Genomic DNA, 57,671 nt, shown 5'->3' with positions numbered 1-57,671 from the left:
CTGGATATCGTAACTGTTCACACGGGCATGATATCGGCTATGTTATTTTTATTTTCAATTATTATATTTCATAGTTTACAGTGCAAACGCTCTGTAGGAAGGGTCACGCTACGATCTGTAAAGTAGTCTGCCTCTTTTTGACTTCCCCTACGGGCAGAGGGAGCAGGGAGTATCGGTTTTCCCGTATCATCCCCCTGCTCCCTCTTTTTGACCAGTTCCCAATTCTAGCGAAATGCTCTTGAAGTGACTGCCCTTTGTAAATTAGCCAGAGCGCGGTTATAATTTAGAATTGCCGTGACTCGGTTACCTTCAGCACTTGTGAGGGCTGCTTCCTGAGTAATAACATCAGTTTGAGTACCTACACCTGCTTGAAATCTCAGTCTTGCTAGACGCAGAGCTTCCCGAGCTTGACTTAAGGCAACAGTAGAAGTTTGGACGTTCACCAAATTAGCTTGCAGTTGAGAATAGTAATTTTCTACGTCAAAACGAATTTGGTCCCGCTGAATACCAAATTGAGTATCAGCGATCCGAATATTAATTCTTTCTTGATTAGCCTGTGCTCTGGCTGCTCCCCCATCGAACAAATTCACTCTTGTGTTGAGTCCTACCGAATAACCATCACTAATGCCAAACGAATCATTGAACACATCTAGTAAATTATACTGAGCAACTAAACTAACTTGTGGACCTAGCTGGGCAAGATTTATTCGTCGCCGTTGCTCAGCTTGGTTTCGTTGTGATATGAATTGTTGTAACTCTGGACGGTTTTGAAAAGCTAGTATAATAGTTTCTTCAAGATTCCGATTCCAAAGACCTGCTAATTCCACAGGATCTGCTGCGCTAATGTCAACTGACTGTGGTATACTCAGGATTTGGGCAAATTGGCGACGGCTGGTTCGTTGCGTTGACAAAGCATTAGTTAAATTTTGTTGAGCATTTGCTAATTGAACTTGAGCTTGCAGAACATCGAACCTAGTACCAACACCAGCTCGTTCTAAAGCTAATGCATCTCGCAAACTAGCTTCATAGTTACGCACAGAAGCTTGGTAAATCCGTACTTGTTCATCGGCTGATTGCAGATCGTAGTAGCCGCTAGTTACATTTAGGCGGATTACCTCAGACTGACGCTCAACATCCAATTGATAGTAACGTACCAGTTCCTCAGCCTGTCTAATACTAGCTGACCTTCGCCCAGAGGTAAAAAGATCATAACTTAGTGTTGCACCACCAGTAAAACTTGAACTAGTTGGATCGGAAGAGGGTAATCCTGCACGCTCGTTCTGTCGCTGAGTTAGAGTACTAGTTGCGCTTCTGCCGCGAGTAACATCAGCGCTAAGACTAAAAGAAGGCAACAAAGCAGCTTGAGCTTGTTGTAAGACGTACTGATTTTTTTGTAAAGTCAGTAACGAAACTTGTAGATCCCTATTGTTGCGCCGTGCAATTTCTAAAGCCTGTGCCAAAGTAATTGGCTGAGTTCCCACAATTCTCACTTCCTGTGGTTTAGTAGGGAATTGTAAGGGATTCGGGTTAGCGTTAAGATACCCAGGTACTTGGATTGAGGGACCAGCATTGGTTGGTTTTATTGTTGGTACTACAGGAGTAGTGTTTGTCGGTGCTGGTGGCGTTGTTGTTGGTACTTGGGGGTTGCTTTGAGGAGTAGGTACTGACTGCTGAGTTGGGACTTTGGGATTTGTAGTGTTCCTTTGAGCTACCCTATTATTTTCTTTTACGCATTTTCCTACACCTGATAGCAATTTTGTAGGGCACAATTCCTCATCATGTAAAAGCTTTGCTGCGCTTGTACGCTTTACTGGCATCTCAGAGACGCTTAGTAACTGAGTTTGAGGATTTTTTTTCTGTGTAGATAATCGGATAGACGAAGCCAGTTGAGCTTTAGAACCGGAAGCAACTGGCGACTGTGATTTTTCCCAAGAAATAAAATGACTTGTATCTGGTTGGTGAGATAAACCACTTATAGGTGTTAGGTTGAAAACGACACCCTGAGCGTTCTTAATTATTTCTTCTACTGACAGGTTAGTGTTGCTCCTCAAGCTCACTTCACTACTAGCAGATTTTGGAGTATCTGTAGTAGTTTCAGGAGTAAGAGCAATAGGCTGTTTTATATTGATATTGCTTTTCTCCAAGCTTGTGTTGTCCAGAGAAGTTGATACATCACCAGAACTAATAAGACTCAGATCTATAGTTTGAGACCAAGCAGGCTGGGTTGTTAATACTGCTACTGTTACACCAGGTAAAAAGCTATGGAATAATTTTTGTCCTTTCACCGCATCCCCTCACACAAAAATCAAGTGAACAAAATCACAAGCATTTTTACTACCCTAAAAGGGATAGCATTGAATTTAATATTAATTACTAGACTACATGTTACCAAGACGACAGTTGGCTATAAATTGAGCCACCGTAAATGGTAAAACTAGAAAAAAATGACTTAATTTTAAACGTGTAACTTTAGTTTAGAGCAGCACACTACAGTATTGCTGCTGTTTTGGCAACAAATTCTGTGTTTATTCGTCTTCATCATCAAGACTGTTCTGTTGTTCAGCCGCATGGATCAACCTTTGTAATCATTGTTTTCTCAATAGCGAATATATCATGCTCCTAACTGTTGCTTGCTTGTGTGAAGGTTTCTTTTTTTAGGAGTTATGTTGTCAATATTAAATATTTCATGGATCAGAACTTTGTTTGTCTTGAAAGCCCTTGACAATACGCGAAAGTTCTGCCTTCTCATCGATGAGAACACGGGTAGGTGCGCCACTGACAATTCGTTCGTAGTTACGGAAAGAATCTTTTATTTCTGGACCATCTGCGGTGATATTGTACTCGCGGATACCCTTGTCATGCCAAGAACCTCTCATTTTAAATACATTTATTGCTCGCGCCATTTCTCCATGAATTTCTACATACTGCAACATGAGAATCGTGTCTGTAATCGTAGAAATATGAGAGTCCGTAATTGAATGAGAACCCATGAATTGGTCGCTTGTGTTGGTAAAAAAACCCGTAATTTCCTCTTGCTTTGCGTAACCTGTAACACCAATAACAAATTGGCGGAACGAATTATTGGTGACACCTCGTGCTAATGCGCTAAGAGAATCAATAGCAATACGAGATGGCTTAAATTCGGCAATTTCTGACTTAATAATTTGTAAATGATCTTCTAAACCTGTTGATTCAGGGTAGGTACAAATTATTTTTAGCAAACCTTGACCTTCTAATTCTTCAAAATTAATTCCCCAAGAGAATGCATTGCGAGAGAGTTGAGCACGTGATTCTTCGTAAGCAAACAGTAGTGCTCTTTCGTTATGGACGCAGCCATCTTGAAGAAACTTGCTCACTAATAAGGTTTTACCAGTACCAGTAGCTCCTGTCACCAAAATAATCGAATCTTTAAAGAACCCACCACCACACATCTCGTCTAAAGTTTTGACTCCAGAAGAGACTCTTACATTTGAAGACCGTTGAGTCAAGCGCATTGCTCCTAGTGGGAAAATGTTAATTCCTCCATTGGTGATCGTAAAAGGATACTCGCCTTTCATATGTGTCGTACCACGCAGTTTGAGAATTTCAGCGGTACGGCGGCGGCGCTCTCCTTCTAAAACGTTGCGGATAATCACTACATTATCAGAAACAAATTCTTCTACCCCAAAACAAGCAACGGGTCCGTATTCTTCCGTACGTTCTGTTGTGATAAGTGTGGTAACATTTAACACTTTTAGGCGCGCCACGAGACGAAAAATCTCTCGTCGTACAACTCCCAAGGCTTCATACTGCTGAAATACTGCTGTAATGGAGTCAATAGCCACTCGTTTAGCGTTATATTTACGAATTGCGTATTGCAAGCGCTCAATCAATGCAGAAAGATCAAAATTACCTACTACATCTTGTCCTTCTGGATCAGGCGAGGCGTCGAGAATAAATAACTTTCCTTCATCAATTAAACGTTGTAAATTCCAATCAAAGATATGCGCGTTCTTAATGATATCACTTGGAGATTCTTCAAAAGTGACAAAGACTCCTGGTTCATTAAAATAGCGGATCCCGTTATAGAGAAACTCCAGAGAAAATAAAGTTTTGCCTGTTCCAGAAGTCCCACTAACTAGGGTTGTTCTGCCAAGAGGTAAACCGCCATGACTAATGTCGTCAAAGCCCTCTATCATTGTGCGAATTTTTTCGACACCTCCAACTGGTGTACTGGTTGGCTGTAGTTTGTCTTTTTCACTCATTGTTTGTTTAAAACTTATAAACGGGTTTTAAACCCAGTTAATTTACTCATAAAGTTTGTATTCTATATTCTATATGTCATGAAGTCTATGATTGAAGATTTTCTTCTTCAATAAGTTCTTCATACAGCAAATCTAGGCCAATTAACACTCTCTCTCTATCTGACAGATCACCAATAATCTTACGCACAGGTGGAGGTAATATTTTAGCTAGTGTCGGCGTGGCTAGAATTTTATCCTCTTCTGCCAGTTGTGGGTTTTTTAGGACATCGATGACTTTCAACGTGTAAACGCCCTGAAACTCTTGTTCTAGAATGTTTTTGAGTGTTTTTAAAGCCCTTACAGAGTTATGGGTGTTGCCTGCCACATAAAGTTTAAGAACATAGGTTTTTTTTACATTACTCATAATAGTTACACTTATCCCTTAAGATGGGATAGAATATAATACATGTCTGGTGTTGATTTTGAATTTCAAGCGATTCTCCTCATTTAGACATAGAACTCCGATATAGCTCACATAAGTGAGCCAGTATATCGATCAAGGTCAAGCGATAATCAAGTAATGATTCATCACTTCTCCCTTCCAATCTTAGCTGTTTGGAAAAATCCTCAATCAGTTCCATATGAATCTCTATAATTTGTGGCACAGGAATATTAGCATAAAATACTGCATTGATAAATTTATCAATCTTTTCCTTCAATTTTTTATCTGTGGTAAAGTAATTTATAAGGATATAGCTGTATTCAGATTTGAGTTGCTGTAACAATGCCTCGTCTTTGGCTCTCGTCATTTGCAGAAAAAACTGATGTTCTCCTATAGCACGGTTATCTCCAAAAAAATATTTGAGGCTTAATTTTTTAGGTAAATTTTCTTGTCCTTGGTGAAGTAAATAGTGTATCTTCTCATTAGTTTTAGTAAGAGTGATTTGAATAGCGTTACAAATACGCCATGTATAGCTTTGTTTAATGGCTAAGTCAGGCTCACAATTTAAAACTTTTTTAAACTTTGGTTGGAGAATAAAAATGGGTAATAACATTTCTTATTGTTATGTCTAATACTCCACCTTGAGAAGAAAACTGGTCAGTCTAAAGATGGAAAAGACTCCTACACTGAGATCAGGTATGCAGCATATAAGACTAAGCGACTTCAAGTACCTGCTTCGGTGTTAACGGATTTTAGTCAACTAACAAGCTATAGGAATTATCCGGAAGTATCACTTAGTGACTAAACCAGTAGTCTTTTATTATAAAGCGAGAAACCTCCAGAGCAACTATATACGCTCATGAAGTACCCGGGATGTGTTTACTAGCCATAGGTTGCATTTTTTTAGATCTATCTCAATATAGATTTCCTTACTACACTCCTTAATAAGATACTTAAACAAACATAAACGATTGTCGCATTATAAATCATTATAATTCCTAAAGGTTCTAAAGCGAATTTTTGGAGCCATAATTGTCGTAGCTCTCACTATCGATGAGCAGTTGAACACCAAGAGGAGCCTAGGTGCATTATCTGTAATGATCTCGGCGCTTCCCAAGATTGCTGCCTTGGTTAAGACTGTTGGTCATGAACTGCTTGTTTTTTATAGCAAAATCCATTGTTTTAAAGCCCTTAAACTTTTAACAAAAATCCCAAATTTCAATATTCATGGAGGATATTGCTTCACTTGTAAACACAGTCGCCGCTTTTGCAGCTAGCTGATTGCTAAACAGAAGCACACTTTCTTCAAGGAATGACCTCATTGCCTTATGTCAATGCTAAAGTACCCACTTTATGACTTGATCGCAACAGTGCCCAGTTGCCTAGAAACGACTGCTCTAGCAGTTGTACTGGAAATTTTTGCCGAACAGCAGTGCGATCGCGTGGTTATACTAGATGAGCAGCAATGCCCAATAGGATTGTTGTATTGTGCCCGTTTAGCATCACAAATGCTAAACGGACAAGTTGACAAAAATCTTTTAGACTTACAGCAGCCAGTTTCCAACTTAGGAAAAGAACTGATCCAACCAATACAAACATTACCAGCTTCTTTTTGTGTCGAACAGTTGAGCAGATTTTTGCATTCTCAACCGAACCAAGCAAACACTAGCATAGGAGATTGGGTACTCATTGACTCCAATGGTAAATTGTTGGGTCTTTTAGATAGCGTGCGCCTGTTACAAATTGTGGCTAAGCACAAGGGCGAAATAGTCTGTTCCAAAAGTGATTGCTACCCAGCTTTTGATCCAAAGCTTACTGAAGCCTCTATAGAAACGAATCATACTAAAAGTACTAAAAGCAAACCACTGATAGACAAGCCATTAGTACAGCTGCTAGAACGGCTACCTTGGCCTTTAATGTTACAAACCAGCGCCGGAGAGATCGTAACCCAAAACCCCGCTTGGTGGCAGCAGCTAGGATCATTGAAAGATCCAGAGGGTGTGAGGCAGCAGGTAGAGGCAATACTAGGAAATACGCAACCGAAAAAAACACAACACCCTGTTGAAAAGGGAGTCAAGATTACTACTAATAGTAGGCTTAGTGAGAATTATAGCCCGGCTGCGCCCCAATCTCTTAAACTTCAGACTCAAGAAAATTCTTTGTCTGGGTTAGGCGAGGAGCTATCCCTTAACACCGTACCAAAACGTTCAAAATCAACTTCACCGAAAAGCCAACACCAACAGCAATTGGAAGCAACCGGCTCAAGTCGGTGCTTTTTGGATAGCCAACTCGGTACCTGTACCTGTATTGTTGAAGTACAAAATGGTCAGGAGCGAGTCTGGCAATTTGCCAAAATTCCATTAGATAGTCCAGATTGGCAAATTTTGACTCGTGATTCAGAAGGTTTGTTGGGTGACCCCAATTATCTCAACGCGTTTGACCCGTCGACAGGAAAAGTTGCTCAGTATTCCTCCTCGTCTCAATCAAAAGATCTGCCGCTCGACAGTGATTTGTGGCTGATGCTAGCAACTGATGTTACTGAGCAGCAACAGCTTTGCAAAGAACTGGCAGCAAAAAATGCTGATCTGATTCAGCTTAATAGGTTAAAGGATGAGTTTTTAGCTTGTATTAGTCATGAACTGAAAACCCCCTTAACAGCAGTTTTGGGTTTATCGCGGTTGCTAGTAGATCAGCAGTTAGGCACACTAAACGAGCGTCAAGCCCGTTATGCAGGATTAATTCATCAAAGTGGACGACACTTAATGAGTGTTGTTAATGACATCTTGGATTTAACGCGTATGGAAACAGGACAGATGGAACTGTCTGTGTCCAACGTCAAAATCAGATCTGTGTGCGATCGCGCTATATCAGAGGCAAAAACTATACATCGGGAAACCAGCAAAGCAGCACACAGCAGCACTACACAAGAACATCAATTTACCATCTCAATAGAACCAGGTTTAGATGAGTTAGTGGCAGATGAATTCCGCTTACGTCAAATGCTCGTAAACCTGCTTTCAAATGCCTTCAAGTTTACAGAAACTGGTGGGGAAATAGGGCTATTGGTGAATCGTTGGGAAGGCTGGATCACCTTCACTGTATGGGATACAGGTATTGGAATTCCCGAACATCAACAGCATCTCATCTTCCAAAAATTCCAACAACTAGAAAATCCGCTCACTCGCCAACATGAGGGAACAGGATTAGGGTTAGTTTTAACTAGAGCTTTAGCTCGTCTTCATGGTGGTGATGTTAGCTTCTTATCTAAAGAAGGTAAAGGTAGCCAATTTTCATTACTCCTACCGCCTAGCCCTCCACAGAAAAGAACTGGAGATATTGAGATATGGGGATCAGAGCAAAAGCTGCATGAAACCTCACAACCTCTTTTTAAAAGAACAGGAGTTCAACAAACACAACGTCATTCCAACACAACTTACCTGAACCAAGGAGACGCTAATAATTCAGAAAACCTTATTACAGATCAACTATCTATAGACGAACCAAAAAATTATTCTCCTCATCTTTCCCCCTCATTGTCTTCCCAACACCCTATAAACAATTCCACTTTCCCAACTTATCAAAACAGCTTAATATTGGTTGTTGAAGCAGTAGCGCGATATATTGACGATTTGACTAAACAGCTAACAGGGTTAGGATATCGGGTGGTGATTGCTCGCTCGGGATGTGAAGCATTAGAAAAAGCTCGTCGCTTACAACCCAAAGCTATATTCCTCAATCCGTTGCTTCCATTATTATCAGGTTGGGATGTGCTGACTCTACTAAAATCAGATAGTGCAACCCGTCACATTCCTGTAGTTGTAACAGCAACAAGGGCCGAGAAAGAGCAAGCACATAGCAATCGAGCAGACGGTTTTCTGAGCTTACCAGTACAACATCAGTTCTTAACACCGCTAATTGAAAATTTATTTGCTATACCTGAAGCCCAACCGCAAAAGAGAAACAATAGTGAAATCGTTCCTACCCAGAGTTCACTGAGAATTCTCAGATTAGTTAGTTCTGAGTCGGAATATGTCCACTCACCTTTGTCGCTACAAAACCACCGGGTTGTAGAAGCGGATAATTTAGATCAAGCAGATCTTTTAACTCGAGTTTGGCATTTTGATGTAGTTTTGCTAGATGCAGAAATGCCAGCCGCACAAAGCTATTTGCAAAAATTTAATCAATATCCTCGTTTGATAACTTTACCTCTTGTTACCTGTGACGTGGCAACTACACAAGCAGCTTCTCTGGTACCTGGACTTTCTGTTTTTCCTTGCTTACTAACATCATTTGGTTCTGAACACAGAAACGGTAACAGGAAAACAGATGCCTTATTATCAGTACTACAAATTGCCGCAGGCGTATCTTGCCCACCTAGCATCTTAGTGGTAGATTTTGCGATGCTACCAGACTTACCAGAGATCAAACAAAAGCCCCGGAGCGGCTATCGGTCACAAAAACACTCCCCGCCAAACCGTTTAGCAACTCAGATGAACACCCCTTGTGCTTCTTTGGGATTAAAACCCTTAACCATTTCTCGTGGTTCTGAGTGGTTTCAAGCTTTGATTCAGTATCTATTAACTGCTGGCTTGAAAGCAGTGATGGGGCGCTCCTGGGCTGAATTGCTGCAACAAATTCGCCACGGGAGCGCTGACTTACTTTTAATCTGCTTAGGAGAGTCTAATAGTCGACAACAAGAGGTTTACTCAGCACTCCAAACATTGAGACAATTACCTTTCAATTTGCCACCTGTTTTAGTACTCGACCAACGATTAAATTCTAATGAGGCAGAAGAAACCCAAGACAATAATATAGAAACTGTTTTGGGTACACTCACTAACCATATTTTGCCCCGATCCATCTCCATGGAAGACTTGTTAACCCATATTCACCAAGCGTTAAATGCTAACGGGTAGTGGGCATGGGGCATGGGGCATGGGAGCAGAGGAGCAGGGGAGGCAGGGGGAGCAGGTGAGGCAGGGGAGGAAAAAAGACAAATCTTACAAAAAAAAGGGAACGGGGAACTCTTAACAGGGAACAGGGAAAGAAAAAAAACGTGACTTTGTGGGTTTAAAGCCCACTTGCAAATAAAGATGTATTTCGAGACGCGCAGCGCTCTTAAATACGGCGTCCTTGTTTCAATCCCACGGCGCGCATCCGTGGGTACACTGTTAAGAGTTCCCTGTTAAGAGTTCCCTCTGAACCAGTTTTGACTTTTGAATGCGTGACTTTTGACTTCCCCGCAGGGGTGCCCTATGCCCCATGCCCCGTGCCCCGTATTGGAAGTCGAATCAGTTGATAAGCTCCTTTAGCACCTAAATTTTCATAATCTGTAGGCTGTAGACCTATTTGTGGGAACTTTGTAGGTTGCGATAATAACAGTACTGAGAGAGGTTGCGCTTTCTTAATAGATTGCTCTTGAATATATTTTGCCGCAGTTTTAGCGTCTTTTATGTAAGTGACGCTACGGCGAGTGTAAAATACCACAGAAGGCTTTTTAAAGCCAACCATAACTAATTGTTCCCCTGGTTTTTGTGCTTGTACTGCGATCGCTGACAATTCCCTTAAAGGTAGCTGACGCTGTTGATCCATCAAAAACAAACTAGGAGTAAGAACAAAAACCAAAAACGCCACAAAAGTTAGTAAATTTACAATAATAAAACTGTGCCAAAAGCGCCGTATCAATATAAATGCAAGCACTAATGCACAACAGAGCAAAATCACACCACCTAGAGCTGGTAAACCTGACTGTATAAGTAGTTGCCGAAGGTTTGGTGCAGCTGGATCAGGTCCTAATATCCGTGGAACCTGAAACAGTGCTATTGCAAGTGCCGATAAAAACACTACATTCACCCAACCACTCCACAGAAAAAAAGAGCGATAAATTCCTTTTAATTTCCCTGCTCCCCCGCTCAAGAGCTCAAGAGATCCTCTGCTCCTCTGCTCAAGATCTCCCTTGACTAAATCGTTCCATAACAGCGCCACCAAAATAGCTGAAGGGGGCATTAAAGGCAATACATAACTAGGAAGTTTCGTGACAGCAATTGTGAAAAAGCAAAAGACACCCATAAACCAGAAAAAGGCAAACAAACCGAGTTGTCTGCTTCGTTCTTGGGCGCACCAATGTTTTCTTTGCCAAAACTTAAGCCTTGACATTGCCACAGGCAAATATATCGAGTAAGGAGCAAAACACAGTAATACCACTACAAAATAGAAATACCAAGGAGCTGCGTGACCATTAACAACTTCGGTAAAGCGTTCGAGGTTGTGATAACCAAAAAAGGAGTTAATAAAAGCCCATCCGTTGCGCCAAATTACTAGTGCATACCATGGCACTGATAAGCCTAAGACAATTAGCGTACCTATGACTAGGTTCATTTCTTGCAAGACTTTGCGCAAATTGCCCAGGTAAAATAGAAATATCCCAATAATCAATCCAGGTAAGACTATTCCCACTGGTCCTTTAGTCAAAATTGCACCAGCAATTAGCACATAGAAAGCAAGATACCACTTATTGAACCTAGAAGACTGATTATTATTGCTATATCCCAGAAAAAAGCATAATAAGCCTGAACCCATGCACCCGGTGAGTAGCATATCTGAAACACCAGTTCTACCCCAGATAATCATTTCTGGGTTCAATGCCATAACAGATGCGCCTAAAGCAGCTGTTAACCAAGGTTTTAAAGGGTGCTTGAAGTCAACTTCTTGTGCAAGATGGCGGTGTATGGTATAAAATCCCAAGAAAATTACCCCTGTTGCGGCGATCGCCGAAGGAAGACGTACAGCCCACTCATTGACTCCGAAAATTGAATACGCGATCGCTTGACACCAGTAGATCAAAGCAGGTTTATCAAAACGAGTTTCTCCATCAAAAAATGGTGTGATCCAATCACCAGTGACAAACATTTGGCGGGAAGCTTCAGCAAATAGCGGTTCTGTCTCATCTATCAACCCGATACTGCCTAAATTCCACCCATAAGCTACCCAACAAATTAAAATTAACCATAAAATTGACAGTATCAAAAGAAATCGGTGCTTTCCTATTTTTGTCATTGGTCATCAGCCACTTGATTAATTGGATTCACGATCCTAAACCAATTAAGATGACTTTGACTCAATTTTTCAGTTCCTTATTGGGGACTGGGGATTGGTGATTGGGGATTGGTGATTGGGATTGGGGTTTAGGTATGAAGCTTTCAGTCGAAAAAATTATAAAATTCAGTTTGACCCTGAACATATTATTCCCCAGTACCCAGTACCCAGTCGCCAATACCCAATCCCCCCTATTGACTAATAACCAATTGCCATTCTGCCTTTTCAGTACTCCAACTGGGTAAGGGAGTTTCACCCACAACATATGGTCCCCAGTAGCTTCGGGAACCATCTTGTGCGAAGGCAACTAAAATATCTCCTTTTTCGAGCTTTAATTTACCTTTAGGCAATGATAAAACCAACCCCTTCTCACTACCTTCTTTGGGAGCAAAATCCCAATGTGCTGGGATATCATTTTTCGTAGAGCTTTTCCTCCCTAAGTGCCGTTCTAGTAGAGCAAGGCGAACAGGCTGTTCGGTTTGATTACTGATTCGTAAGCTTCCTTGAGATTGTGCTTTCTGATTGTTGTTACTTTGGGAGACTAAGACAGAATTCGTTTGTTTAGTTACTGTAGAAGCATTAGCTCCTTGTAGCGCAATAGAAGAATCTGTTTTTTGCAAATCCGATGTTTGAGCAGACTGTGTTGGTGATGCTTCTGTTGCTGGTTGCTCAAAAGATACACTTACCTCGTAGCATCCCGTTGGTAGTAAAAGCAGTACCAAAGAACAAGCTAACAGAATAGCATGACGATGGATTGATTTCATATTGATTGATAATTATTTGAAATAAGTATTTTTTCTAGGCTTGGGCATATAGCAGCCCATTGTTAAAAACGATAATTAACCACAAGCGCAAGCCCTAACCCACTTTGTTAGCTATTAACTTTATAGCTACATTGTCCAATACCCATATTGTGCTTGGTTGAGAATAGCAAGACATATAAGTTTTGTTAATCAATAATAACCAAACTGAAAGATAATACAATATTTAAAAAGGACAATGCTGAACCCTCTACTATCAGTATAGAAAAAATATTTCGATGTATCTTGACTTTCGCAAGTTCATTCGATGCAAAATACTCGTCTCAACAACCTACTAGATGCGATCGCCAGGCGATTAGGAGAATGGTTTTCCAATCCTTGGCGGCGGTTTTCGCTTGTGGTGATCAATCTTTTGTTCGGCTTTTTCCTGGGAAACGTCATTTCCACTACATCTGGACAAACGGCTGAATGGGATGTTGTGGTAGCTGCAATTTTAGTCATCTTAACGGAAATCACCAGTAGAATATTTTACAGCCGTAGTTTTTTAGCAAAGCGATCACTTTGGTTAGATTCGCTGAATAGCCTTAAAATTGGGTTAGTTTACAGCTTGTTTCTTGAAGCCTTTAAATTAGGGTCATGAAAGGGAGTAGGGAGTAGGGAGCAGGGGGATTAGATGGGAAACCGACACTCGCTGCCCTGTGCCCAATTTGGGTCCAATCCCCATCCCATTGTTTCCCCTGCTAAGAGCTCCCTCTTCCTTGAATTTATTTACGTGTTTTTCTCTTGGCGTAGGAAATTTTCGAGACTAAATGGCACATTTTTTTGGGTTTATTAAAATTTTCTCATGTTTTGCTCATCAAAAGTTCATGTAATTTTACTAAAGTTTAAATAAAGATAAAGAAAAATGAAGTAAACGATTTAGAATTATCTATGAAGTAAGTTAAACCAAAAAACGTAAGCGCTACATCTTGAGTCACTTTCTTTAATTTGTGTAGAGAAGCTGTCTTAAGTAGTAGGGATCATTTTTAGTGATGAATCAAGCAAGTAACAACATCTATTATCCCAGGCCCCTATATTCTGGTTCAGGTCAGAGGATGAAACAGCTTAAGGGCTTTGACTGTGGATGAATTCTTTAACAACATCAGGGAGCTTTATCAGTAACTAAGTAACGAATAACTCTGCGTATCGAAAAAGAGAACTTTCTATTGGATCGAGAGCAAACAAATGACAAAGCTTACCAATATTCGGAATCAATCCTTGTTTACCAGTGAAATAGCAGCATCATTTGTGGTGTTTCTTGTAGCTCTTCCACTTTGCATGGGGATCGCGATCGCATCTGAACTTCCTCCAGCACGCGGCTTAGTGACAGGAATTGTAGGCGGAGTGATTGCTGCGATTTCTGGATCCCCTTTGCTTGTGAGCGGACCTGCAGCTGGGCTAGCGGTAATTGTTGCAGAAATTGTCCAAAAAAATGGTATTGACATGATTGGCCCCATTTTGCTATTAGCAGGTTTGATGCAATTTCTTGCGGGCAAATTCAGGCTAGGTCAATTATTTCGCGCCATGTCTCCAGCCGTCATTTATGGAATGCTGGCAGGTATCGGCATCTTAATTCTCGGTTCCCAATTTCATGTCATGCTCGATGACAAACCACGCAGACATGGTCTGGAGAATTTAATTACAATTCCTAAGGATATCAAAGAAGCTTTCTTTTCAGGCGATCCCAACGTTCATTTCATAGCAGGGTTGATCGGGGTGACAACTATTCTCTCCCTCGTCCTGTGGAATAAGTTTAAACCGCGCAGTTTGAAGCTTGTACCTGGAGCGCTTGTAGGTGTGGTCACTGCGACAGTCATATCCAGAGTCTTCTCGTTACCGATTCACTATGTTGATCTCCCTACATCTTTGACAGAGGCCGTCCATCTTCCCAGATTTTCCAATCTGATTCAAGTATTTCAGCTGCCTGTATTTTTCCAAGCGTTCGTGATTGCATTTATTGCAAGTACAGAGAGTTTGCTTTCAGCTGTCGCAGTAGATCGTTTACATACTGGAACAAGAACCAATTTTGACCGAGAATTAGCAGCACAAGGATTTGGCAATATGATCTGCGGGCTGCTTGGTGTTTTGCCTATGACAGGGGTGATTGCTCGAAGTGCTGTCAACGTAGAAGCAGGTGCTAAAACAAGATTATCTGGGATACTTCACGGTTTATGGTTGTTCCTGTTAGTGGTGAGTGCACCAGCATTGTTAAGGATGATTCCCACAGCTAGCTTAGCAGCAATTCTAGTTTTCACTGGCTACAAGCTAATAGAAGTAGAACACATTCGCCAACTTAAAAAGTACGGGCGTCTTCCTATGGTGATATTCTGCTCGACCTTCATCGGAATTGTAGCTGTTGACCTACTAACAGGTGTCCTAATTGGCGTGACGCTGACAGCAATGACACTGATTTATAAGATGTCCATCCTGAATATCCAAACTTTCACAGATGACGATGGACAAATGCATATTTATCTCCAAGGAGCAGCAACATTTGTCCGTTTACCAAAATTGGCAAGTGCTTTGGAAAAAGTACCACCCGGAAGTGAGTTGTATCTTCATTTAGAAAACCTGGCTTACATAGATCACTCATGTCTCGACTTGATTTCCACATGGAGCAAACAACAGCAAAAAGTAGGTACTAATCTCATTGTGCAATGGGATGGATTGATAGAGCGTAATCGTAGACCCTTCACATCTACCTATAAAACAACTTAAAAATCGGCGTTGCAAATTAAGGGTTACCCTATGTATCCATGTTTTATTAATGATGGAAACCGTCATTAATAAAAAGGAGTCAGAAGTCAGAATTCAGGAGTCAGAATACACCACTCATAAAGGGATGGTGTCTTAGGGAAAGTTTCAACCCCTTTCTCGTCCACCGGGGACGAGGTTTTTACCAACAACTTCATTCCGACTCCTGGCTCCTGACTCCTGAATTCTTCTTCATAAAACATTCTCTGGCGCGTGTTGGTCACGAATTTATGCAATTTTGACGTTTGGAGCTATTACATGACTGAATTTTTTATCCAAACAAGTTGGTTAATTCCGTTTTACGGCTTACTGGGCGCTATTTTTGCTGTGCCTTGGGCTATTGGAATGATTCAGCGTACAGGTCCACGTCCAGCAGCTTACGGGAATATATTGATGACGTTGTGCGCCTATATTCACGGTTCAGTTGTTTTTAGTGCTATTTGGAACCAACCATCTCAACATCTGACCATACATTGGTTTCAAATAGCAGATTTAGATTTGTCTTTTGCTTTAGAAATCTCATCCCTCAGTGTTGGGTCAATGCAATTGGTGACAGGTTTAAGTCTGTTGGCACAGCTGTTCGCTTTGGGATATATGGAGAAAGACTATGCTCTTGCTCGCTTTTTTGCCTTGATGGGATTTTTTGAAGGAGCAATGAGTGGTTTAGCATTAAGCAATTCCCTGCTCCTGTCATACTGCTTTTTGGAACTATTAACCCTCTCGACATACCTATTGGTTGGATTTTGGTACGCTCAACCTCTAGTGGTTAAAGCATCACGAGATGCATTCCTTACCAAGCGAGTCGGGGATGTCCTACTACTCATGGGAGTGGTAGTACTCTCAACTTTGGTAGGAAGCAGCAACTTTCCCGACCTCTATGAATGGGCAAAAACTGCTAATTTACCCCCTATAAGCGCGACACTTCTGTGTTTGACGTTACTAGCTGGTCCTACTGGGAAATGTGCTCAATTTCCTCTCCATCTCTGGCTAGATGAAGCAATGGAAGCTCCTAGCCCTGCATCAGTTTTGCGGAACTCACTTGTGGTTTCTTGTGGTGGCTATGTGTTGGTTACACTCCAGCCCATCCTAGCAATTTCACCAGTAGCAATGGCCACTTTAGTGACAATTGGTACTGTGACTGCAATTGGATCTTCATTGGTTGCGATCGCCCAAATTGATATCAAACGCGCCCTTTCTCATTCCACCAGCGCTTACATGGGATTGGTTTTTATTGCGGTTGGGATGCAATACAGAAATTTCGCTTTGATGCTGATTTTGGTGCACGCGATCGCTAAAGCTCTGATGTTTATGAGTGTTGGTAGCGTCATAACTACAACCAATAGCCAAAACTTAACAGAGATGGGCGGACTAGGCAAGACAATGCCAATTACGGCAAGTGGTTTTGTTGTTGGCGCGGCGGGATTAATTGGATTATTACCACTAGGTGGATTTTGGGCAATGCAACAGGGTATTGACCACTTTTGGCTAGATTCTCCCTGGCTAGTCGGGGTATTACTTTTAATCAACGCTCTGACAGCATTTAACTTCACTCGTGTCTTTCGTCTGGTTTTTTTAGGTTCCTCTCAAGCAAAAACTCGGTGTGCGCCAGAAATTTCTTGGCAAATGGCTTTACCAATGTTGGGTTTGATCGCAACAACCCTTTCTGTGCCAGCCATGCTAAGGAGTTTAAACATTCTGCCATTCTGGATGTCCTTGAATCAGCATCAAGTGATTTTACATATTCTCTCTGGTGTCTTAGGTTGCGTCCTCGGAAACACAATCACATTGCAGCGTACTTGGCTCCAACCAAAAAGTAAAACTGCTAGATTCTTCCATAACCTGCTAGCATACGACTTTTACATCGAGCAAATTTATCGCTTCAGCGTCATTTTAGCCGTTACCCAGTTCTCTAAATTCACTAATTGGCTAGATAGCAATCTTGTAGATAAATTAGTCAATTTGGTTGGTTTGACCACTCAAAAGAGTGGTCAAAGCTTAAAGTACAGCACTTCTGGTCTATCTCAATCTTATGTACTGACCATTTTTCTGGGAATCAGTATTTTAACCGGTTTCATCAGTTGGAAATTTTTCCAAGTCTTCAACATTTCTGAGATTTTGAGCATTCTTTAAATTGCCAGAAAATAGCTTTTTGCCATCTAGGAGTGAAATATGCTTAGTGTATTCATTTGGATACCTGCGATCGCTGCGCTGATCGGATTTCTCCCAGGAGTCACACCCCGTTTTTCCAGATGGACGGCTTTTACAGTGACTTTCGGTTTGTTCATTTGGTCTCTCATCTTAGCAGGTCGATTTGAGCAACTCAATTCTAATTGGCAATTTCAAGAGTACGCTCCCTGGATTGAAAGTTTAGGGATAACTTACCATCTTGGAGTTGATGGTTTATCTCTACCGTTGTTAATTCTCAATGGTTTACTAACAGCGATCGCTATCTACAGCACTCCAGCGCACACCCCAAGACCGAAGTTTTACTACGCTCTCATTTTGCTGTTGAACGGTGCCGTATCTGGTGCATTCCTCGCTCAAGATTTATTGCTCTTTTTCGTCTTATACGAAATGGAGTTGATTCCCCTGTATCTATTCATTGCCATTTGGGGTGGTCAGAACCGCCAATATGCAGCAACAAAGTTTCTGATGTACACAGCAGTTTCAGGGATTTTCATTCTTATTGCCTTTCTGGGTTTAGTAGGCTTCAGTGGTGCTTCTAACTTTGCTTACGATCCAGCACTATCATCTCTGTTACCACTAAGTACTCAAATTCCGTTACTCATCATAATTTTGTTGGGCTTTGGTGTCAAAATTCCTTTGGTTCCGTTCCACACTTGGTTACCAGATGCTCACGTTGAGGCTTCCACACCGATTTCTGTCCTGTTGGCTGGAGTGTTGTTAAAGTTGGGAACTTATGGATTACTGAGGTTTGGCTTGGGTTTATTTCCTCAAGCGTGGTCAGTTTTAGCTCCATGGCTAGCCACTTGGGCGGTAGCGAGCGTTCTGTTTGGGACTTTTACGGCTATTGCTCAAAAAGACATGAAAAAGACAATTGCCTATAGCTCTATTGGACATATGGGATACATCTTACTAGGAGCAGCAGCAGCAACTCCTGTGAGCCTTATGGGGACACTTATCCAAATGGTCAGTCACGGTTTAATTTCTGCGTTGTTGTTTCTCATGGTGGGCGTGGTTTATGAGAAAACAGGAACTCGCGATTTAACCAAACTCAAAGGTTTACTCAATCCTGAACAAGGTTTACCTGTGATTGGAAGCTTGATGGTATTAGCCGCTATGGCCAGTGCAGGTATTCCCGGTATGGCAGGTTTTGTTGCTGAGTTTTTGTGCTTCCGAGGAAGTTTGTCAGTGTTTCCTATACAAACCCTGTTCTGTATGTTCGCTACAGGATTAACTGCTGTTTATTTTCTACTTTTGGTCAACCGTGCTTTCTTTGGACGTATTGATGAGGGAATGACTGACTTACCTCCTATGAAATGGTCAGAGCCAATTCCTGGAATTATTCTGGCAGTGATGATCATCATTTTGGGTATGCAACCAAGCTGGCTGATTAACATCAGCAAAGCCACAACAACTGCTATGCAAGAACCATTGATCACCATCTCCCAGCGTTGAAGAATTTGTAAAAATCAAGTTTAGAAGAAAATTGAAAATGGTTAAAGCCTTCTTAAAGCTGCAACAGTCAACTCATCCTTTAAGCAGCTACATTGATCGTTTAGAAAATGGTGACACTCTTCTTCCTGATTCTCCAAGAAATCTGGTGGAGGTTGTAGGAATTTTACATAGCTATGGCATAGTTTTAGATGCTTACTCAAAAAATCTGTGCTATATCGCTGAAAATGCTTTTTTAGAGCCATTTCCCATTTTTAAATATTTCAACGGTGAAGTAACATTTGCAAAGTTACTGAAATATGGATGGCACGATCGCATTAACTTTGAATATGCGGAATATTGCATGAAAGCTATGCTTTGGCATGGTGGCGAAGGTCTGGATACCTATTTGAATTCACCAAGATTTGAGGAACTTGTACAACAAGCGATCGCGGCAAAATTTCAAGGGAATCCCATCTTTATGGGCTTAAACCACCTGTTTCCTGGATTTTTCCGTGAACAGATTCGACAACTTACTTACTACAGTGCTTTAGGTCAGTTCTGGCGAGTTATGAGCGATATTTTCTGTGATTTATCAGAACGCTACAATCGCCAAGAAATCACTTCTATTCCCGACGTCGTTGAGCATATCCAAGCTGGTTTAGTAGCGGCAGCAAACTTGCCAATCACCTATAGTGTTCTGATTCGTGGTGAATGCTACGATATCATCCCAAAAAATGCAGGGTTGGAGTTTTTAAAAGACGTAGCTGTACCTTATGTTGAAGCGGTTTTCTTCCGAGGTACACCCTTTTTTGGAACTATTTCCTACAATGCACAAGCAAACCAAATTCCCCAAGAGTTATCTCAATTTAACTATGGTGTCATTTACGCCGATCCTTTACCTATTGGGGGTGCTGGAATTCCTCCAACATTGCTAATGCAGGATATGCGTCATTTTCTGCCAGATTATTTGCAGGAAGTTTATGAGTGTTCCCGTCGTGGAACAAATAATCTCCGAGTACAAATTTGCCGCAGCTTCCAGAAATCCATGTTTTGCGTCACGACATCTGTTATTAAAGGACTAGCGCCCTATCCATTAAACACATCAGAACCTGATGAGCAAAGAGTCAACCGAGCCTATCTAGAAAGTTGGATGAACCGCTTTCTTGATTCTCGCTTACCACAGGTTCAACTTTGATCGTCCACCAAAGTGTCTGATTAGCCATTAATAGCGGTGCGTTACGGCGCAAAAATTAGTGAATTAGTTGAAAATGATACTTAATAATGCGCCTAACGCACCCTACCTTAATTTAAGGTTTACTTTATAAATGGTCTCTTATGTGGCACGATATGAGTTGGCTGAGTCAAGTTTTAAATGTAACGCAGGCAGAAGAAAGTTGGCAGGAAGAAGCAAAAGAAGCAATGTTAGCAGATACGCTACATGCAAAAGCTTTTGGGATCACAGGAGAAAATGTAGATGAAGTTATACAGACGCGATCGCACTTACTAAGATCTGTCTTACCAAGCTTAAGTGAATTCTGCCAAACCACCCTCCGAATGCAAACCTACGAAACGCTGGAGGTGTTGTGGAATGTGTGGTTACCTTTAGCAACAAAACTTGCATCACAACGTCAAAAAGCAGGGCATCCTATTATACAAGGTATTTTAGGAGGACAAGGAACGGGTAAAACCACAATGTGTAAGGTTCTTACCTTGCTCCTCCAGGAGTTAGGATACTGTACGTTGAACTTATCTTTGGATGATCTATACAAAACCTATAGCGAGCGCCTGAAATTACAACAGCAAGACCCGCGCTTGATTTGGCGAGGTCCACCAGGAACTCATGATATTGAACTGGGGTTAAGTGTACTCGATGACATTCAAAAGGGTAAAAGTCCAGTTGTAGTCCCACGCTTTGACAAGTCAGCTTATTCTGGTGCTGGTGATAGAACAACTCCGGAAATTGTCGAGAATGTAGATATTGTTCTTTTTGAAGGATGGTTTGTTGGTGCGCGACCAATCGAACCTGCTAAATTTGAAACTCCACCACCACCAATTATTACAGACGAGGATAGAACATTCGCCCGTGATATAAATAGTAAACTTAGGGATTATCTACCTTTGTGGGATCGATTACACAGCCTCATAGTTCTGTATCCTACAGATTATCGGCTTTCTTTAGAATGGCGCAAACAAGCAGAACAACAAATGATTGCTGCTGGTAAGTCAGGGATGAGTGACAAACAGATAGAGGAATTTGTGAATTATTTTTGGCGATCGCTTCACCCAGAATTATTCATTAAGCCATTGGTCGAATCTTCGACATTCGCTGATTTAGTCATTGAGATTCAACCTGACCATACTGTTGGTAGAGTTTATCGCCCGAGTGATGTTAAGCTGTTGCGCATTTAATTTGTATATGGGACGCGGGCAAGATACCCGCAATACAGTAATTTTACGTTTTCGTCTTATACAATGTAGCTGCACATCAATTTAAGATGCACGTTTTATAATCGCATTAATTTGTTCGTTATCAACACTGATGCCGTGACGTTGTAAATAGGGACGTAAATTAATTTGAATAAACAAATCTTTCAATTCTTCGGCTATTTCAGTCGGTGGATTTCCGGTTAAGGCTGTAGCAATCAAACGTTCTGCTGCCTGCAATTCTCCACAGTTAACAGCAAGATTTGCCGCACTTCGATGCAAAACCGAGCGTGTTGGTTCCGCATCCAATTGATGAGCAATCAAGGCTGCTGCTGCTTGCTCACTCTCAAATGCTTGCCGAGTTAGTTGCAACGCTTGTTCCGAATCACCTTTAAGTTTAGCTAGAAAAGCCGCTTCAGCTAAATCCATCGCTGCTGTATGTTTTTCTTGAATATTACTCATTTTTTGGCAACAAAAGATAGGGGTGTGCTGAATTCAACTACGATAATGTAAGCAGGATATTTTCCGTCTGAAGGTTTTGTTTGTTCTTTTTTCTGTTTGACTCTAGCTTTAACACGGCTATGGTCTCCCTTGCGTATGCCCGATACTTCTAACCTAACTTTGTTTTGAAAGGGAATTATTCCTTCTGTATCTATTGTACCCAACCAATAATCAAACCCTGTGCCTTTGCTCGAACGTTCAATAACAGTTAAATCTGTAAGTTCTCTAATAATTAAACAGGCAATACCATAAGCAGCTTGCTCGGTTGTAAACTCCTCATCATTCCAGCAACGTAACATTTGTGATGTAACAGGTTCCCATCGCAACTTAAATTTGGCAGTGAAATCTCCCCTAACGGTGATCTCAACACCTTGAGAATGACCCTGTTCCTCTAAGCATACAGCACAGGCTTCAGCCAATGCTGCTCCAAATGAAGGAGTGATAGCAGGTAAGCCTTGTGATAAATTAGTCAGTACAAGTTCTAGAGGCTCGTTCAACAAAGTATACTCCTAGTGATAAGATTAAAGCAGGTGTAAAACTTATACTGTACTTTCGCTTGGTGGAATCTTCAACATTTGTCGATTTAGTCATTGAGATTCATCGTGACCATACTTTTGGTAGAGTTTATCGACCAAGTGATGTTAGTTGTTGGTTACCTATAGAGCAAAGAGCGATTGAAGAACATAAACTAAAATTATTAATTTTTAACCCAGAGAACAGGAGCCGATTGAACAAGCTCGTCAAAACATAATCCCCGTCGCCAGGCGTCCGCGTAGCATCTCCGCTACTGATAAGCCAAGACGAGGTTGTTCAAGATGAACATTTTATAAAGTTTTTTGACTGGACTTTAATGATAGCGTATATGCTATCATGATGACATGGCGATTAAAATTGTAGTTGATACCAGCGTTTTTATTAGTGCGCTGATTAGCTCTCAAGGCTCCAGTCGAGAAATCGTTCGACGCTGTTTGAAGGGTGAATATCAGCCTTTGATGGGAAATGCTTTATTTTCTGAGTACGAGTCAGTCATTCAGCGAACAGAAATTATCGCCAAATGCCCTTTAACAAGGGAAGAAATTTCTGCTTTACTTGCATCATTGATGAGCGTAAGTCAATGGATTTCTATTTACTATTTATGGCGACCGAATTTAAAAGACGAAGCTGACAATCACTTAATTGAGTTAGCAGTTGCAGGCAATGCTCAAATCATTGCTACTCACAATGTAAAAGATTTCAAAAATGCTGAATTGTTATTTCCTAACTTATCAATCTTAAAACCCGAAGAAATTATTAGGAGTTAAACAAAAATGGCAACTTTAACTATTCGTTTACCAGAGGATAAGCATAATAGATTGAAAGAACTTGCTCAAGCCAAAGGCATAAGCGTTAATAAGTTGATTGAAGAACTTTCAACCATAGCTTTAGCAGAATTTGATGCCCATACAAGATTTAAAGCAATGGCTGCGATTGGCAACCCAGAAGAAGGCTTAAGCATACTAGCTAAACTTGATACTCTGACAAAATAGAGCTTACAGGCGATCGCTTCTTTGAGGCAATCGGTAAGAGGGCGATCGCCTTGACTATCCTTTTTGGTTGGTGTTCGTGCGGAGATTTCACTTTGCAGGACAACTCGTGGGAGTACTGCTAGAGGTGAGGTTAGACACAGAAGAGATAAGGATGACTCGCCTTTAGCATGACTCTGTTGGCGAATTCTTGGAGATCAAATTTATGGGCTGGATTGCCTTTACTAAGTCCTGTTGCAGTTAATACTTAATACTAAGTTTTTTTTCTTTTCTGGTATAGTTTGCTGATAAAACTGAGTGAGCCTGTCACAGGCTCAAAATTCCTTCGGAATTTACGCATATTCGAGTGGATATAGTACCATAACTAAAAACACTCATACACTTTAATTCCTTTTATATGGCGTTTGCGGCATTTTTACTGCGTCTCAAAGTACGCAGAAGATGGATTCCAGCACTCTTCGCTGTTGTATATATAACCTGTGTTATCAGTGCGGCTTACGCACAATCGCCACTATTCAATCTTGCTAAACCTGGGCAGGTCACACTAGGAATTCGATACGGCGGAGCGACTACCCCAATTCAATAAATACCGGCTCTAAACCTATTAAGGGAATAGCTTCAGCAGGTCAACAGAGGCAAAGAATACGGACTGCTTTAATGAGTGCTTTTCCAAGCTACTTGTCTTTAGAACAGATGCTGTCGGATGGATTGGATAGAAATTTAAGGGTGATTGCTGGCGAAGGTAGTTTACAAGATGTCGTATTTAAATTGACACAAAAAGCCGATGCTGATGGGTGGCTTGAAGATTTAGTTAGTGCTGCATATAACTCAGACTTAGTTTGATAATCTGATAAGTCAATCAAACCATTAAATGTTTTTTGAAGGTAAGACTTGATTTGACGTAAATGTATTTCGCTCATGAGCTTGGTGTTAAATAAACAGGGTGTGGGGGGTAGGGTGTAGGAACCAAACCTGGTAGAACAATGATCCCGTAGACCAGTTCGCCTACAAAGCAAAATAGATCTGTATTCTGACTTGTGAATTCTAGTTGATGAAATCATTTCATCTTAGATGGTAGCACCACACCCAACAACCGCAAAAAGTCCGTCACTTTCTGTAACGGACTTTGAGTGAAGCTCACTTGAGTTAGACCAGATTTTTTCTAGAGATGCTTAGAAGAAGAGTCGCAAATTTTTAAGAGTTCGCTCAAGAGTTTAATTTCTAAGTCAGTTTTGACAAAAGAATGGCTGGGTTAACTAATTTCCCAACTGAATTTGTTTAATGAGTTCATAAAAAGGTTGCCAATTATCTTCTTGCGCGATTGGTTCCCAAACGGACTCAATCACAGGTCTTAATAAGACCGTACTAGGATTATAGCGAGCTAGATTATGTGCAATAGCTTGCATCTGGTCTGGATGAAATCTATTTAATACTTTATGATAAAAAATGGACCAATTATCGAAACTTTCTAACGTTCCTGTTACTGGTACAATATCTGAATTTTCCATCACTAAACCTGGCTCATCTCGCCACGCGGATGAAAAAGTATGAGCCATTTGAGAAAAAAACTGGTGATAACCAACTTGGCTCTCTTGCAAAAATTGAATTGTCAGATTCAAAAGTTCTTTAGTTTCTGGTGTTTGTAAGTTTTCAAAACCTAATTTTTTTAACATTAAAGAACTGTATTCAGCATGATAATGATCATCAAAGTCAGCTAATGCTACTTCCATATCAGCTTTTTCTATTACAGACTTTAATGGTTCTTGAAGCATTTCTAAATTTAATTTACAAATACCTGGTTGATGGCTGTAACAATAGCGTTTATAGTAGTCGAAATATGCTGCTGTAAAATAGGGCTGATAACTAGGAATAAATGCATAGGGACCATAGTCAAAACTCTCCCCTGTAATTGACATATTGTCAGTATTGAGTACAGCATGACAAAAGCCTGCTGCCATCCACTGGGCTGCTAGTTTTGCTACTCTTTCAACTAATTCTGCGTAAAACAAAGTATATTTATTTTCTTCGCTGGTTAAGTTTTGATAATAGTACTCAATTACATGGTCTAACAGCTTTTTAGTTAAGTCTGGACGCTTTAAGTAGTGGAGTCGCTCAAAAGTGCCAAACCGAATATGGGATTTGCTCATCCTCACCATAACACAAGAGCGAGTCGGAGAAGGTTCATCACCTCGCCAAAGTGATAAACCTGTTTCAACCACACTCAGACAGCGTGATGTATTTACCCCCATATAATGTAATGCTTCCGCAGCAAGAACTTCGCGTACACCACCTTTGAGCGTCAGCATCCCATCACCACCACGAGAGTAAGGTGTTCTACCAGAACCTTTAGTTCCGAAATCGTAGAGTTCACCATCCTTACCGCGTACTTGCCCGTAGAGAAAACCTCGACCATCACCTAACATTGGGTTATACTCACCAAATTGATAGCCATGGTAACGCAGCGCTAATAATGGCTCCCGTTTTTCAAATTTTCCAAACGCTACAATAAAATCTTTGTCTGTGACGATTTGGGGATCAAGTCCTAACTGGGGTAGGAGTGCATCATTACGCCAGCGCAAGATGTGCTGAGGAAATTCCCCCGCTGCTACTTCATCATAGTAATCATCACCCAAAGATTCTAGAGCGGGTTCGTAGTTAAGGTTTACAAAGGGGTTAGTAGAATTTTTGTTGTTCGCAATTTCAGGCAAAGTCATTAGGCTCTATGAGAATAGTTTTAAGGTAGCGTTACGTCTAAATTTGTTAATTTAATTTAGTTTATTTAAGTATACTTTTTTACCAATTTTTTGATATACTTTATGGAAAACCTTTTGTTCTGGGCTAGCTGGTTAGTTTCACTTGGTATCACAGCCTTACTGGTTTTTTGGTCATTACCCCTATCTCCATTCACACACCCTGGAACCACTGCTAATGAAGCTGCCATTATATTCTTGCTTGTCATGGTTATCCGTTGGGGAGCACTAGCTACTGCACTTGCCCTAGCCATTATAGCTTGGTGGCGTCGTTTAGATTTGGTAATACATTGGATTATTGGTCTTAGTATTGGTGCATTAGTTCTACACTTCCTACTCGGAATTATCAACCTTGGCGTGATGAATGCCTGGCTGAGTGTGGATCAGAACAAGACTCGTGCTATTAACACCGTTTACGCTGTCATCTACTTTGCTGTACCCACTCTTGTGTTGCTACTCACAGCATCCCTAAAGCTTAGCGTTACTCATTTTCCCCAATAAAATACCAATGCTGAATCAGTTATCAGTTATCAGTTATCACGCCCACTATAAGTCTCGATCACTGATAACTGTTAACGGCTATTGGTTGATAACCGCTTTCATTTTGTCTCGATATGTAGCCATAATAGACTTGATCTGTTGTTGTTGGTTTGAGGTTAAATTCAGTCCTTCGAGAGCTTTTTTAAGTCTTTTGTGAGAGTTTATCGCCTGAGTAAATTGGGAAGCTTGTTTTTTGTCTAAAGTTGAAGCAATTTTCGCATTTCTTTCTTGTCTCAAGTTTCTAATTTGTTGACGCTGCTCTGAAGAAAGTTTTTGCGATCGCTGTGCTATTGTATTAGCCGGAGTGCTTGTAGCGGAAACCTTTATTGCACCAGATTGAGCCAGAACTGGAGATGAATTAACAATTCCAGGTAAAATAACGGCAAGTGCAAGAGCAGAGGAAACCGCAGATAATACCTTTGCAGAGCTAATTTCCATTTTGAGCAACTCCTATATAATGTCTAATTTGAGAACTCAGCTAACGAGTAAACAGGTATAACTATTACACTTGTTTGCGAAGTATGTGTGTATACTCTATGGAGTTAGTATGAATTTTTCACACATACAAAGAGGAGTCAGGAGACAGAATTCAGGAGTCAGAATACACCACCCATAAAGAGATGGTATTTTAAGAAAAGTTTCAACCCTTGTCTCATCCACAAGGGACGAGGTTTTAACCAACATTTATTCTGACTCCTGTCTCCTGACTTCTGAATTCTGCTTGATAAAGGTTAAATTTTTTTATTTTTTCTCCTGTAAAGCAATAATATGATTTTTCCATTGAGGATTTGTGATACTTGTAAGGATATGGTCTTCCCATTGCCCATTAATCAATAAATATTCTCTAGCGTAGCCTTCCACCACAAATCTTAATCTTTTTAATACATTTCCACTGCGTTGATTATGAGGCATATAATTAGCCATAATTCGGTGCATATTTAATTCTTGAAATACATATTCAATAGCTGCTTTCAAAGCTTCTGTCATATAACCTTTGCTTTGTTCTCGTTCTGCAAGATTGTATCCAACATTACAGTATTGTGCAACGCCTCTGACAAAATTACTAAAGTTGACACAGCCAATAATTATTGTTGGATTTTTTTTCGGAAATATAAATAGCTTCAAGGATTGGTCATTTATAAATTCCAAATAATTATTTTCTACCTGTGTACACCAATACTCTTGGGTAAAAAAATTTTCAGCCCAGCGAGGAGAAAATGGAATGAGATAAGTTTTATTTTCAGTATAATAGCTAAGAATTGCAGGTATATCATTCTGAGTGGGGATTCTTAAGAACAATCGCTCAGTCACAATAAGTGGCAGTTCTAATTCCATAAAACCTTTTACCTGAGTAAAATTTGTGACTTTATTCATAGATGAATCTCTTGGGAGATTTCCTGTGATAGATATCGGATTTTCAGTTGAAATTAAATTCAAAAACTGAAATTGTAAATTGATTGACTAAGATGCTTTCAGATAGCCCTTCAAATAAGGAGTAGCAGCAAACAGCCCTACGCCTTCACAAATGTATTGTAACCCACTAAAAATTGCTACAGGACATACTAGCGGGAGTTATTCCTGCACAGAGTGTAGCCAAATTAGATCCCATAGCTGCTTTACGAAGCGAATGAGATTGTTAAATTCGTGGTTTGTGGCTGGGACTGGGGTCGATCAGGCTCGGTGTCATCCTGCTGCTCGTCCTGCTGCAAGGGTTGCGGGTTTGGTTCATCGGTAGGATTAGGAACCTGAGCAAGCAAAAGGTTAGATTTAGGCGCAGATATACAAGTCCTATTAGGAGATGTAGAAGTTGCTGCTATTGTTGGCACAGCCGTTAACATAAAACCGGCAATTAAAAATTTTAATCCTAGAATTATGCGAAAAATTAAAGCTTTTTGAAGCTTCATGCTAAGATATCCTTTAATATTGGATGGTTGTTGGAACTGAATTCTTCTTCAAATAAATAGACTGATAAGATTTGCGATTTTTATAAATTAACAGCTTAATTGATCGGCTGAAAATGTGAAAATTACCTAGGTTTTATCCCTAACTCCCCATCCCCAAACTATGATTTTAGTTGATATGGCTACTTGAATTAAGAAAAAGGACATTAATGTCAGCAGGAATACGCTACGATTGGCAACACTCAGAGATCCAGGCAATATATGCTACACCATTGCTAGATCTGATCTATCAAGCAGCTAGTGTACATCGCCAGTACCATGATTCAAAAAAGATACAAGTCTGCAAGTTAATATCAATTAAAACAGGCGGATGCCCAGAAGATTGTAGCTACTGTGCGCAATCTTCTCGTTATAAAACAGAAGTAACCCCGCAAGCGCTTTTAGAAAAGGAAACAGTTGTTAATATTGCTCAGCAAGCTAAAGAAAGTGGTGTGAGTCGCGTCTGCATGGGAGCAGCTTGGCGAGAGGTACGCGATAACTCACAATTTGAACACGTGCTGGAAATGGTAAAAGAAGTGACAGCATTAGGATTAGAAGTGTGCTGTACGTTGGGTATGTTAACCGAATCACAAGCCAAGCGTTTGTCAGATGCAGGATTGTATGCCTATAACCATAACTTGGATACTTCATCAGAGTATTACAGCACTATTATTACCACAAGGACTTATGGCGATCGCCTAAATACAATTAACAATATCCGACAGACAAATGTCACCGTTTGCTCTGGTGGGATACTTGGCTTGGGTGAAAGCGTAGAGGATCGGCTTTCTATGTTACATACTCTGGCGACACTACGTCCTCATCCAGAGTCAGTACCAATTAATATTCTCTCTCAAGTAACCGGCACACCTTTGGAAAATCAACCGGATGTTCCAATTTGGGATGTAGTACGAATGATCGCCACTGCACGTATTTTAATGCCTACTTGTGATGTTCGTCTTAGCGCGGGCAGAGCCAAACTCTCTCACGTTGAACAAGCTTTATGTTTCCTAGCAGGAGCAAATTCAATCTTTTCCAGTGATAATGGTCATATGTTAACAGTGACTACCCCCTGTCCTGGTTATGATGCTGACCAAGAAATGCTCAATTTGCTTGGGTTGGAAGCGCGCTCTCCGTTTGTTGGACAACAGAAATCCGTCAAGGAAACTGTAGCGCAATAATTAAAGTTTAAGCAAAGACGAAATTCTCGTCTTTGCCTGACATTCAAGGTGTAGTAAGGTTAGAGCAGCTTAACAGCGCGTAAACCAAACAGCAAGCCGACTGCAATGCCAAAAAATAGAGCTAGGAATAAGATATAAGCGATTGCGCCAAACATTGGTAAGTCTCTCCTAAAAGATATATAAAACTATTCAAGCATTGAATTAAGTTAGAATACAGCCCACGGCGCTTGTTTATGGTTAGATGATGGCTTCTATAATCAACGTAAATCTACCGCAGCAGTCTTATGAGATTGCGATCGCACCTAGCAGCTTAGATAAGCTAGGTGAGCAAATGACTGGACTGGAGTTAGGCAAGAAGGTATTGTTGGTTTCTAACCCAACAATTTTGAAGCATTTTGGCGAAAGGGCGATCGCATCGCTCAAAGCTGCTGGGTTTGAAGTGACTACCTGCATCCTACCAGCTGGCGAACGCTACAAAACCCTCAATTCCGTACAAAAAATCTACGATACCGCCTTGGAAAACCGCCTAGAACGTTCCTCAACGATGGTGGCTTTGGGAGGTGGTGTCATTGGCGATATGACTGGTTTTGCTGCTGCGACTTGGCTAAGAGGGATCAATTTTGTTCAAGTACCTACCACACTTTTATCGATGGTAGATGCAGCAATTGGGGGTAAAACAGGTGTAAACCATCCCCAAGGCAAAAACTTAATTGGAGCCTTTCATCAGCCGCGACTGGTTTTAATTGACCCTGAAGTGTTAAAAACACTACCTATGAGAGAGTTTCGTGCTGGAATGGCAGAGGTGATTAAGTATGGTGTGATTTGGGATGCAAAGCTCTTTACCGAGATGGAACAGAGTAAGCGCCTAGATCAACATCGTTACGTAAAAGCTGAGTTAATAGACAGCATATTAACGCATTCCTGTCAAGCAAAAGCCGAAGTTGTTAGCAAAGATGAGAGAGAAGCTGGACTAAGAGCAATTCTCAACTATGGACATACCATCGGTCATGCAGTAGAAAGCTTAACAGGTTATCGTGTCGTTAATCATGGTGAAGCTGTAGCTATTGGTATGGTAGCAGCAGGGCAGATTGCAGTCGAATTAGAAATGTGGCAAAAGACAGAGAGCGATCGTCAAGACGCCCTCATTAAAAAAGCTGGGTTACCAACTCAATTACCAGAAGGGTTAAATATTGAAGAAATCATTGAAACTTTGCAAACCGATAAAAAAGTAAAAGACGGTAAAGTAAGATTTGTTTTGCCCACCGAAATTGGTGTAGTGACAGTGACAGACCAAGTACCATCGGATGTCATTCGCGAGGTATTGGTCAAGATGCAACCAACTCCTTCCAACCCTCCTGATTGAAACCAACTGTAGGGGCGCAGCGTATTGCGCCTTTATTTATGTATTCAACCACGCTGAATATGATAAAGAAAAGTGGAAGAATGACTCTTACTTTTAACAAAGAACTTTACAGCGAATTACTGTCTAAGTATCAACCTAAAATTATTAAAAATGAGAACGACAATGATTATTTCTTAGTAATTGTTGAAGAATTAATGTCTCGTAACAAACTAACTCCAGAAGAAGATAGTTTGTTAGAACTAAATGATCGAGATGTACAGCGATCGCATTGAGATATCTAATCCTGGTATTCCCCCGATTCAGGTGGAGCGCTTTATTGATGAATATCGATCTCGCAACGAGCAACTCGCTGACTTAATGCGACGTTTCGGTATATGCGAAGAAAAAGGTAGTGGTATTGACAAAGTTGTAAGCGTAGCAGAAATGTCTCAACTACCTGCACCAGATTTTCGAGTGGGTGAAATACGAACCACAGCAGTACTGTTTGCCCATCAAGATTTTGCTGACATGAGCAAGCCAGATCGTATTCGAGCCTGTTACCAGCATTGTTGCCTGCTTTATGTTAACAATCAACGTATGTCTAACCAAACCTTACGTGATCGGTTTCGTCTAGGTGAGTCAAAGACAGCAGCAGTTTCTCAGATTATAGGAGCTACTAAAGAAGCTGGCTTGATCAAGTCAGACGAATCTGAATCAGCCTCTACCCGTTACGCTCGCTATATCCCTTTCTGGGCATAAAAGTGCTTTAACGCAAACCCATCTAAGCAAGCATCAAAGCTTGAAAGCCTTTCAGAACAAGGAAAAAAGTGCTTTAACGCAAACCGATCGCACACCTTTGTCCGTGAACAGATTTTATTGTGGTGTTGCTGGAAATTATTTCCAGAATTTTGGACTAGTGAAGGATCCTATCTTCTATTACTCGCACAATAAAGAAGCAGTCAGCAAGAACATGGCAGACTGGCTAGCTAGAGCGGGGACGCCAACAACGCAAAACTCAAGCACAAAATCCTCATCCAGCAGTTGCTGGACTGCAAAAACTTAAAGCACAGAGCTTTTTCGCAATCTTAGCATGTAGTTACCTTCCTTGCAGCAGAGGCATGGTTGAAGTTTCTCAGTTCAAGAGTTCTTAGCGAAGGCTTTGTGGATTTCTCGTGCTGATGGAATCGAACTTAGGTTTTATGACGATTTAGAAAACGTGCTAGCGATCTATCGTATTGACAGAGGGCAATTGACTTCCGTGGTGGACAATATTCCCAATCTCGAATTTGTTGGTTATTAATGGGGGCGTAATTTGAGGTTATCAATATTGTAATCAGCTTCGCCAATGAAAGAGATTTTTCTGTTTTCCAATCTAGGGTAAGCCTGAAAAATTCCTGCTAACCTAGAAGAATGCTGTCAGATCAACCCCAACTATTGCGACTTTCGCAAGGACAACTTAACTTACTAGAAACTTGTCCGCGCCAGTTTCAACACACTTACCTCGAAAAACTCCATTCTCCCTCTGACCCCGAACATGAAGAAAGGCTGACTTTGGGGAGTCGTTTTCACCTGCTGATGCAGCAGCGAGAAATGGGTTTACCTATTGAGACTTTCCTCCAAGGAGACACCCAACTACAAAACTGGACTTCTGCTTTTGCAAATGCAGCACCAGAAATTTTAACACCTACTCTCAATAACCAAACTTTCCGCGCTAGTGAACACTACCGGACTTTACAAGTTCAAGACTACTTGCTCACTGTTGTTTACGATTTATTGATTGCTGAGCAAGAGCAAGCACAAATCCTCGACTGGAAAACTTATCCTAAACCCCCAAACAAACGTAGGTTAGAAAATAACTGGCAGACACGTCTTTATATGTATGTATTGGCTGAAACTAGCGAATACTTTCCAGAAAATATTTCTATGACTTACTGGTTTGTCCAGTCTGAAGGCAAACCGCAAAGTATTAAATTTAGTTACAATAGCGCTCAGCATGAGCAAACAGCAAAAAAATTATACAATCTATTAAGCAAGTTAAGCAAGTGGGTTACGTCTTACTATGAAGGAGGGCAATTTCCTCAAGTTCCTGAGGGCAGTAAAGCTTGTGATTATTGCCAGTACAATACAAGGTGTGAACGCCTCCTACCAACTTCTCAAAAGATGTCTGCAACACAGCTTCCTTCTCACGGAGTGGACACTAACCTCGTAAATATCGCTACGATTCAAGAAATAACCTTTTGATACTCCGCGCTCTAAGGAGAAGGGGTTTCTTAAGACATTGCTGCTCTGGCTCACTGAGTAACTAACAATTTATTTTATGCACTTTGATGAAAATGATGCGGTATACGTCCGTGAATTAGGAATTGATGACATTGCCCCTGTTTACCATTTAGGTGAAGAACTCTTCACCAGCGATCTCTATCCATATTTATACAGAACTTGGGATGAGTGGGAGGTGATTGGACTTTACAACACCGATCCAGAATACTGCCTTGTTGCTGAAATAGATGGACAACTAGCAGGATTTATTTTAGGAACTATTATCACCAAAGCCTCTTGGACTTACGGATATATTCTATGGCTAGGAGTTAGTCCTAACTTTCAGCGTCGGAGAGTAGCAGACAAACTAGTTGATAAAGTTGTTGCCCGAATGATTGAAGACGGCGCGCGGTTTATGCTAGTAGATACAGATCCTACTAATACTCCAGCAGTTAAGTTTTTCACTCGTAAAGGTTTTGGTAACGTCCGCCAGCATATTTTCTTATCGATGAATTTAAGCAAACACGAATTTTATGGCAGACTGATTGATTATGAACACCAAAAAGCTGAAAGGGCAGGTTACAGGCGTTCTCGTCCTGCGGCTATACGCGGTAGTCGTAAATCTGATGGTATAGCGAGTGAAGTTGCTCTTAATTCTTTAGTCGGTGATTCTCCAATGGCTGAAGAACAAGCCCCAGTTGAAGGGACTTCCATTTAAAGAAATGCTTAATTGCAGGAGAGTGGGGTGGGTTAAATGCCCACCAAATTAAATACTTATGTTAGAACAACAGCAGTGGATTCTTGCTTCAACAGAACAACCGCCAGAATGGTTTATAAAAGCGGTGAAACAGTACACGCCTGCATCGAGTGGTGAGTATGCAGCGCAGTTGTTATGGCAAAGGAGAATTAGAGACACTACACAAATTTTACCTTTTGTCAACTACCAAGCTTATCAACCAGCAAGTCCGTTTGAGTTTGGTGAACAAATGCATCTAGCGGTAAAACGCTTGCAACTATCTTATGATGCTGGGCAAAAAATTGCTATTTGGGGAGACTTTGACGCTGACGGTATAACTGCTACTGCTGTATTGTGGGATGGTTTGGGACAGTTTTTTACTCAAAATAAGCAGTTAATTTACTACATTCCCAATCGCTTAAGTGAGTCACATGGACTCAACTCTCAAGGTATTGAGAAGTTAGTCACGCAAGGTTGTAAGTTAATTGTGACTTGCGATACTGGCAGTACAAATCTCGATGAAATTGCGTATGCGAAAGAGCTAGGTGTAGATATTATTGTAACAGACCACCACACCCTACCCTTAGAACGTCCGTTAGTTACAGCGATTATTAATCCTCGTTATCTGCCAAGTACACACCCACTTTTTCATCTTTCTGGGGTGGCGGTAGCTTATAAATTAGTGGAAGCCCTTTATCAAACTTTGCCAAACGTTCCACAACAACCGCTTTCAGATCTATTGGATTTAGTTGCGGTTGGATTAATTGCTGACTTAGTGCAGTTAAGTGGAGATTGTCGGTATTTGGCACAGTTGGGAATTCAACAATTGCAAGCAGATTTTAAACAACCCCCAACAGCAAGGCGGCGTCCAGGTGTAGGACGTTTATTGGAATTGTGTCAGAAAAGTGGCGATCGCCCTACAGATATTTCTTTTGGTCTTGGTCCACGAATTAATGCTGTTAGTCGCATTCAAGGTGATGCTAGCTTCTGTGTGGAATTACTAACCAGTCGTGACCAAAAGCGCGTTAATCAATTAGCGGAAGTTACAGAACTAGCAAACACCCGTCGTAAATCTTTACAAAAAGATGTTGCCCAACAAGTAGCCCAAAAGCTCAGTCAAATAGACTTATCGACCACTAGTGTTATTGTGCTTGCAGATACCCAATGGGCTCCTGGTGTCTTGGGTTTAGTTGCTGGACAAGTCGCGCAAGAAACAGGTCGCCCCACTATTTTATTAAGTACAGAGGAGGGAGGACAAGACGACAAGAACCCTCCTCTTGCAAGGGGTTCTGCTCGTTCAGTCAACTCGGTAGATTTATACCAATTGGTAAAAGACCAAGCACATTTATTACATCGTTTTGGAGGACATCCCTTTGCGGCTGGGTTAAGTCTCCCTGCAGAGAATATTCCTTTATTTACAGAAGCAATTAATCAGCAACTGCGCCAATCTTTGGCAGGTGCAACCTTGACACCAACAATACAAGTAGATTTGGTGGTGAAGGTAGCAGACTTAGGAAAAGAGTTATTTTTAGAATTGAAAGTTTTAGAACCTTATGGAATGGGTAACCCGGTACCAAAACTGCTAATTCAAAACTGCTGGTTTGGAAATGCTTGGCATCGTAATCAGCAAGATTGGCAGGGTAAAAAGGTACAGTATATCAAAACCGAGTTTGACATTCGGGATGATTCTACAAAAAGTCCTTTTCCTGGGGTGTGGTGGGGACACTATAAAGATGAATTACCTCTAGAACCTTGTGATTGTGTTGCAGAGCTAGACTACAACACCTTTAAAAAACGCTATGAAATCAGACTGATTGCAGTACGTCGTCGTGTAGACTTAGCACTTAGCTCTCAGCGCAGTGCTTTGATATTAGATTGGCGTAATAAACCTACTCTAGATCCTGTGCTTCATGAATACCCAGAAGATTCAGCACTCGTCATGACGGACTGTCCCACCAGTTGGGAGGATTTGCGAGCATGGTTAAGGCGATCGCTTTACAATCACCAATCTCTGATACTAGCTTGGTCTAAACCCGAGTACAAATCACCAGAGGAAATTTGGCTAACTCTTGTCGGAATTGCCAAGTACCTTAGTAGAACAAATCAATTAGTCACCCGCACCCAAATTTTAGAGAAACTTGGCATAGGAGATAAAACCTTACATGTGGGTTTTAGAGCTTTAAATCACTCAGGTTTTACTATTACTCGGCAAGATCGTTCTTTGCTTTTTAGTCAGCATTCAACCGCAAACACAAGTGTTTTAGAAGTTGCGCTTGCACAATTTTTAGCTGCTGTACGTGAGGAACAATTTCAGCGAGAGTATTTTGCTGAAGTTCCTATGTCTACTATTGAAGCAATTGCTTCACTCCTTAAAATGGGATAGACCGGATCAGTTATCAGTTATCAGTTATCAGTTATCAGTACTCTGCTCAGCGAGCAAGATGCTCGCACTACTTGATTTCGGCTGCTTTCAATTTTTCATTCTAATACTCATTCATCAAGTGCCGAAGAACGTAAATCAGCGTTATTTTCGCACTTAAAATCGTGAAACTGGCTAGTTCGTACATTCACATCTGCAAGTCTATAAACAGCAGGACATTGTGGTTGAATAATTTGACTTAACACCGCCCACAACAAACTACGAGTCACATCTACAAATGTTTTAAGTCGAGACTCGTAATTACCTGGAATACCTCGCTCATGAACAATTGATGTTTCTACCCAAATACCATGAGAGCCTAACAGAATCTGTGCCATCCATTTAGCTCGTGGCAGGTGAGAGTAAGAGGTGATTAGTTTTACTTTATGGACTCCCCAATTACGGAAAACAGGAATACTGTAGTAAAAATTACCAAAAGTGGAATCAGCACACTTTTCTAACCAAACATTCTCCAAAGAAACTTCTGAGCGTTGTTTAAAAATCCTTAAAATACAGTGATCTGGGGAGCCATGAGAAATTAAAATTGGCGTATCAGGGTTTAGCTGTGCCAGTTCAGAGACATAAATTTCTCGATAAATACTGCCACCAAGTACAAAAAAAGCATCTACCGGCTTGGAAGATACAGAAAGTAAAGTTATAGTGTTAAAAACTAACCAACAACAAAACACAAGACACAGCCCAAAAGCGAGTCTTTGTGGAAATCCCCTTTTTCTTCTGCGAAATTGTCTGGAATTTCGGTTGATCTGGTTGTTTGTAAATTTATGTCTCATAGAAAACCTAATACGAGCTTTCTTTGAAAAATTCAGCAATTCTTATAAATGTAGCCAAGTGCAACATATAAGAAAAGTAATCTGGATTGCCAAGATGGCACGGATGAAAGTGTACCGTAATCGCAGTAAGCTGACAGAAGAGGTTGGCTAATGCAAAGAAAGTAAGTGAAAAATAGTTCTATTCTTTCAAGAAAGTATAAAGGAAAGATTAATGAAAAAATTATAGCTAAGTAGAAAAACTTATAAAATTTCTGCAAAGCCTAATAGCTTAACCGTCAACTTTACAATTATTTGAGCTAAATATACATGAATCAATCTGCGAAAAGATACTCGCCATTGGAAGTAGCATTGATTGGGGGAGCGATCGCCACCACAGCTACATTCTGTGTGTTTGGTCAAGCTTGGTCTCGGTCTGTAAGGGCTGCGCTACAAGATAGCCCGAAAGCAACCGTTGACCAAGTGTGGCAACTGGTGAATCGAGAATATGTAGACACTACATTTAACCAACAAAATTGGCAGGCAATCAGGCAAAGCTTGCTAAGTAAAGAATATACGACCCGTGACCAAGCTTACACCGCCATCCGCGAAGCCCTGAAAAAATTGGGAGATCCTTACACTCGCTTTTTAGATCCTAGACAATATGAATCCTTAACAAACCAAACTTCTGGGGAAGTCTCAGGTGCAATTGGCATTCGGATGGAGCTCAATGATAAAACCAAGCGCCTTACCGTAGTCGAAGCTATAGACAACTCCCCAGCTAAGAAAGCAGGTCTTAAGCCAGGTGATCAGATTTTAGCCATTGATGGCAGACCAACGCATCAGATGAAAGTGGAAGATGCTTCCAAGCTGATTCGTGGTAAAGCAGGTACATTTGTCACGTTGCGGCTAGAGAGGAATGGGCAAAGTACTTTTGATCTGAGGCTAACACGGGCTAATATCGAAGTTCCAACTGTACGCTACACCGTGAAGCAAGAAAGCAATCGTCGCATTGGTTACATCCGCCTCCACGAATTTAGTGCTCACGCGGCAGATCAAATGCGAAAAGCCATCCACGATTTGAATGCTAAGCAAGTAGATGCCTTTGTGTTGGATATGCGTGGTAATCCTGGTGGTTTGTTGCAGTCAAGCATCGAAATTGCTCGGATGTGGCTTGATCATGGTTCAATTGTCCGTACCGTAGATCGTGCTGGAGGAAGTGAAGAAACTAAAGCGAATCGAAGCGCCATCACAAATCGTCCTTTGGCAGTACTAGTAGATAATAATTCAGCGAGCGCTAGTGAGATCCTCACAGGAGCATTAAAGGACAATCGCCGAGCAGTAGTTGTTGGCAGTCAAACCTTTGGTAAAGCCTTAGTGCAATCAGTTCATGAACTGCCCGATGGTTCTGGTGTGGCAATCACCATTGCTCATTACTATACACCATTAGGAACTGATATTAACCACAAGGGAATCACGCCTGACGTTAAAGTAGATCTGACACAAGCACAACAGCGTCAACTAGGAGCTAATCCAAGTTTAGTAGCAACTATGGACGACCCTCAATATGCCCGTGCTTTGACAGCATTATCTAATAATCGCTTGGCACAACCTGTCAAATATCCTACCTCTCAAAGACCAATGAGTATTCGCGCCTCGGATTTAACCAATTCGCGGTAAGAGGAAACACGGGCATGGGGCATTGGGCATTGGGGACTGGAGACTGCGATTTACAAGCATATCAACCTATAAGTTTTTCTCTTCCCCTGCTTCCCCTGCTTCCCCTGCTCTTGTGCTCCTCTGCTCCTCTGCTCCTCTGCCCCATGCCCTATACCCCATGCCCCATGCCCCTCTGCTATAACAATTAAATATTTATGGATGATACAACTACCGCTAAAGCCTTCTTGCCAAAGGTATCAGTCATCGTACCTATATATAACGGTGAGGCGGATTTACCAGAGTTGATCAATTGTCTATTGGCTCAAACTTACCCACAACAGCAGGTGGAGTATTTGCTAGTAGACAATAATAGTAGCGATCGCACTTCATTTTTGCTCTTAACTGCAGCCGAAGATCACCCCCTGACAATTCACCCATTAAGCGAAACCCAAATTCAAAGTTCTTACGCTGCTCGCAACACAGGTATTAGGGCTGCTACTGGGGAGATACTCGCCTTTACAGATGCAGATTGCCGTCCAAAACCAGAGTGGTTGGAATCATTAATTGCACCTTTTGTCAACGAAGATGTAGCAATTGTAGCTGGTGAGATTTTAGCGTTACAAGGAACAACCCTACTAGAACAACATGCAGAGCGCGAAGAGACTTTATCACAAAAGCACACCCTTGCTCATAAGTTTCGTCCGTATGGGCAAACAGCTAATTTAGCGATTAGACGGAATGTCTTAACAAAAGTTGGTTTGTTTCGTCCCTATCTTACATCTGGTGGGGATGCTGATATATGTTGGCGGATACTACAGGAAAACATTGGGCGTTTGGAATTTGCTGAAAGTGCGATCGTCCAGCACCGTCACCGAACTACACTTAAAGAACTAGAAAGCCAATGGCGGCGTTATGGACGCTCAAACCGGTATCTCCATGAGCTGTATGGCATAGACTTGATGCGAGATATCACATTAAAAGAATGCTGTTATCGTTTGGGACGCTGGCTACTAAAGGAATTGCCAAGGGATACTATAAAGGCTTTAACTTTTAAAGGTAGTCTTGTGGATTTATTAAATACTCCAATTGGCTTGTACACCGCTAGAGCCCGTTCTATGGGACAACAGCAAGCTAAGTTACCAGAGAAAGCGAAGATCATTGAGCGGCTTTAATACCCAATCCCCAATCCCCAATCCCCAGTCCCCAATCCCCAATCCCCAAAATCCTGAAATTTCGCTACATTGGAGAAAAGTAGGCTAGAGGAAACTTTAGATGTCAGCACATCTGTTACTGGTTGATGATGAACCGGGATTGCGTGAAGCAGTAAAAGACTATTTACAAGAAAGCGGTTTTAGTGTTCAAGTTGCCAGTAACGCCCGCGAAGGCTGGGATTTGATGCAGCAAAACACGCCCGATTTGGTGATTTCTGATATCATGATGCCCCAAGTGGATGGCTATCAGTTCCTTAAGCAACTACGGGAAGATCCCCGCTTCCAATCATTACCCGTAGTTTTTTTAACTGCTAAAGGAATGACTACTGATCGTATCCAGGGCTATCAAGCTGGTGTCGATGCTTACCTACCCAAACCTTTTGATCCAGATGAGTTAGTAGCAATTGTTGAAAACTTGCTTTCTCGTCGTTTGACTAAAAGTCAAACAACTCATGAAGATGGCGAAGCACCTGATATTGCTGAATTAGCGAATCAGATTGCCCAAATTAAGGCTTTACTGACTCAAAGAAATGCAATCACCCAATCTCCAGCACCTTTCTCTATTGATTTAACCCCCAGAGAGCAAAGCGTTCTCAACCTGGTAGCTGAAGGTTTGATGAATAAAGAAATCGCCCGTCGCTTGGAAACTAGCGTCCGCAATGTAGAAAAGTATGTTAGCCGTTTGTTCAGCAAAACAGGGACGAATAGCCGTACCGAGTTAGTTCGTTTTGCTCTAGAACATGGTCTTGCTAAGTAGTCTTAGTTGAGTATTTAAGTACAAGTGTGCGTCGAGTGTCTTTTATAGAATACAAGCGAGAGTGAAATGGTCCTAAAAAGGATTTATTTACAGGGTATACCAATACAGACTTTTTGAAACTCTGACAGTCATCATCAGTCTTAGTTAAAGAATTTATCCATTTTGGGACTGAGAGTTTTAATACTTCACCTCTCTAAATTCAGAAAAACAACAAATCAAGCAAGCGGCGTGGAAAACTCAACAGATAGTAAATTTTCTTGGAAGCGATGTATGAATTGATTATTTTATTGAGTATGCACCCTATTATTTCCCTTAGTGCAGAGGATGAAGGCAACTGTATATGTTTTTGTCATATCCCTGTAGAGTATGAACAAAAGCCTTACGATCCTTGTATTCAGGTTACGTGAAGCTAATTGATTGTTACAAAAATTAGCAATTGAGCAAACCTAAAAAATTCACTATTCTTTTTCCCACAGTTCATTTGTCTCTACTTCAGCGGCAATGTATAACTATTGAACATTGTCGCTAGAGTTTCTCAAACGCATCAGTTGACGCCGCATTTGCGGTGAGGCTTTTATCTCACAAACTTCGTGAGCCTTCACAGACGTGTGTAAGGTTTCCAAAAAATCGTCAGATCCTTCAGTTAAAGCGTCCAAGAGTACCTGTAAGAGTTGATCCCGATCCCCTAATAAGGTTTTTTCCTCAATCAACCGGAATTTGAGATGGAGTTCACACTCATAAACACATACTTCAACATTATTGACCTGACGTGGTAACGCTTCAGAGTTCATAGCTTTTGAGGTTCCTTTTCTTAGTAGTAATCAGCGTGAGGAGCTATATCTCAAGCAAAAGTTGTTGATATCTTTTGTCAAATCCAAAATCCTTGAATTAATAGCCCTCCTTCAGCAAGACAATTTTTGTGTCATTTCACCCTCCTTGGCGCTTTACAAACAGACAGGACTGTCTAGGTTTTTGTCTTCCTTTGGTGGTTGCACTTGAACCAAGCCATAACTATTATTCAGTTTTTAAGATTTTAAACAATAAAGTTTTTGTAAGAACTTGTTGGAGCTTTTTAAAGGTTTTTACAGCAACTTTATCTAGAAGTCAATAATGGTTTGAGTTTTTACTGATTAACTAGTACTTTTACGTAAGTAAAAACTCGGTTTTTTTTAAATATAATCATAGCCCGACGTTGTTGCGACAAAATTACGTAAAATTACTAAATGTACGATTTTTTCATGAGAAAATACGGTGAGATTTTTATGAAGAAAGTGATAAGCGGTCCGATTTTTGTTTTGGGAGATAATATTGATACCGATCAAATTATCCCAGCGGAGTATCTTACCCTAGTTCCTTCTAAGCCAGATGAGTACGAAAAGCTTGGCAGTTATGCTTTAGCTGGGTTACCTGACAGCTATGGCAAATTTGTAGTTCCCAACTCAACGAAAACAGTTTATCCAATTATTGTGGCTGGAGAAAATTTTGGTTGTGGTTCATCACGAGAACATGCGCCAATAGCTCTAGGCGCTAGTGGGGTCAAAGCCGTGATTGCTCAGTCTTACGCTCGGATCTTTTTCCGGAACTGTACTGCAACGGGAGAACTTTACCCTTGGGAATCAGAACAAAGGCTATGCGATCAGTTTCAAACTGGTCAAGAAGTCTCGATTGATAGCGATCGCAATTTACTGATTAACCATACCCTAGGTAAGACATTCACTCTTAAACCTTTAGGAGAAGTGGAACCCGTGATTGATGCAGGCGGCATTTTTGCTTATGCTCGCCAGACAGGTATGATTTCTTCTCGTTAGAAAAGTAACGGGCATAGGGCATGGGGCATGGGGCATAGGGCATAGGGCATAGGGTGGAGTAGAAGAATTACACCATCGGTAAATTTATGTTCAACAGGACAAAAGCCAACACTGTGTTTTCTTTTCCTCTGCTCGCCATGCCCCATGCGCTATTCCCCATGCCCTGTTTTACAATACGAAATATATCCCCAATCTGACAACCTTCTATGGACAATCCAATGCTGCTTAAGTCTACAACCCGGCATATCAGAATCTTTGCAGGGGAAATCGACAGAGATGGCGAACTCGTTCCCAGTAATCAGGTCTTAACTTTAGATGTTGACCCAGATAACGAATTTAACTGGAATGAAGATGCTTTGCACCTAGTTTACCGGAAGTTTGATGAACTAGTAGAGGCATCTAGTGGTACGGATCTCACAGACTATAACCTGCGCCGCATTGGATCAGACTTGGAGCATTATTTGCGATCGCTCCTGCAAAAAGGCTCTATTAGCTATAACCTCTCGGCGCGGGTTACCAACTATAGTATGGGGCTTCCCCACGTTCAAACTGACGACGAGCAGTCTTTTTAGACATTAGTAACGGATCTAAGCTTAAACAAGCGCGCTATAGTTAAACGTGCATAAAGAAGCGTGAATATTCATTATCCGTTCCATTCCTTAACCATCTGCTGTCAATACAACAGACAAATGACCCCACACTTCCCTTTTCTGCGGAAATAGCTTGCGGTTCGCGCAAGCTATGGGTGAACAACCCAGTTCCTCTCTTATGAGGCAAAGGTAAGTTGTGGGGTTTCTTTTTCACAAAAAAGGGAGCAGGGATCGCTCTCTACCACCAAACGCGATTTCCGTCCTCATCAGTTCGTGCTTGTCGGATCACGTCAGAAATTTCTTCAGCATCTTTGACATGGTGTAGAGCCTTTTTTTCACCGTCAGGCTCATCTACAACAAAGTAGGTAGGAACTTTGATATGGTCGCCGGTTATATCAGGAGAATCGACGGCGAGTTGTTCTGATTTTTCTTCAACAGTTTGTGGTTCTTCAGAAATAACATCGCCAGGGTTTACAGCACGATGAGTATCTTTTTCTTTGTTTTCTTCCATTACGCTTTCACGCTTGTGAGATATGCTAAATGTACTTTTGAGAGTGGTGGGCGTAGCCACAATGATGCTTATCAACCTCAATAAAGACAGCTAATAACCAAAAGCGATGAGCAGCCAGATAGAAGATATTTTCCGCTTTCACTTAAATTTTGTTTAGTCTCTGTCTTCTTTGAGTTGATTGCAGCCCACATACTTATAAACTAAAGAAAGACCAGTGTTATCTCATCTTTCGGATGGAGTAGCTTAAAATAAGCAAAAAGTATAATTATAAAAGTATTATGGTTTCTTGACATAGTATTTTTAGCTGAGGGAGAGTTCTAGAGGTGTTTCAATGGGAAGCGTGGATGTGAAGTATGGGAAATTTTTTTAGCAGGCTTGTTAACTTGTTCTTCAGAATGAAGAAGTCATTTCATTTGCAGGCTAAGATTGGAATCCAAAGTTGGATATACCTAAATTAAAAGATATGAGCGGTCAAGAGGGTCCGCTACCAACGCTGTTGAAGAAAATGTCAATTGCTGATCGGTACCAAGACTATGGAAAATGACGCGGCAATGCTCTACTGCCCAAATGAAAATTGTCAGGCTCCCAACCCGCTGAAGCACAACTTTTGCCAGCAATGCCGCACACCGCTACCCAAACGTTACCTATGGGCTGTGGGAGATGGTCTATTGGTGGGCAATCCGGGAGAATTGTTAGCCGATCAGTATTTAGTCATCAGCAAATCTATTCTTTTAGATACTAAACCGGGTTTAGTATCTAAAACACCAGAATTAGAAAGCTTAGAGCTTATTAAACCTTATTTGCGGCTAATTCCCTACCGCTTACACTTACCACAAGTGTATGGGATACTGACCCTAACTAACGGCAGATCCAAACGAGAAATATTACTCTTGGAAAAACCTCCCCTCAATATAGATAGCACAGGCAATGCAGTCGATCTGTGTAGTGAGTTAAGCACTGCTTGGCGCGATGCTTCGTCAATGCGGCAACTTAATTGGCTATGGCAGATAGCTTATATATGGCAACCTCTAGTTAATGAAGGCGTTGCCTCCAGCTTATTTGAACAAGATCTCTTAAGGGTAGAAGGATCTTTAGTACGCTTGTTGGAATTGCGTTTAGATAACCATTCAACACCAGATCTACCGGAACTAGGCAAATTTTTGCAGCAGTTAGTGCCTACAGCAAAACCAGCCATAGCTGAATTTGTAAGTGCAATTTGCCATCGGTTACGTCAGGGAGAAATACTTTCTGCGGAACAACTAATGGCAATTTTAGATCAAGGATTGGCACAAATAGGACAATCACAAACATCCCTCATTAAAGTATCAACTAAGAGTGATACAGGCCCAAGTCGCCAACGTAATGAAGATGCTTGTTACCCCCGTAGTGGTACCACTATCACGAAACCACCCCAGCAATCGGCTATTGCAATTGTGTGTGATGGTATTGGTGGACATGAGGGAGGTAATGTTGCCTCTAATTTAGCAATAGAGACTATCCAGCAGCAGGTACAACAACTCTCCAAAATTTCGTTTGACCACATTGATCCAGTAACTCTTGTTGAAGACTTAGAACAAGCAGCCGCTATTGCTAATGACAAAATTAGCCAGCTAAACGACAGTGAACATCGTCAAGGGCGGCAACGCATGGGTACAACGCTAGTTATGGCAATGCCGATCGCCCATGAAATGTATATTGCCCACGTTGGTGATAGTCGCGCATACTGGATTACACGTTACGGGTGCTATCAAGTTACCCTCGATGATGATGTTGCCTCCCGGGAAGTGCGGCTGGGTTATGCTATATACCGGGATGCCTTACAACAGGGAGCTTCTGGATCGTTGGTGCAGGCTTTAGGGATGAGTCCCAGCAGTTCATTACATCCTACAGTACAGAGGTTTATCCTTGACGAAGACTGCGTTTTTCTTCTGTGTTCTGATGGGTTAAGTGATTTTGATCGTGTCGAGCAGTACTGGGATACAGAAATTTTACCGCTCATCACTGATAAGCAAGACATCACAGATGTTACAAAAAGGCTATTGGAAATAGCTAACTCTCAAAATGGGCATGATAACGTCACCATTGCTTTAGTACACTATCAAGTTAAGTACTCTGAACCAAAATCAGCTATCAAAGCATCTCTAAGTGACTTTTCTTTACCAGCAGCAACAAATTCAGTCCTGAAAAAGACACGAATCCCCCAAGAGACTAGTCGTAACCAGAAAACTAAAGTCCTTTCTAGAGATACAACAGCCAAAGGCTTAGGAGTGCCAATCCAACTAATAATGCTTGTTTTCGTGGTTTTAGGAGGAGGTTTACTAGGATATTTTCTGCGTCAATGGTCAGTATTGCCAAGCATTCAAGATCCTTTCCCGAATCCATTAGGAACACCTTCTATCTCCACGACTGAAGACCCTAGGCCAAAAACCCAAGAGAGTTTGTATAAGACAACCAGCCAGATAGAGTTAAGTACAACTACACAACAAGTACAAAAAGTACTGGCTCCTAGCGGTACTATTCTCAAAAAAATAACAAACACTGAACCACCGGCAGAACCAGATTCTCAGGATCCTTGGGTTTATTTGCAACTATGCTCAATTGGACCAGGAACTACATCTGCCACAAGTACTAAGCCTTTACTCAAGCCAGGAGATAAAGTTAAAATCCCCTCGTCGAGCTTTGAATCATTAAAACAATCTCAGCTTCAAGGAGACAATATCACTAAATGTTCAGATAGCAACACAACTAAACCACCTGTTGGGCAACCAAAAGTTAAGTCAATTCCTAGCCCTGCAACAACAAAAGATAATGTTCCAAAAACTAACACAAGTCGACCGGACGGGACAACAAACTAAAAAAATCGATAAACTGGTAACAAACCTGAAATAATAAACCTAAGCTATGAACACATTTACTTAGTAAAAACAATTGCCAAACCGTTATTTCAAATAAAAATTATTTGTTTGACCTATTAGACTGAAGAATCAGAATCCATGCCATCCCTCAACCTGGCGATCGCCCGTCTCATCCACACTGGCAATAATAACTTCGCCATTTGGGTGGTGAATGCTCCCTATCCCAGTGGCTATGTCTTACATGACTGTGTATGGCCTCCACACCTCACCCAAATTTGGCAAGAGTGGCAGCAGATGTTTGCTGGTCATAGTGGTTTAGATATTCCAACAGGAGCAAAACCTCAGCAAGCAAACCCGCTACCACCAGACATACTTCCACCTAGTTCGGAAAAAACAACTAGTTACAGTAGTCGTTTAATGCAATACCTGGGAATTAGTCTGTGGCGCTGGGTATTTGACGGACAGATTCTTGGGAGTCTTGAACGCAGTCTAGGTATCGCTATGGGTCAACACACACGTTTGCGATTCCGACTAGAAATTCGCGATCCAGATCTGACCGCATTACCTTGGGAAATTATGCAACGTGACGCTGGTCAAGCAGCCATGTCACTGTTTCAACATACACTATTTAGTCGCACGACCAGCGAAGTTGAACCTTTACCTTATTTACGAACAGACCAAGGTTTAAACATTTTGCTGGTTTTAGGAGAAGATGATGCGCTGCAACTAGAAGCAGAAGCTCAAATTCTAGAAAAAACTCTTTTAAAAAACAGTCAAGGTGGAATTAACTCCTATCTTGGATATGCTCCCTCATTTGTAAAAACTCTTCTGCGTCCAACCCCACAGGAGTTGATTCAACACCTAAATACCCAAGCATACAATGTTTTCTTTTATGCTGGTCACGGGTTGCCAGCACCAGACGGAGGACTGCTGTTCTTGAAAAAGAACATGACCCTCAATGGCATGGAATTAGCGCAAGTTTTGACTCGTACAGGGGTCAAACTAGCAGTTTTCAATTCCTGCTGGGGCGCACAACCAGCTTCTGTCGATCACCAAGCTTTACCTCATAGCAGCTTGGCAGAAGTACTGATTCGTCAAGGGGTTCCAGCAGTGTTGGCAATGCGTGATGAAATTGCTGACCACGAAAGCCACACGTTTATTCAAGCCTTCGCTCAAGCTTTGCGTGCTCGTAAGCCAATTGATGAGGCTGTGGCAGAAGCAAGACAGCAGCTATTAGCACTCTACAGATTTAATCAGCCAGCTTGGACTTTGCCGGTGCTGTACCTACATCCACACTATGAGGGTGAACTTATTAGAAGTTTTGATGAGGGTATTACAGAACTACCAGAGACGTCGATTCCTGGTTTAACGACTAAGCTAACCACGGCAAGATTGCGATCGCTCTCGCCTGGTGGTCAAACTTGGTCATTACGCCCTGGCATAACTCGGATCGGTCGTACAACAGACAATGATATTGTTATTCCAGAACCGTCTGTTTCACGAAGACAGGCCGAAATTTTATGTCGTAACACCGTGGAAGGATCTGCCTATCATTTAAACGATTTATCCACTTATGGCACAACCTGGATTTTACGAGCCGAGGGTTGGCAACAAATCCCTCGTCAGGAAGTACTCTTAGAATCTGGAATGCAGTTAAGGTTTGGTAGTAGCAGAAGTCAGCCTTGGGAGTTTATGATCGAACCTTCCTCTGACTGAAATTGCCTGCTTGGTAATAACTGAGCGGGTATCACAACTTCTACTAAACAAGTTTTTTAGATTCGATCATTAAAATTCGATCTTTTTGCGGAAATTAGGTTCCTAGAGATGTAGCTGTAACTACTGCTAATTAATAGAGAGGTACAAAATGGCTAACAAAATCAACGGTTCAGAAACTTTGCATCCCCTATCGTCTCAAGTAGAATTAGAGTTTTTAGAAGCACTCCTAGAACCTGATGATGCTACTTATCCTTGGGATCCAGCAGACGAAGAATCCGAAACCTACTTTTTCGACTTAGAAGAACACAACCTGATGCAGGACGTGTTAGAAACAGAACTCATCCCACGCTCACAAGCTTTTTATAATCAATTAGATAATCTTTGGTCAAATTATAGGCAATATAACTCTTCCACCAGCCGCTCTCTTGTAAATACACTTCAAGAAGCTTTACAAAGCAACTTTGGCTCACATATACCAACTAATTGGCTCAACAAGCTTTCTGTCAAAGCTACTGAGGTGTTTGGTTCCACAGAGTCAATTTCAGAAAAACTCATTCAGTGTGTCCAATCTGTTTTGCCGACTTGGGAAGCTGAGGATCTACTCGTTCTAGCCCGTCCTTTTGCCTATGCAATGCGTAGTAGCGAATCTCAAAGTATAGAAACTCTGCTAGATAACGCTGAGAATCGTGAGTGGACTAGTTTATCCGAAATTGAACAAGCAAAAGCTAGCTTAGCGATCGCTCAATATGCTTTGACCGAACTCAGCAATTTTCAAGAAGAAGCCTGAATTGATAATGCTACTTTATTGCCAAAGCAATGTCTAAAAACCACTCTTGCATTTTAGACTCAGAATCCGATAGTTATGTTCCCCAAAACCGAAAAATCTGAGCTTAGCGTCTAAGTTAAGGTTAATGCTATTGTGGAGTCATCTATCTTAAGATAGATAAAGAACAAATTGAATTTGGCAATTTTACCTTTTAATTTAGTAATCACCATCACAACTATGAGTGGTCAGCTGTTACTCCGAAAGAGGATGTCTAATACAAAGACGTAGTTTCTTGTCTTGTGTTCCCCCGCGCTAGTGCTTATTTAGGGCCAAAAAATCGAGTCGCAAAATTTTGCGATCGCGTCGGTGAAAGTGCCCGTGCTTTAAGAATTGCCGCCATTAAGAAGGCGTAAGATAATATCCCAACAACTACCAACAGAAAATTATTGATAACACCCGTCGCATTCCATAAAGCGTGCAATCCTGCTGCGGTTAAATATCCAACTAACAAAATTTGCCAACTTTTACTGGGCTTGAGTACAGCCAAACCGATAAAATAGCCAAGGTAGCCACTGTAAGCCATATGCCCAGGTAAAGACGCTAAAATTCGGGGAATAAGCAGTTGAAATCCTGCTAATAAACCCGCACCTGAACCTTCTTGTTGCCCTACAGTTTGAACAATTTGTGGCACATACTGTCCGAGAGTTTCCAACAAAGTAAAACCAACAGCAGAAGCAGTTCCCAGCAAAATTCCATCTAAAGGTTCCCAAACACCAATTCTTTCCTTCCAAGGAGATGGTAGCGTCGTCGCGATCATATGCATTCCCAAAATTGGCAATGCCTTAAGCAATTCTTCCATCAAACCTGCGCCAAAGAACATCCGTATCAGTAACTCTGTGAAGGTAATAGATTCCTGATTTAACGGCAAGTTACCAGGTAGAATGAAGCGAAAAACAAATATAAATAAATCTAATACAGGACTGAGCAAAATCAGCATTGTAGTCAATGCTGAAATTAATAGTACCCATGAAGGCTTATGTTTCCCACACAACAAATAAATAAAGAAATAGTACGCAGCTAATGCAATAAAAGTCGCTACTATAATTTGATTCACTTGTGGTTGCTTGAGTGTGCCAAACATTAATACCACAAAGACAACAGTGATAATTCCTGGGATCAGATAAGCTTTACTCGTTAAATCTTTGCCAGTAGAAAGAATCGGAAACAATTGTGTAAAGCTGATATTGTCAGGATTAGACTGGATTTGAGAATCGTTATTTGTTCGTGGGATGTAGGAGTTATTGTCTGGTGCAACAGGGATGACTGCTGCTTCAGTAACTCCTGTAGGTTCCTGGTGGAGTTCATACTCGAAGATTAATTCTGGACCATCATGACCTAAACTAATGCGATCGCCTGGAATCAGCTGATGAGAACCTTGTAAGCGCTTTCTATTTAGATAAGTGCCGTTTGCACTATTAAGATCACGAAGTATCCAGCCCTTCTCACCATCTGGTGATGAAGAGAGTGGAGTAATGACTGCATGACGACGGGATACCATCCGATACATCATGGCATCTAAGACAACTTGGCAAGTGGGATCGCGCCCAAGCACTACCTCCTCACTTGAAAGGAGCAGGTAGCGATATTCCGTCCCCACAGCTGCTCCCTTAGCAGACACTAGCCGCAGAAATGCATTTTGTCTTGCGTTTTTACCCATCATCGTTTTGCGGCTTTCCTCCCCTTGAGAGCTAATCTAGCCACATCTACTATAAATTTGCTAAATCCACTATAGCTTTAGTTTATGCTTCGCTAATACAATTTAGAGTAAATTGAATTCGAGCATAGCTTTAGGAAAATTTTGGTTTTCGTGTCCTGGTCTGCTAAGTTTTATTAAAGCAAAACGCTGTAAAGGAGTTAACTCCGCCCATTGCTGGGGTGTAAGGGTAAGACCTAATTCCGTAACTTTTTGCTTTAGTTGTTCTGGTACAGTCGTAGCGTCCATCCACGGAGGATGAGGCTCAATAGGTAATTCATCGGCTGGTCTGCCAGTATGCTGTAAAATTTGTTGCTGAACATGTTGACGATATGCTTGAATTTCAGTCTCCGTAGAGCAAGGTAATTCAACTAACGTTGCACGCTCATCTTGAGTCATGTGATTCCAATCAGATAACCTTAATTTAATTCCACAGGTATCGAGTTTATACCGAACCAACATAGGAATGCAACGCAGAGAATTGACAAAATCAGCCTCGAAATCAAAGAAAGTGTTCATATTGGGGCATGGGGCATGGGGCATAGGGCATGGGGCATGGGACAATGCTCCCTATTCCCTTGAATGTGGATTTTTAGGGGCGCTGCGGCGAATAATCCAATAGCCTATTGATAAAGCGAGAATAGTAAAGGCTAAACCAATGATTTCATTGCCTGTGACTTTACTTAGATCAAGAATAATAATTTTTCTAGAAACAGCAATTAAAGAAGTGGCAATAACCAGTTCCACTTGAACAACATGTTTTCGCAAATAAGCTGTGACATTTTCTAAAATCTCTAAAGCAATTAAAATATCCAAAAATAAACCAAAAATCTGTAACAGTGTTTTGTTAAATGGATCATGCTGTGTGTCAAATAATTGTTTGACTAGAAAAATTCCCAGATCGGCTATCCCAACTAAAATAACTAGTATTAAAAAAATAGATAAAACTTTGGAAACTATCACCTCTATGCTTTCAATTAGGTGCATAAAGTTGTCGTCTTTGGTAGCTGCGTTAATTTGCTTTAGTAGTTTCCTCATCTGCCTCGCCTTATTTTCAACTAAAAACTGAAATGCAATTGACATCTCCCCGTTTTAAAAAAGCGGGGATTCTGCAAGGATGTTGCTACGTGGTCTAAAGACGCACTGCGCAACGTTGTTGCGAAATGATTTCTTTAGATCATGGAACAAATCATACCTATGCGGCAGTGTCAAAACTGCTCTACCCACCTTAACTAGACTAATGCCTAGCTGTGTGGCTACTTTTGCGAGTATATTTGCTGCACCATTGCAGTCAGCATTGATTAAAAAACCCTTTCCGCTTTTATACAATCCGCGCTTAATTCTGTCACCTGATACCTTGTAGCTTTCGGGTTTCTCACCGTGTTTTGGCAACAAGTCATTATCTAGAAATGACGCCTTGGAAGTATAAGCCTCTTCAGTAATTGTAAGAATAATGCCGTACTCTGGGCAAAGTTGCTTGAGTCTCTCAATTAATCTACCCGTAGGAATCATCACAAAGTGTTGATTCCCTCGCTTGCCCATATTAGAAGCGTTTTTTTGCCCGGTATTCCAACCAATAACAAGATTACCAACTTTATCATTCAAGCAACGATTAATGATGAACCGTGCTGCTTTGTTTATGCCATCCCTTATCTGGTTGTTGCGTTTACGCTGGATTCTATCAAGATTAGAATCCCAGTAGAAATCTGACTTACCTTGTTTGTACTTGGCAACAAGGCGACAGTAACCTTGATTCATTGATTTTAGTTTTCTACCATCAATGATTAGGCTCTGACCATAAGTTGAAACACCTGTTAACCAATTCGTTCCACCATGATCAAAACTCCACGCCTGGGTATAATCAAGATTTGGGTTAATTTCAATAGGTTGAACCCCGTCGTCAATCACCCAATCAATCCACAATTCACCATAATATGGACGCACTGTAACTTCTCTTACCCAGTCAGAATCAATGAACTCTGGTAGTGGTAAAACGATGTCAACAAGCACGTGAGGTTTGGTTTCTCTGCTGATCGATGGACAAAAACACCCATTAGAATAAGTGAGTGCTTGACGTGGAAATGTTACGGATGCTAATCCACCCTTTTTGCGGTAGTTGGGTAAAGAGGGTCTATAAACTTCTTGGTTGTAGTAAAGGTTAACTAGACTGTTGTAGCTTGTTATTGACTCTCCAACAGTATAGAGCGTTTGTTGTGCAGCTTGGGCGGCTAGTGCTTTGTAATGTGGATTGTCTTTTAAAGCTTTGTCAAGTTGAAGGTATGTTGTTTGACATTTGTAAACCTTCCAACTATGACGTAATTCATCACCACGCCAATATGTTGTAAATGCGTTCCCTGATTGCTCCAATTTCTCATAATGCTCTTTTCGTGCATGATAAATTGCACAATTGATTAAACTATTTGCATTTTGACATTGGCCAACCCAAAAAGCTTTTTCTTCTTCTGTGAAATTTGCTTTGACGGGAATTGTTCGGTACAGTTGACTCACCCCCTGTTTCTTGTTTAGAATACAAATAGCTTAATCGATATAGCACAATATGTCAACAAGAAAAGGTAAGAAAGGTATAAAAAATCAGCCAATGTTTTATGATGAGCTTAAAAAGATTCACGGCATATCCCTGACTGATTTTAGCTGGAGAAAACTGCAAAAAATGGCTGAATCGAAACAATTAAGTGTTAGTGAATTTGTGGAACAATGGATTAGGGAAACAGAGGGTTAAAACCCTTTTTCGTCGGGTTTCATCCCCTGTCTAAAGACTAGAGGTTCTCACCCTCCCGTTTTATTTTGATAGAAAAACCCCATACATTTATTTATGGGATTAAAACAGTAATATTTGAAGCGGCAGATGCCGCAAGCGATTGTTATTGAACCCAATAGCAGTACACCCTGCATTATATTTGGAGGGTGGTTTTTTCTTATTTTGCATAGCTACCAGGAAACACCTGCTTAGCAGCTTAACATTCTTTGACTAGCAGTTGGTAGGTTATTAGTTGGAAATTCTATATTCACCGGCGTTAGCTGTACTGCACAGGCTTTTAACTCTGGTTGTCCAGAGTCAGGACAAGATTTTGGATGGGTAAGAGCATTAGCTTCAGCTTCATCAGCCCACAATGCACCCCAATGCATGGGGACAAAAACTGTACCAGGGGCGATCGCCTTCGTCACTTTAGCCGGAAACCTAGCCTGACCACGACGCGATCGCACTTCCACCAATTGGTTCTCACTAATCCCTAAATAAGAAGCATCTCGAGGATGAATCTCGATAAACGGCTCGGGATACATAGAACGGATTTTTTCAATTCGACCAGTTCGTGTCTGGGTGTGCCAGTGTCCGTAAAGTCTACCGTTAGTCAGCACAAAAGGATAATTAGGATCTGGTGGTTCTGCGAGTCCTCGTGAGTGATAAGCTGCAAAACGAGCGCGTCCATCAGAAGTATGAAACCGCAGATCAGTATAAAGCCTCTTAGCACCTCCTATGACACTATTTTCTTTGTGAGGCCATTGAGTAGGACCTTCTGCCTTTAATTGCTCATGACTAATACCTGTCATTTCACAAGGGCGATCGCGAGTTATTTTGACAAACTCAGCATAAACACTAGCAGAATCAGCAAAGGCAAATTTGTCTGCAAACCCTAACCTTCGCCCAACTTCTGCAAAAATCTCCCAATCTGGTTTAGCTTTACCAGGCGGGTTACGGAATGCTTGACATAGTGTTACTATCCGCTCAGAATTTGTCATCACACCTGTTTTCTCACTCCATTGAGCAGCGGGTAACAGAACGTGAGCATAAGCAGCAGTTTCTGTAGGGTAATAGGCGTCTTGGTAGATAGTAAAGGGCGATCGCAATAACGCTTTTTTAGTCCGTTCCAAATCCGGCATACTAACCGCTGGGTTAGTAGCAGCAATCCACAGTAACTCTACAGTTCCATTTTCCAACCCAACGATCATATCCCAAGCAGTTAAACCAGGATGAGGGGAAATCTGTCCTGGTTTTAGTCCCCAAAAATCCTCAACTTCCTCCCGATGCTGAGCATTTTTCACTGACCGATAACCAGGTAACAAGTGAGCCAACCCCCCTGCTTCTCTTCCTCCCATTGCATTCGGTTGACCTGTAAGCGAAAATGGTCCTGCACCTGGCTTACCAATCTGTCCAGTCATCAGGTGTAAGTTAATAATAGTTCTGACCTTCGCTGTACCTTCCGAAGATTGATTGACACCCATCGACCACAGCGACAGAACCTTTTGAGATTCACCCCAGTATCTGGCTGCTGTTTCTAAATCTTCAACACTTATCCCACATCGATGAGCCACTACTTCTGGGGAATAGTGCCGAATTACCTCCGCATATGCAGGAAAATTACTGGTGCAGTCGTCAATAAATGTAGGATCTACAGATCCCCAACGCATTAACAAGTGAGCAATACCGTTTAGCAAGTCGATATCTGTGCCAGGACGAATACACAAGTGTAAGTCTGCTGCTTCCGCAGTTTGTGTACGACGGGGATCAACCACAATCATTTTGACTTTGCGGTTCTTTTTGTGGTATTTCTCCAGCCTGTTAAAAACAATTGGGTGACACTCAGCTGCATTTGTACCAATTAAAAATGCACAGTCTGTTAACTCCAAATCTTCATAACAGCAAGGAGGACCATCTGCACCAAAGCTTTGGATGTACCCAGCCACAGCACTGGACATACACAAGCGAGAGTTCGCATCAAAATTATTAGTGCCCAAACATCCTTTCATCAGTTTTTGGGCGATGTAATAGTCTTCGGTTTGAAACTGACCAGAACCATACATACATATCGCTTCTGGTCCACTGGTAAATCGTATAGTTTGAATACGTTGTGTAATAATCTCAAAAGCTTCATCCCAACTCACCCGTCGGAAATCCTGATCCAACGAGTCTCGTAGCATTGGGTAGTGTAATCTGTTTTTATCTAAAGACTCAGCAATCGTAGCGCCTTTGACACAAATCATCCCTTGATTAGATGGGTGCGCTTTGTCTCCCCGTACTCGCCAAATTGGATTTCCTTGGCTATCTCTATTAGTTGGTTTGCCAAGTTGTGCTGGTGGAGAAACTTCTAGTCCACAACCAACACCACAGTAAGGACAAAGGGTTTTAGTAAATTCAGTCATGGTAGTTAGATAAAGAATTCAGAATTCAGAATTCAGGAGTCAGAATGAGCGGATGTATTCTGAATTCTGAGTTCTGACTCCTGACTCCTTGTTCAACAATTTATTCTTCTGCTAGCATCGCAGGCGATTGAGTGATTGTTTCTGATAACTCTTCTTCTTCAGCAGCAAAAGAGCCTCTTGGTTCTTTAAGGAAGAAAGCACATAAGCTAGCGCAGATAAGAGCTGCAACTCCCATCGTTTCAAAGAGTGTTGTCGGATTAGTTAAGCTGAAAACTGTCAGAAAAACAACACCACCAAAGTTACCGTAAGCGCCAACATTACCAGCAATTTGACCCGTAATTTCTTTCTTGATTAGAGGAGCCATGCCAAAAGTAGCACCACATCCAGCTTGGACAAAGTACGCACAGAAAATACAGGTGGCGATCGCAGCTGTTATAGCCCAGTTGCTACGAATCTGGCTCATCATCAAATAACTACAACCGATGATTGCGGTGATCACTGTCAAAGTCCACTTACGACTACCGAGGCGATCAGAGATATAGCCACCGCTCGGGCGAGACATAAAGTTTAAGAGTGGATAGCTAGAAGCAATCAATGCTGCGGTCACATGATCGAGAGTAAAAGTTTTCTCAAAGAAAGCTGGTAGCATCGAAACGACAGCCAATTCCGAGCCAAAGTTGGTCACATAAGCGAATTCAAGCAAAGCTACTTGGCGAAATTGATAGCGTTCGGATGGAGAGTAGATTTTTTTCCCAATCAGCATCTCCCGATTCACAACATATGCTTTGTAAGTTTGGAAAGTATATAGCGCTGCTAAAAATAGCCATACAGCATACATTTGGGGCTCGCTAAGAAAATGGATTTTCGGTTGAGCCAAACGCCAAGCTAACAAAGCCAAAGCCAGAATTAATCCTAGATTCGACAGACACAGCGCCAAAAAACTGTTGACACTCGTCACTTCCATTGCGCCATTTTTCTTAGGTTTCTTGTAAATCTTGTCTGCGGGTGTATTTTGGACGTTGTTGTAATACAACATTGCATAGAGAGCAGTGACAACGCCGATGAGGGCGATCGCTAAACGCCAGTTCGTAGCGTTTCCACTTAAAAAAGCAGTCCCAGCCGCAATAATGGGTAATCCAAACTCAGATGCAGCAGCTCCAAAATTACCCCAACCACCATAAATTCCTTGTGCACTTCCAATTTCTTTAGGTGGGAACCATTCAGACACCATACGAATTCCCACCACGAAACCTGAGCCGACAATTCCCATCAACAAACGACCCCAAACTAATTGATTGAAATCGTGCGCCGTAGCCGTAACTAAGCAAGGTAACACAGCATAGATGAGCAAAGCTGTGTACGTAAGCCTGGGACCAAACCGATCTAAAAGCATCCCAATGATAATTCGCGCTGGAATTGTCAGAGCTATGTTACAGATGCCTAGTGTTTTTATTTGCGAATCTGCTAAACCTAGTTCCCTACCAATTGTGGTGGCAAAGGGAGCAAAGTTAAACCAACATACAAACGTTAGAAAGAACGCAAACCAAGAGAGGTGTAAAATTCGGTAACGA

At 41.4% G+C, this 57,671-nt stretch carries 51 protein-coding genes and 1 pseudogene; 30 read left to right on the top strand and 22 right to left on the bottom strand.

From position 1 onward, the window contains the following. Window positions 1-224: 224 nt before the first annotated feature. The 4 genes from G4P69_RS18700 to G4P69_RS18685 form a co-directional block, all read right to left on the bottom strand. Window positions 225-2,285 carry a TolC family protein gene (locus G4P69_RS18700; protein ID WP_208350833.1) on the bottom strand — a complete coding sequence of 687 codons (2,061 nt, stop codon included), beginning with the start codon at window positions 2,283-2,285 and terminating at the stop codon, window positions 225-227. 399 nt (window positions 2,286-2,684) lie between these two features. After that, entirely contained in the window at window positions 2,685-4,244 is a 1,560-nt protein-coding gene (kaiC, locus tag G4P69_RS18695) for a circadian clock protein KaiC (protein WP_208350831.1), read from the bottom strand. Between the two features lie 85 nt (window positions 4,245-4,329). Next, complete coding sequence (kaiB, locus tag G4P69_RS18690; protein WP_208346296.1) at window positions 4,330-4,647, bottom strand: circadian clock protein KaiB; 318 nt, start codon at window positions 4,645-4,647, stop codon at window positions 4,330-4,332. A gap of 79 nt (window positions 4,648-4,726) precedes the next feature. Further along, complete coding sequence (locus tag G4P69_RS18685; protein WP_208350830.1) at window positions 4,727-5,278, bottom strand: KaiA family protein; 552 nt, start codon at window positions 5,276-5,278, stop codon at window positions 4,727-4,729. Between the two features lie 721 nt (window positions 5,279-5,999). On the opposite strand from G4P69_RS18685, the gene G4P69_RS18680 reads away from it, so the two are divergent. Then, entirely contained in the window at window positions 6,000-9,581 is a 3,582-nt protein-coding gene (locus G4P69_RS18680; RefSeq protein ID WP_208350839.1) for an ATP-binding response regulator, read from the top strand. Between the two features lie 337 nt (window positions 9,582-9,918). Here the strand turns inward: G4P69_RS18680 and G4P69_RS18675 are convergent, their stop codons facing one another. Both G4P69_RS18675 and G4P69_RS18670 read right to left on the bottom strand, forming a co-directional pair. Next, the gene (locus tag G4P69_RS18675) at window positions 9,919-11,721 is read right to left on the bottom strand and encodes an ArnT family glycosyltransferase (protein WP_208350828.1); all 1,803 of its coding nucleotides are present in this window, start codon (window positions 11,719-11,721) and stop codon (window positions 9,919-9,921) included. Window positions 11,722-11,951: 230 nt separating this feature from the next. Beyond that, entirely contained in the window at window positions 11,952-12,524 is a 573-nt protein-coding gene (locus tag G4P69_RS18670) for a hypothetical protein (RefSeq protein WP_208345253.1), read from the bottom strand. A gap of 304 nt (window positions 12,525-12,828) precedes the next feature. On the opposite strand from G4P69_RS18670, the gene G4P69_RS18665 reads away from it, so the two are divergent. The 6 genes from G4P69_RS18665 to G4P69_RS18640 all read left to right on the top strand — a co-directional run bounded on the left by G4P69_RS18665 (window position 12,829) and on the right by G4P69_RS18640 (window position 21,341). Beyond that, the gene (locus tag G4P69_RS18665) at window positions 12,829-13,161 is read left to right on the top strand and encodes a DUF565 domain-containing protein (protein WP_208345254.1); all 333 of its coding nucleotides are present in this window, start codon (window positions 12,829-12,831) and stop codon (window positions 13,159-13,161) included. 584 nt (window positions 13,162-13,745) lie between these two features. Then, window positions 13,746-15,278 (top strand): SulP family inorganic anion transporter, encoded by a 1,533-nt coding sequence (locus G4P69_RS18660; RefSeq protein ID WP_208345255.1) that lies wholly within the window; start codon window positions 13,746-13,748, stop codon window positions 15,276-15,278. Between the two features lie 294 nt (window positions 15,279-15,572). Beyond that, window positions 15,573-17,444 carry an NAD(P)H-quinone oxidoreductase subunit F gene (locus tag G4P69_RS18655; RefSeq protein ID WP_208350826.1) on the top strand — a complete coding sequence of 624 codons (1,872 nt, stop codon included), beginning with the start codon at window positions 15,573-15,575 and terminating at the stop codon, window positions 17,442-17,444. Window positions 17,445-17,483: 39 nt separating this feature from the next. Next, the gene (locus G4P69_RS18650; protein ID WP_208350825.1) at window positions 17,484-18,953 is read left to right on the top strand and encodes an NADH-quinone oxidoreductase subunit M; all 1,470 of its coding nucleotides are present in this window, start codon (window positions 17,484-17,486) and stop codon (window positions 18,951-18,953) included. Between the two features lie 37 nt (window positions 18,954-18,990). Beyond that, window positions 18,991-20,127 carry a CO2 hydration protein gene (locus G4P69_RS18645; protein ID WP_208345343.1) on the top strand — a complete coding sequence of 379 codons (1,137 nt, stop codon included), beginning with the start codon at window positions 18,991-18,993 and terminating at the stop codon, window positions 20,125-20,127. 152 nt (window positions 20,128-20,279) lie between these two features. Further along, window positions 20,280-21,341 carry a glycerate kinase gene (locus tag G4P69_RS18640; RefSeq protein ID WP_208345342.1) on the top strand — a complete coding sequence of 354 codons (1,062 nt, stop codon included), beginning with the start codon at window positions 20,280-20,282 and terminating at the stop codon, window positions 21,339-21,341. Between the two features lie 81 nt (window positions 21,342-21,422). On the opposite strand, the gene G4P69_RS18635 is transcribed toward G4P69_RS18640, so the two are convergent. After that, window positions 21,423-21,818: a hypothetical protein gene (locus G4P69_RS18635; protein ID WP_208350824.1), complete on the bottom strand. Its 396-nt coding sequence runs from the start codon at window positions 21,816-21,818 to the stop codon at window positions 21,423-21,425. Continuing rightward, window positions 21,815-22,357, bottom strand: a complete 543-nt coding sequence (locus G4P69_RS18630; protein WP_208346012.1) for a hypothetical protein — start codon at window positions 22,355-22,357, stop codon at window positions 21,815-21,817. Before G4P69_RS18630 ends, G4P69_RS18635 begins: the two co-directional genes overlap by 4 nt. A gap of 59 nt (window positions 22,358-22,416) precedes the next feature. Between G4P69_RS18630 and G4P69_RS18625 the strand changes: the two genes are divergently transcribed. From G4P69_RS18625 to G4P69_RS18605, 5 genes are all read left to right on the top strand, one after another. Beyond that, a complete protein-coding gene (locus tag G4P69_RS18625) occupies window positions 22,417-22,608 on the top strand; it encodes a hypothetical protein (RefSeq protein ID WP_208346011.1) in 192 nt (63 codons plus the stop codon). Between the two features lie 127 nt (window positions 22,609-22,735). Further along, the gene (locus G4P69_RS18620) at window positions 22,736-23,158 is read left to right on the top strand and encodes a putative toxin-antitoxin system toxin component, PIN family (RefSeq protein ID WP_208346010.1); all 423 of its coding nucleotides are present in this window, start codon (window positions 22,736-22,738) and stop codon (window positions 23,156-23,158) included. 6 nt (window positions 23,159-23,164) lie between these two features. Next, the gene (locus G4P69_RS18615; protein WP_208346009.1) at window positions 23,165-23,383 is read left to right on the top strand and encodes a toxin-antitoxin system HicB family antitoxin; all 219 of its coding nucleotides are present in this window, start codon (window positions 23,165-23,167) and stop codon (window positions 23,381-23,383) included. Between the two features lie 294 nt (window positions 23,384-23,677). Next, on the top strand, window positions 23,678-23,767 hold the full coding sequence (locus tag G4P69_RS40465) for a hypothetical protein (RefSeq protein ID WP_208346008.1): 90 nt from the start codon (window positions 23,678-23,680) through the stop codon (window positions 23,765-23,767). A 270-nt stretch (window positions 23,768-24,037) separates the two neighbouring features. Further along, window positions 24,038-24,223, top strand: a complete 186-nt coding sequence (locus G4P69_RS18605) for an effector-associated domain EAD1-containing protein (RefSeq protein ID WP_208350823.1) — start codon at window positions 24,038-24,040, stop codon at window positions 24,221-24,223. Window positions 24,224-24,636: 413 nt separating this feature from the next. On the opposite strand, the gene G4P69_RS18600 is transcribed toward G4P69_RS18605, so the two are convergent. Next, window positions 24,637-26,094, bottom strand: coding sequence for a protein adenylyltransferase SelO (locus G4P69_RS18600; protein WP_208344989.1), 1,458 nt, complete (start codon window positions 26,092-26,094; stop codon window positions 24,637-24,639). Between the two features lie 102 nt (window positions 26,095-26,196). On the opposite strand from G4P69_RS18600, the gene G4P69_RS18595 reads away from it, so the two are divergent. Beyond that, window positions 26,197-26,631, top strand: a complete 435-nt coding sequence (locus tag G4P69_RS18595) for a hypothetical protein (RefSeq protein ID WP_208344988.1) — start codon at window positions 26,197-26,199, stop codon at window positions 26,629-26,631. Window positions 26,632-26,709: 78 nt separating this feature from the next. On the opposite strand, the gene G4P69_RS18590 is transcribed toward G4P69_RS18595, so the two are convergent. The 3 genes from G4P69_RS18590 to G4P69_RS18580 form a co-directional block, all read right to left on the bottom strand. Continuing rightward, window positions 26,710-27,108 carry a hypothetical protein gene (locus tag G4P69_RS18590; protein WP_208344987.1) on the bottom strand — a complete coding sequence of 133 codons (399 nt, stop codon included), beginning with the start codon at window positions 27,106-27,108 and terminating at the stop codon, window positions 26,710-26,712. Between the two features lie 303 nt (window positions 27,109-27,411). After that, a complete protein-coding gene (locus G4P69_RS18585; protein ID WP_208344991.1) occupies window positions 27,412-28,005 on the bottom strand; it encodes a GNAT family N-acetyltransferase in 594 nt (197 codons plus the stop codon). Window positions 28,006-28,286: 281 nt separating this feature from the next. After that, window positions 28,287-28,574 carry a hypothetical protein gene (locus G4P69_RS18580; protein WP_208344986.1) on the bottom strand — a complete coding sequence of 96 codons (288 nt, stop codon included), beginning with the start codon at window positions 28,572-28,574 and terminating at the stop codon, window positions 28,287-28,289. Between the two features lie 206 nt (window positions 28,575-28,780). On the opposite strand from G4P69_RS18580, the gene bioB reads away from it, so the two are divergent. Then, the gene (gene bioB, locus G4P69_RS18575) at window positions 28,781-29,791 is read left to right on the top strand and encodes a biotin synthase BioB (protein ID WP_208344985.1); all 1,011 of its coding nucleotides are present in this window, start codon (window positions 28,781-28,783) and stop codon (window positions 29,789-29,791) included. A gap of 59 nt (window positions 29,792-29,850) precedes the next feature. Here bioB and petL read toward each other — a convergent pair whose 3' ends face one another. Continuing rightward, a complete protein-coding gene (gene petL / locus G4P69_RS18570) occupies window positions 29,851-29,946 on the bottom strand; it encodes a cytochrome b6-f complex subunit PetL (RefSeq protein WP_208344984.1) in 96 nt (31 codons plus the stop codon). A gap of 89 nt (window positions 29,947-30,035) precedes the next feature. Here petL and aroB point away from each other — a divergent pair, with 89 nt between their 5' ends. The 7 genes from aroB to recJ all read left to right on the top strand — a co-directional run bounded on the left by aroB (window position 30,036) and on the right by recJ (window position 36,511). Next, window positions 30,036-31,154, top strand: coding sequence for a 3-dehydroquinate synthase (gene aroB, locus G4P69_RS18565; protein WP_208344990.1), 1,119 nt, complete (start codon window positions 30,036-30,038; stop codon window positions 31,152-31,154). Between the two features lie 80 nt (window positions 31,155-31,234). Then, on the top strand, window positions 31,235-31,426 hold the full coding sequence (locus G4P69_RS18560) for a hypothetical protein (RefSeq protein ID WP_208344983.1): 192 nt from the start codon (window positions 31,235-31,237) through the stop codon (window positions 31,424-31,426). Next, window positions 31,398-31,892 carry an ATP-binding protein gene (locus tag G4P69_RS18555; protein WP_208344982.1) on the top strand — a complete coding sequence of 165 codons (495 nt, stop codon included), beginning with the start codon at window positions 31,398-31,400 and terminating at the stop codon, window positions 31,890-31,892. Before G4P69_RS18560 ends, G4P69_RS18555 begins: the two co-directional genes overlap by 29 nt. A 400-nt stretch (window positions 31,893-32,292) precedes the next feature. Further along, window positions 32,293-32,433: a hypothetical protein gene (locus G4P69_RS18550; protein ID WP_208350822.1), complete on the top strand. Its 141-nt coding sequence runs from the start codon at window positions 32,293-32,295 to the stop codon at window positions 32,431-32,433. Between the two features lie 110 nt (window positions 32,434-32,543). Then, window positions 32,544-33,374: a PD-(D/E)XK nuclease family protein gene (locus G4P69_RS18545; protein WP_208350821.1), complete on the top strand. Its 831-nt coding sequence runs from the start codon at window positions 32,544-32,546 to the stop codon at window positions 33,372-33,374. Window positions 33,375-33,450: 76 nt separating this feature from the next. Continuing rightward, window positions 33,451-34,110, top strand: coding sequence for a GNAT family N-acetyltransferase (locus tag G4P69_RS18540; RefSeq protein WP_208345147.1), 660 nt, complete (start codon window positions 33,451-33,453; stop codon window positions 34,108-34,110). 58 nt (window positions 34,111-34,168) lie between these two features. After that, window positions 34,169-36,511, top strand: coding sequence for a single-stranded-DNA-specific exonuclease RecJ (gene recJ, locus G4P69_RS18535; protein ID WP_208345146.1), 2,343 nt, complete (start codon window positions 34,169-34,171; stop codon window positions 36,509-36,511). Window positions 36,512-36,618: 107 nt separating this feature from the next. Here recJ and G4P69_RS18530 read toward each other — a convergent pair whose 3' ends face one another. Continuing rightward, the gene (locus G4P69_RS18530) at window positions 36,619-37,338 is read right to left on the bottom strand and encodes a YdcF family protein (protein ID WP_208345145.1); all 720 of its coding nucleotides are present in this window, start codon (window positions 37,336-37,338) and stop codon (window positions 36,619-36,621) included. A gap of 306 nt (window positions 37,339-37,644) precedes the next feature. Here G4P69_RS18530 and ctpB point away from each other — a divergent pair, with 306 nt between their 5' ends. The 3 genes from ctpB to G4P69_RS18515 all read left to right on the top strand — a co-directional run bounded on the left by ctpB (window position 37,645) and on the right by G4P69_RS18515 (window position 40,941). Next, window positions 37,645-38,994 carry a carboxyl-terminal processing protease CtpB gene (gene ctpB, locus G4P69_RS18525; protein WP_208345144.1) on the top strand — a complete coding sequence of 450 codons (1,350 nt, stop codon included), beginning with the start codon at window positions 37,645-37,647 and terminating at the stop codon, window positions 38,992-38,994. A 194-nt stretch (window positions 38,995-39,188) separates the two neighbouring features. After that, window positions 39,189-40,145, top strand: a complete 957-nt coding sequence (locus tag G4P69_RS18520; RefSeq protein ID WP_208350819.1) for a glycosyltransferase — start codon at window positions 39,189-39,191, stop codon at window positions 40,143-40,145. A 100-nt stretch (window positions 40,146-40,245) separates the two neighbouring features. Further along, window positions 40,246-40,941, top strand: a complete 696-nt coding sequence (locus G4P69_RS18515; RefSeq protein ID WP_208339914.1) for a response regulator transcription factor — start codon at window positions 40,246-40,248, stop codon at window positions 40,939-40,941. A 509-nt stretch (window positions 40,942-41,450) separates the two neighbouring features. Here the strand turns inward: G4P69_RS18515 and G4P69_RS18510 are convergent. Continuing rightward, complete coding sequence (locus G4P69_RS18510; RefSeq protein WP_208339915.1) at window positions 41,451-41,732, bottom strand: Npun_R1517 family heterocyst differentiation transcriptional regulator; 282 nt, start codon at window positions 41,730-41,732, stop codon at window positions 41,451-41,453. Window positions 41,733-42,203: 471 nt separating this feature from the next. Here G4P69_RS18510 and G4P69_RS18505 point away from each other — a divergent pair, with 471 nt between their 5' ends. Together G4P69_RS18505 and ndhM are read left to right on the top strand one after the other, a co-directional pair. After that, complete coding sequence (locus tag G4P69_RS18505) at window positions 42,204-42,749, top strand: LeuD/DmdB family oxidoreductase small subunit (protein WP_208339916.1); 546 nt, start codon at window positions 42,204-42,206, stop codon at window positions 42,747-42,749. A gap of 206 nt (window positions 42,750-42,955) precedes the next feature. Next, the gene (gene ndhM / locus G4P69_RS18500; RefSeq protein WP_208339917.1) at window positions 42,956-43,321 is read left to right on the top strand and encodes an NAD(P)H-quinone oxidoreductase subunit M; all 366 of its coding nucleotides are present in this window, start codon (window positions 42,956-42,958) and stop codon (window positions 43,319-43,321) included. Window positions 43,322-43,577: 256 nt separating this feature from the next. Here the strand turns inward: ndhM and G4P69_RS18495 are convergent, their stop codons facing one another. Then, window positions 43,578-43,850 (bottom strand): hypothetical protein, encoded by a 273-nt coding sequence (locus G4P69_RS18495; RefSeq protein WP_208339918.1) that lies wholly within the window; start codon window positions 43,848-43,850, stop codon window positions 43,578-43,580. A 533-nt stretch (window positions 43,851-44,383) separates the two neighbouring features. Between G4P69_RS18495 and G4P69_RS18490 the strand changes: the two genes are divergently transcribed. The 3 genes from G4P69_RS18490 to G4P69_RS18480 all read left to right on the top strand — a co-directional run bounded on the left by G4P69_RS18490 (window position 44,384) and on the right by G4P69_RS18480 (window position 49,208). After that, window positions 44,384-46,705, top strand: coding sequence for a protein phosphatase 2C domain-containing protein (locus G4P69_RS18490; RefSeq protein ID WP_208339919.1), 2,322 nt, complete (start codon window positions 44,384-44,386; stop codon window positions 46,703-46,705). Between the two features lie 138 nt (window positions 46,706-46,843). Next, the gene (locus G4P69_RS18485; RefSeq protein WP_208339920.1) at window positions 46,844-48,421 is read left to right on the top strand and encodes a CHAT domain-containing protein; all 1,578 of its coding nucleotides are present in this window, start codon (window positions 46,844-46,846) and stop codon (window positions 48,419-48,421) included. 148 nt (window positions 48,422-48,569) lie between these two features. Continuing rightward, a complete protein-coding gene (locus G4P69_RS18480) occupies window positions 48,570-49,208 on the top strand; it encodes a hypothetical protein (protein ID WP_208339921.1) in 639 nt (212 codons plus the stop codon). A 298-nt stretch (window positions 49,209-49,506) separates the two neighbouring features. Here G4P69_RS18480 and G4P69_RS18475 read toward each other — a convergent pair whose 3' ends face one another. The 4 genes and pseudogenes from G4P69_RS18475 to G4P69_RS18460 form a co-directional block, all read right to left on the bottom strand. Then, window positions 49,507-50,907, bottom strand: coding sequence for a PrsW family glutamic-type intramembrane protease (locus G4P69_RS18475; protein ID WP_208339922.1), 1,401 nt, complete (start codon window positions 50,905-50,907; stop codon window positions 49,507-49,509). Between the two features lie 99 nt (window positions 50,908-51,006). Further along, complete coding sequence (locus G4P69_RS18470) at window positions 51,007-51,459, bottom strand: nitrate reductase associated protein (protein ID WP_208339923.1); 453 nt, start codon at window positions 51,457-51,459, stop codon at window positions 51,007-51,009. A 51-nt stretch (window positions 51,460-51,510) separates the two neighbouring features. Then, window positions 51,511-51,978, bottom strand: a complete 468-nt coding sequence (locus G4P69_RS18465) for a phosphate-starvation-inducible PsiE family protein (protein WP_208339924.1) — start codon at window positions 51,976-51,978, stop codon at window positions 51,511-51,513. Window positions 51,979-51,998: 20 nt separating this feature from the next. Next, window positions 51,999-53,439 (bottom strand): annotated as a pseudogene (locus G4P69_RS18460) (RNA-guided endonuclease InsQ/TnpB family protein). 58 nt (window positions 53,440-53,497) lie between these two features. Here G4P69_RS18460 and G4P69_RS18455 point away from each other — a divergent pair. Then, a complete protein-coding gene (locus tag G4P69_RS18455; protein ID WP_208339925.1) occupies window positions 53,498-53,680 on the top strand; it encodes a hypothetical protein in 183 nt (60 codons plus the stop codon). A 227-nt stretch (window positions 53,681-53,907) separates the two neighbouring features. On the opposite strand, the gene G4P69_RS18450 is transcribed toward G4P69_RS18455, so the two are convergent. Together G4P69_RS18450 and G4P69_RS18445 are read right to left on the bottom strand one after the other, a co-directional pair. Beyond that, a complete protein-coding gene (locus tag G4P69_RS18450) occupies window positions 53,908-56,100 on the bottom strand; it encodes a molybdopterin oxidoreductase family protein (protein WP_208339926.1) in 2,193 nt (730 codons plus the stop codon). Between the two features lie 100 nt (window positions 56,101-56,200). Continuing rightward, on the bottom strand, window positions 56,201-57,671 hold a 1,471-nt coding region (locus tag G4P69_RS18445), incomplete at its 5' end, for a NarK family nitrate/nitrite MFS transporter (protein ID WP_243902986.1).

It is taken from the genome of Aetokthonos hydrillicola CCALA 1050 (assembly GCF_017591665.1).
GTDB classification, from domain to species: Bacteria; Cyanobacteriota; Cyanobacteriia; order Cyanobacteriales; family Nostocaceae; genus Aetokthonos; species Aetokthonos hydrillicola.
Note: the sequence above shows the minus strand (reverse complement) of the source record. Positions and strands in the feature narration are given on the sequence as shown.

Bases quoted from the DNA above. Each gene is read 5' to 3' on its own strand.
- kaiC (WP_208350831.1), bottom strand. From the start codon at position 4,244: ATGAGTGAAAAAGACAAACTACAGCCAACCAGTACACCAGTTGGAGGT.
- kaiB (WP_208346296.1), bottom strand. From the start codon at position 4,647: ATGAGTAATGTAAAAAAAACCTATGTTCTTAAACTTTATGTGGCAGGC.
- G4P69_RS18685 (WP_208350830.1), bottom strand. From the start codon at position 5,278: ATGTTATTACCCATTTTTATTCTCCAACCAAAGTTTAAAAAAGTTTTA.
- G4P69_RS18680 (WP_208350839.1), top strand. From the start codon at position 6,000: ATGCTAAAGTACCCACTTTATGACTTGATCGCAACAGTGCCCAGTTGC.
- G4P69_RS18675 (WP_208350828.1), bottom strand. From the start codon at position 11,721: ATGACAAAAATAGGAAAGCACCGATTTCTTTTGATACTGTCAATTTTA.
- G4P69_RS18670 (WP_208345253.1), bottom strand. From the start codon at position 12,524: ATGAAATCAATCCATCGTCATGCTATTCTGTTAGCTTGTTCTTTGGTA.
- G4P69_RS18665 (WP_208345254.1), top strand. From the start codon at position 12,829: ATGCAAAATACTCGTCTCAACAACCTACTAGATGCGATCGCCAGGCGA.
- G4P69_RS18660 (WP_208345255.1), top strand. From the start codon at position 13,746: ATGACAAAGCTTACCAATATTCGGAATCAATCCTTGTTTACCAGTGAA.
- G4P69_RS18655 (WP_208350826.1), top strand. From the start codon at position 15,573: ATGACTGAATTTTTTATCCAAACAAGTTGGTTAATTCCGTTTTACGGC.
- G4P69_RS18650 (WP_208350825.1), top strand. From the start codon at position 17,484: ATGCTTAGTGTATTCATTTGGATACCTGCGATCGCTGCGCTGATCGGA.
- G4P69_RS18645 (WP_208345343.1), top strand. From the start codon at position 18,991: ATGGTTAAAGCCTTCTTAAAGCTGCAACAGTCAACTCATCCTTTAAGC.
- G4P69_RS18640 (WP_208345342.1), top strand. From the start codon at position 20,280: ATGAGTTGGCTGAGTCAAGTTTTAAATGTAACGCAGGCAGAAGAAAGT.
- G4P69_RS18635 (WP_208350824.1), bottom strand. From the start codon at position 21,818: ATGAGTAATATTCAAGAAAAACATACAGCAGCGATGGATTTAGCTGAA.
- G4P69_RS18620 (WP_208346010.1), top strand. From the start codon at position 22,736: ATGGCGATTAAAATTGTAGTTGATACCAGCGTTTTTATTAGTGCGCTG.
- G4P69_RS18615 (WP_208346009.1), top strand. From the start codon at position 23,165: ATGGCAACTTTAACTATTCGTTTACCAGAGGATAAGCATAATAGATTG.
- G4P69_RS18605 (WP_208350823.1), top strand. From the start codon at position 24,038: ATGAGTGCTTTTCCAAGCTACTTGTCTTTAGAACAGATGCTGTCGGAT.
- G4P69_RS18600 (WP_208344989.1), bottom strand. From the start codon at position 26,094: ATGACTTTGCCTGAAATTGCGAACAACAAAAATTCTACTAACCCCTTT.
- G4P69_RS18595 (WP_208344988.1), top strand. From the start codon at position 26,197: ATGGAAAACCTTTTGTTCTGGGCTAGCTGGTTAGTTTCACTTGGTATC.
- G4P69_RS18590 (WP_208344987.1), bottom strand. From the start codon at position 27,108: ATGGAAATTAGCTCTGCAAAGGTATTATCTGCGGTTTCCTCTGCTCTT.
- G4P69_RS18585 (WP_208344991.1), bottom strand. From the start codon at position 28,005: ATGGAATTAGAACTGCCACTTATTGTGACTGAGCGATTGTTCTTAAGA.
- G4P69_RS18580 (WP_208344986.1), bottom strand. From the start codon at position 28,574: ATGAAGCTTCAAAAAGCTTTAATTTTTCGCATAATTCTAGGATTAAAA.
- bioB (WP_208344985.1), top strand. From the start codon at position 28,781: ATGTCAGCAGGAATACGCTACGATTGGCAACACTCAGAGATCCAGGCA.
- petL (WP_208344984.1), bottom strand. From the start codon at position 29,946: ATGTTTGGCGCAATCGCTTATATCTTATTCCTAGCTCTATTTTTTGGC.
- aroB (WP_208344990.1), top strand. From the start codon at position 30,036: ATGGCTTCTATAATCAACGTAAATCTACCGCAGCAGTCTTATGAGATT.
- G4P69_RS18560 (WP_208344983.1), top strand. From the start codon at position 31,235: ATGACTCTTACTTTTAACAAAGAACTTTACAGCGAATTACTGTCTAAG.
- G4P69_RS18555 (WP_208344982.1), top strand. From the start codon at position 31,398: ATGATCGAGATGTACAGCGATCGCATTGAGATATCTAATCCTGGTATT.
- G4P69_RS18545 (WP_208350821.1), top strand. From the start codon at position 32,544: ATGCTGTCAGATCAACCCCAACTATTGCGACTTTCGCAAGGACAACTT.
- G4P69_RS18540 (WP_208345147.1), top strand. From the start codon at position 33,451: ATGCACTTTGATGAAAATGATGCGGTATACGTCCGTGAATTAGGAATT.
- recJ (WP_208345146.1), top strand. From the start codon at position 34,169: ATGTTAGAACAACAGCAGTGGATTCTTGCTTCAACAGAACAACCGCCA.
- G4P69_RS18530 (WP_208345145.1), bottom strand. From the start codon at position 37,338: ATGAGACATAAATTTACAAACAACCAGATCAACCGAAATTCCAGACAA.
- ctpB (WP_208345144.1), top strand. From the start codon at position 37,645: ATGAATCAATCTGCGAAAAGATACTCGCCATTGGAAGTAGCATTGATT.
- G4P69_RS18520 (WP_208350819.1), top strand. From the start codon at position 39,189: ATGGATGATACAACTACCGCTAAAGCCTTCTTGCCAAAGGTATCAGTC.
- G4P69_RS18515 (WP_208339914.1), top strand. From the start codon at position 40,246: ATGTCAGCACATCTGTTACTGGTTGATGATGAACCGGGATTGCGTGAA.
- G4P69_RS18510 (WP_208339915.1), bottom strand. From the start codon at position 41,732: ATGAACTCTGAAGCGTTACCACGTCAGGTCAATAATGTTGAAGTATGT.
- G4P69_RS18505 (WP_208339916.1), top strand. From the start codon at position 42,204: ATGAAGAAAGTGATAAGCGGTCCGATTTTTGTTTTGGGAGATAATATT.
- ndhM (WP_208339917.1), top strand. From the start codon at position 42,956: ATGGACAATCCAATGCTGCTTAAGTCTACAACCCGGCATATCAGAATC.
- G4P69_RS18495 (WP_208339918.1), bottom strand. From the start codon at position 43,850: ATGGAAGAAAACAAAGAAAAAGATACTCATCGTGCTGTAAACCCTGGC.
- G4P69_RS18490 (WP_208339919.1), top strand. From the start codon at position 44,384: ATGGAAAATGACGCGGCAATGCTCTACTGCCCAAATGAAAATTGTCAG.
- G4P69_RS18485 (WP_208339920.1), top strand. From the start codon at position 46,844: ATGCCATCCCTCAACCTGGCGATCGCCCGTCTCATCCACACTGGCAAT.
- G4P69_RS18480 (WP_208339921.1), top strand. From the start codon at position 48,570: ATGGCTAACAAAATCAACGGTTCAGAAACTTTGCATCCCCTATCGTCT.
- G4P69_RS18475 (WP_208339922.1), bottom strand. From the start codon at position 50,907: ATGATGGGTAAAAACGCAAGACAAAATGCATTTCTGCGGCTAGTGTCT.
- G4P69_RS18470 (WP_208339923.1), bottom strand. From the start codon at position 51,459: ATGAACACTTTCTTTGATTTCGAGGCTGATTTTGTCAATTCTCTGCGT.
- G4P69_RS18465 (WP_208339924.1), bottom strand. From the start codon at position 51,978: ATGAGGAAACTACTAAAGCAAATTAACGCAGCTACCAAAGACGACAAC.
- G4P69_RS18455 (WP_208339925.1), top strand. From the start codon at position 53,498: ATGTCAACAAGAAAAGGTAAGAAAGGTATAAAAAATCAGCCAATGTTT.
- G4P69_RS18450 (WP_208339926.1), bottom strand. From the start codon at position 56,100: ATGACTGAATTTACTAAAACCCTTTGTCCTTACTGTGGTGTTGGTTGT.